At 73.9% G+C, this 57,671-nt stretch carries 35 protein-coding genes and 1 pseudogene; 13 read left to right on the forward strand and 23 right to left on the reverse strand.

What is annotated here, in order from left to right; translation table 11 throughout:
* Both ACGFNF_RS05145 and ACGFNF_RS05150 read left to right on the forward strand, forming a co-directional pair.
* A partial coding sequence (locus tag ACGFNF_RS05145) for a phosphopantetheine-binding protein (RefSeq protein ID WP_357579162.1) occupies positions 1–487 on the forward strand: 487 nt, incomplete at its 5' end.
* Entirely contained in the window at positions 484–2,760 is a 2,277-nt protein-coding gene (locus tag ACGFNF_RS05150) for a condensation domain-containing protein (protein WP_393165880.1), read from the forward strand. The genes ACGFNF_RS05145 and ACGFNF_RS05150, both read left to right, overlap by 4 nt.
* A 58-nt stretch (positions 2,761–2,818) precedes the next feature.
* On the opposite strand, the gene ACGFNF_RS05155 is transcribed toward ACGFNF_RS05150, so the two are convergent.
* The 9 genes from ACGFNF_RS05155 to ACGFNF_RS05195 form a co-directional block, all read right to left on the reverse strand.
* Positions 2,819–4,129: a condensation domain-containing protein gene (locus ACGFNF_RS05155; protein ID WP_357579160.1), complete on the reverse strand. Its 1,311-nt coding sequence runs from the start codon at positions 4,127–4,129 to the stop codon at positions 2,819–2,821.
* Positions 4,130–4,572: 443 nt separating this feature from the next.
* Positions 4,573–4,785, reverse strand: coding sequence for an MbtH family protein (locus ACGFNF_RS05160; RefSeq protein ID WP_393145799.1), 213 nt, complete (start codon positions 4,783–4,785; stop codon positions 4,573–4,575).
* A 16-nt stretch (positions 4,786–4,801) separates the two neighbouring features.
* Positions 4,802–6,103 carry an aspartate aminotransferase family protein gene (locus ACGFNF_RS05165; protein WP_357579159.1) on the reverse strand — a complete coding sequence of 434 codons (1,302 nt, stop codon included), beginning with the start codon at positions 6,101–6,103 and terminating at the stop codon, positions 4,802–4,804.
* Positions 6,100–9,690 (reverse strand): CocE/NonD family hydrolase, encoded by a 3,591-nt coding sequence (locus ACGFNF_RS05170; RefSeq protein ID WP_393165883.1) that lies wholly within the window; start codon positions 9,688–9,690, stop codon positions 6,100–6,102. Before ACGFNF_RS05170 ends, ACGFNF_RS05165 begins: the two co-directional genes overlap by 4 nt.
* On the reverse strand, positions 9,687–11,282 hold the full coding sequence (locus ACGFNF_RS05175; RefSeq protein ID WP_311414506.1) for an MBL fold metallo-hydrolase: 1,596 nt from the start codon (positions 11,280–11,282) through the stop codon (positions 9,687–9,689). The genes ACGFNF_RS05170 and ACGFNF_RS05175 overlap by 4 nt, the downstream gene beginning before the upstream one ends.
* Positions 11,279–12,298 carry an LLM class flavin-dependent oxidoreductase gene (locus ACGFNF_RS05180; RefSeq protein ID WP_357579157.1) on the reverse strand — a complete coding sequence of 340 codons (1,020 nt, stop codon included), beginning with the start codon at positions 12,296–12,298 and terminating at the stop codon, positions 11,279–11,281. Before ACGFNF_RS05180 ends, ACGFNF_RS05175 begins: the two co-directional genes overlap by 4 nt.
* Before the next feature lie 4 nt (positions 12,299–12,302).
* Positions 12,303–14,768 (reverse strand): beta-ketoacyl synthase N-terminal-like domain-containing protein, encoded by a 2,466-nt coding sequence (locus ACGFNF_RS05185; protein WP_357579156.1) that lies wholly within the window; start codon positions 14,766–14,768, stop codon positions 12,303–12,305.
* Positions 14,765–21,310: an amino acid adenylation domain-containing protein gene (locus ACGFNF_RS05190; protein WP_357579155.1), complete on the reverse strand. Its 6,546-nt coding sequence runs from the start codon at positions 21,308–21,310 to the stop codon at positions 14,765–14,767. Before ACGFNF_RS05190 ends, ACGFNF_RS05185 begins: the two co-directional genes overlap by 4 nt.
* Positions 21,311–21,348: 38 nt before the next feature.
* Entirely contained in the window at positions 21,349–24,636 is a 3,288-nt protein-coding gene (locus tag ACGFNF_RS05195; RefSeq protein WP_393165886.1) for an amino acid adenylation domain-containing protein, read from the reverse strand.
* A 283-nt stretch (positions 24,637–24,919) separates the two neighbouring features.
* Between ACGFNF_RS05195 and ACGFNF_RS05200 the strand changes: the two genes are divergently transcribed.
* From ACGFNF_RS05200 to ACGFNF_RS05220, 5 genes are all read left to right on the forward strand, one after another.
* The gene (locus ACGFNF_RS05200; RefSeq protein ID WP_393165887.1) at positions 24,920–26,152 is read left to right on the forward strand and encodes an MFS transporter; all 1,233 of its coding nucleotides are present in this window, start codon (positions 24,920–24,922) and stop codon (positions 26,150–26,152) included.
* A 71-nt stretch (positions 26,153–26,223) separates the two neighbouring features.
* Positions 26,224–27,405 (forward strand): aminotransferase class I/II-fold pyridoxal phosphate-dependent enzyme, encoded by a 1,182-nt coding sequence (locus ACGFNF_RS05205; RefSeq protein WP_357579152.1) that lies wholly within the window; start codon positions 26,224–26,226, stop codon positions 27,403–27,405.
* Positions 27,392–28,903 (forward strand): aldehyde dehydrogenase family protein, encoded by a 1,512-nt coding sequence (locus ACGFNF_RS05210; RefSeq protein ID WP_357579151.1) that lies wholly within the window; start codon positions 27,392–27,394, stop codon positions 28,901–28,903. Before ACGFNF_RS05205 ends, ACGFNF_RS05210 begins: the two co-directional genes overlap by 14 nt.
* 14 nt (positions 28,904–28,917) lie before the next feature.
* Positions 28,918–29,820 (forward strand): phytanoyl-CoA dioxygenase family protein, encoded by a 903-nt coding sequence (locus ACGFNF_RS05215; protein WP_151454066.1) that lies wholly within the window; start codon positions 28,918–28,920, stop codon positions 29,818–29,820.
* A complete protein-coding gene (locus tag ACGFNF_RS05220; RefSeq protein ID WP_393165890.1) occupies positions 29,821–31,065 on the forward strand; it encodes an acyl-CoA dehydrogenase family protein in 1,245 nt (414 codons plus the stop codon). It begins immediately after the preceding gene.
* A gap of 71 nt (positions 31,066–31,136) precedes the next feature.
* Here the strand turns inward: ACGFNF_RS05220 and ACGFNF_RS05225 are convergent, their stop codons facing one another.
* Together ACGFNF_RS05225 and ACGFNF_RS05230 are read right to left on the reverse strand one after the other, a co-directional pair.
* Positions 31,137–32,717: an amino acid adenylation domain-containing protein gene (locus ACGFNF_RS05225; protein WP_393165892.1), complete on the reverse strand. Its 1,581-nt coding sequence runs from the start codon at positions 32,715–32,717 to the stop codon at positions 31,137–31,139.
* Positions 32,718–32,900: 183 nt separating this feature from the next.
* On the reverse strand, positions 32,901–34,265 hold the full coding sequence (locus tag ACGFNF_RS05230) for a hypothetical protein (protein ID WP_357579148.1): 1,365 nt from the start codon (positions 34,263–34,265) through the stop codon (positions 32,901–32,903).
* Positions 34,266–34,415: 150 nt separating this feature from the next.
* On the opposite strand from ACGFNF_RS05230, the gene ACGFNF_RS05235 reads away from it, so the two are divergent.
* Complete coding sequence (locus ACGFNF_RS05235; protein WP_393165894.1) at positions 34,416–34,910, forward strand: MaoC family dehydratase; 495 nt, start codon at positions 34,416–34,418, stop codon at positions 34,908–34,910.
* Position 34,911: 1 nt separating this feature from the next.
* Here ACGFNF_RS05235 and ACGFNF_RS05240 read toward each other — a convergent pair whose 3' ends face one another.
* The 6 genes from ACGFNF_RS05240 to ACGFNF_RS05265 all read right to left on the reverse strand — a co-directional run bounded on the left by ACGFNF_RS05240 (position 34,912) and on the right by ACGFNF_RS05265 (position 40,834).
* On the reverse strand, positions 34,912–35,874 hold the full coding sequence (locus ACGFNF_RS05240) for an ornithine cyclodeaminase family protein (RefSeq protein ID WP_393165896.1): 963 nt from the start codon (positions 35,872–35,874) through the stop codon (positions 34,912–34,914).
* Positions 35,871–36,740, reverse strand: a complete 870-nt coding sequence (locus tag ACGFNF_RS05245; RefSeq protein WP_393165898.1) for an HpcH/HpaI aldolase/citrate lyase family protein — start codon at positions 36,738–36,740, stop codon at positions 35,871–35,873. Before ACGFNF_RS05245 ends, ACGFNF_RS05240 begins: the two co-directional genes overlap by 4 nt.
* On the reverse strand, positions 36,737–37,990 hold the full coding sequence (locus ACGFNF_RS05250; protein ID WP_393165900.1) for an aminotransferase class I/II-fold pyridoxal phosphate-dependent enzyme: 1,254 nt from the start codon (positions 37,988–37,990) through the stop codon (positions 36,737–36,739). The genes ACGFNF_RS05245 and ACGFNF_RS05250 overlap by 4 nt, the downstream gene beginning before the upstream one ends.
* A complete protein-coding gene (locus ACGFNF_RS05255; RefSeq protein ID WP_357579163.1) occupies positions 37,990–38,796 on the reverse strand; it encodes a cupin-like domain-containing protein in 807 nt (268 codons plus the stop codon). The genes ACGFNF_RS05250 and ACGFNF_RS05255 overlap by 1 nt, the downstream gene beginning before the upstream one ends.
* 101 nt (positions 38,797–38,897) lie before the next feature.
* Entirely contained in the window at positions 38,898–39,908 is a 1,011-nt protein-coding gene (gene dmpG, locus ACGFNF_RS05260; protein ID WP_393165902.1) for a 4-hydroxy-2-oxovalerate aldolase, read from the reverse strand.
* The gene (locus ACGFNF_RS05265) at positions 39,905–40,834 is read right to left on the reverse strand and encodes an acetaldehyde dehydrogenase (acetylating) (protein ID WP_357579143.1); all 930 of its coding nucleotides are present in this window, start codon (positions 40,832–40,834) and stop codon (positions 39,905–39,907) included. Before ACGFNF_RS05265 ends, dmpG begins: the two co-directional genes overlap by 4 nt.
* Before the next feature lie 816 nt (positions 40,835–41,650).
* On the opposite strand from ACGFNF_RS05265, the gene ACGFNF_RS05270 reads away from it, so the two are divergent.
* Positions 41,651–43,033 (forward strand): hypothetical protein, encoded by a 1,383-nt coding sequence (locus ACGFNF_RS05270; RefSeq protein ID WP_393165904.1) that lies wholly within the window; start codon positions 41,651–41,653, stop codon positions 43,031–43,033.
* Between the two features lie 159 nt (positions 43,034–43,192).
* On the opposite strand, the gene ACGFNF_RS05275 is transcribed toward ACGFNF_RS05270, so the two are convergent.
* A complete protein-coding gene (locus ACGFNF_RS05275; protein WP_311414521.1) occupies positions 43,193–44,698 on the reverse strand; it encodes an aminopeptidase P family protein in 1,506 nt (501 codons plus the stop codon).
* Positions 44,699–45,049: 351 nt separating this feature from the next.
* On the opposite strand from ACGFNF_RS05275, the gene ACGFNF_RS05280 reads away from it, so the two are divergent.
* Complete coding sequence (locus ACGFNF_RS05280; RefSeq protein WP_393165906.1) at positions 45,050–46,075, forward strand: alpha/beta fold hydrolase; 1,026 nt, start codon at positions 45,050–45,052, stop codon at positions 46,073–46,075.
* Positions 46,076–46,284: 209 nt separating this feature from the next.
* Here ACGFNF_RS05280 and ACGFNF_RS05285 read toward each other — a convergent pair whose 3' ends face one another.
* The 4 genes and pseudogenes from ACGFNF_RS05285 to ACGFNF_RS05300 form a co-directional block, all read right to left on the reverse strand.
* A complete protein-coding gene (locus tag ACGFNF_RS05285) occupies positions 46,285–46,716 on the reverse strand; it encodes a hypothetical protein (protein WP_393165908.1) in 432 nt (143 codons plus the stop codon).
* Between the two features lie 223 nt (positions 46,717–46,939).
* Complete coding sequence (locus ACGFNF_RS05290; RefSeq protein WP_393165910.1) at positions 46,940–47,659, reverse strand: hypothetical protein; 720 nt, start codon at positions 47,657–47,659, stop codon at positions 46,940–46,942.
* Positions 47,652–47,987 (reverse strand): RNA polymerase sigma factor, encoded by a 336-nt coding sequence (locus ACGFNF_RS05295; RefSeq protein ID WP_393165912.1) that lies wholly within the window; start codon positions 47,985–47,987, stop codon positions 47,652–47,654. Before ACGFNF_RS05295 ends, ACGFNF_RS05290 begins: the two co-directional genes overlap by 8 nt.
* 86 nt (positions 47,988–48,073) lie before the next feature.
* A pseudogene (locus ACGFNF_RS05300) lies at positions 48,074–48,232 on the reverse strand (RNA polymerase sigma factor); the annotation flags it as partial.
* A gap of 171 nt (positions 48,233–48,403) precedes the next feature.
* On the opposite strand from ACGFNF_RS05300, the gene ACGFNF_RS05305 reads away from it, so the two are divergent.
* From ACGFNF_RS05305 to ACGFNF_RS05315, 3 genes are all read left to right on the forward strand, one after another.
* The gene (locus tag ACGFNF_RS05305) at positions 48,404–50,224 is read left to right on the forward strand and encodes a glycoside hydrolase family 3 protein (RefSeq protein ID WP_393165914.1); all 1,821 of its coding nucleotides are present in this window, start codon (positions 48,404–48,406) and stop codon (positions 50,222–50,224) included.
* Between the two features lie 14 nt (positions 50,225–50,238).
* Positions 50,239–52,044, forward strand: a complete 1,806-nt coding sequence (locus tag ACGFNF_RS05310; protein ID WP_393165916.1) for a serine hydrolase — start codon at positions 50,239–50,241, stop codon at positions 52,042–52,044.
* A gap of 707 nt (positions 52,045–52,751) precedes the next feature.
* Positions 52,752–53,108 carry a winged helix-turn-helix domain-containing protein gene (locus ACGFNF_RS05315; protein WP_393165918.1) on the forward strand — a complete coding sequence of 119 codons (357 nt, stop codon included), beginning with the start codon at positions 52,752–52,754 and terminating at the stop codon, positions 53,106–53,108.
* A 90-nt stretch (positions 53,109–53,198) separates the two neighbouring features.
* Here ACGFNF_RS05315 and ACGFNF_RS05320 read toward each other — a convergent pair whose 3' ends face one another.
* Complete coding sequence (locus ACGFNF_RS05320; protein WP_393165920.1) at positions 53,199–57,581, reverse strand: S8 family serine peptidase; 4,383 nt, start codon at positions 57,579–57,581, stop codon at positions 53,199–53,201.
* Between the last annotated feature and the right edge of the window lie 90 nt (positions 57,582–57,671).

Consider the following 57,671-nt stretch of genomic DNA (forward strand, 5'->3'; position numbering starts at 1 on the left):
CCGCCACCTCGTACCCCACGCCATCATCGCCCTGCCCCACTTCCCCCTCACCCGCAACGGCAAGATCGACCGCAACGCACTCCCCGCACCGGACCCCACGACCGTCCGCTCCGCGCCGCCCGGCGACGCCGTGCAGCGGCAGCTCGCCGGGATCTGGGCGACGGTGCTGGGCACCCCCGTCGCGGGCATCGGAGTCCGCGACGACTTCTTCGCCGTCGGCGGGCACTCCCTGCTGGCCACCCAGGTCACCGCGCAGGCCGGTGCCGCGTTCGAGGTCGACCTGCCGGTCGCGGCACTGTTCCGAGACCCGACGATCGCGGGGCTGGCCGGCGAACTGCGCCGCGTCGAGCGCCGGCCCGGCTGGGTGGACACCGTGGCCGGCCTGCGCGAGGCCGTCGCCGCGCTCACCGAGGACCAGGCCCGACGAGCGCTGGCCGCCGCCACCCGGCCCGGCCCGCCGTACGACGAGACAGGAGCACCCCGATGAGCGGCCCGTCGCCCGACCCGGTCGCCGCGCTGCTGCGACCGCCGCCCGGCTGGCCGGCGGAGGAGCACCGGCACCTGTTGGTACGGCTGCTGCGCGAGCGGCTGGGCACCACGCCGACCGGTCCCGCCACCGTGGCCCAGCGGCAGCTCTGGTTCCTGCAACAGCTGGAGCCGACCAGCACCGCGTACCACATCCTGACCGTGGTGCGGATGACCGGCGAGCTGGACCTGCCGGCCCTGCGCGGCGCGCTCGCCGCCGTCACGGACCGGCACGACCTGCTCCGGGCCACCTTCGCGATGGTCGACGACGAGGTGCTCGTGCGGATCGGTCCCTGCGCGCCGGTCCCGGTGCCGGTCGTCGACCTCGGCGCGACGGACCCCGCGACCCGCGAGCAGCGGGTCCGGCAGGAGCTGGAGAGGGCCCACGACGAGCTGTTCGACCTGGCCGACGGCCCGCTGCTGCGGGCGGTGCTGATCCGCTGCGGGGCCGACGAGCACCTGCTCGCGGTCACCGTGCACCACATCGTCTTCGACGGCGGGTCCCGCCCGGTCTTCTGGAACCACCTCGCCACGGCGTACGACGCGCTGCGGGCGGGGAGGACGCCGGACCTCGATCCGCCGGTGCCCGACGACGAGGACGACGACTTCGTCGACGACCCGGAGGACCCGGACGCGGCACTGGCCTACTGGCGCGAGCGGCTGGCCGGCCTGCCCGACCTGGACCTGCCCGGCGTCCGCGACCGGGTGCCCGGGGCGTTGGCCGCCGGGCGGCGGCTGGACGTGCCGCTGGACCGCGGCGTGACGACCACCCTCACCCGGCTGGGCCGGTCCCGGCGGGCCACCTCGTTCATGACGCTGCTGGCGGCGTACCTGGTGCTGCTGTCCGTGCGCACCGGCAGCAGCGACGTCGCCGTGCTGTCGCCGACGACGGGCAGGACGAGCGAGGCGGACGAGAGCCGGATCGGGTACTTCGTCAACACCGTGGTGCTGCGCGGCGACCTGGCGGGGAACCCGACCTTCGCCGAGGTGGTCGACCGGGTCCGGGAGCTGACCCTCGGGGCGTACGCCCACATGGCGGTGCCGTTCGAACGGATCGTGGACGAGGTGCGCCCGGCGCGGGTGCCGGGCCGGATGCCGTTCTCGCAGTTCGCGTTCAGCGTGGAGGGCCGGCCCGCGCCCCCGCCCCGACTCGCCGGCCTGAGCACCGCCTGGGTCGACGTCGACACCGGCACGGCGAAGTTCGACGTGCAGTTGGACGTCCTGACCGACGCCTCGGGCGGGCTCGTCGCGGCCTGGACCTGGCGCGACGGGCTGTTCGACCCGGCGGACATGGCCGCCGTCGCCGACGACTTCGTGGCGCTGCTGGACGCGGTCGTCGCCGACCCGCACGCCACCGTCGACGCGCTGCCGGTGCGCCGGCCCGCCCCGGGCGTCCGGGCGGCGACCCCGCCGCCCGCGGTGCGTGCCCGGCCGGGCGGGACGGGGTCCGGCACGCTGGTGCACCTCGGCGGGCCGACCGACCGCCCGCCGCTGATCCTGCCGCACCCCGTCAGCGGCACGGTCGGCGCGTACGCCGAACTCGCCCGGCTGCTGCCCGCGTACCACCTGGTCGGCATCGAGTCGGCCGCCGACGCCACCGGCGACTCCATCGACGCGCTCGCCGAGGCGTACCTGGACGAGGTCGTCGCCCGCTGGCCGGCCGGCCCGTACCGGCTGTGCGGCTGGTCGATGGGCGGCCTGCTCGCGTACGAGATGGCCCGCCGGCTGGTGCGGGCCGGACGCTCCGTCGACCTGCTGGTGGTGCTGGACACCGCGCCCGGGCAGGCGCGCCCGGCCGGCGAGGGGACCGACGACGCCGCGACGGCGGCCCGGTTCGCCGCGGACCTCGCCGCGTCCCTCGGCCGGGACCACCCGGCGCCGGCGGCGGCGACGCTCGCCGCGCTGCCGGTCGAGGAACAGACGATGCTGCTGCGCCGGTGGCTGGTGGACGCCGGCGTGACCCCGGTGGCGCTGCCGGTGCGCGAGGTGCGCCGCCGGGTGGAGACCTTCGCCCGGCACGTCACCGCCGTGGCCGGGTACCGGCCGGAGGGCGCGGAGCTGCCGCTGACCGTCGTGCAGGCCTCCGCGTCGCCGCGCTGGCAGCCGCGCTGGGAGCGCTACGTCGGCGCCCGGACCACCGTCCACGAGTACGAGGGCGACCACTACTCGCTGCTGCGCCGGCCCACGGTGCAACGGATCGCCGGTTGGCTGGCCCGGGCGCTGGAGGACCGGTGAGCGGTGGCGCCCGGCCCCCGGCGGCAGTTCCGGGCGGCTCTGCGGAGGGCGGGTGCCGTCAGGCGGTGGGGGCGCCGGCCGCGAGGGGCTGATCCGGCGACGCCAGCCCGACCTCCAGGCACCGCCGGGTCTCCGCCAGCAGTTCGTCGGTGCGTCCGGCGCTGTAGGAGGAGGCAGCGGCGTACAGCTTGATCCGTAGCTGCTCTTGGCCGTCGAGCTGGTCGAAGTAGCCGCCCAGACCGGCGGTGTCGTCAAGCGCCGAGGTGCTGTCCAGCTCGATCGCCTCGGCGGTGGCGCCGGGCCAGTCGATCGCCCGCAGCAGGGCGTAGTTGACCGAGACCGGGGCCAGCAGGTGCACAGGCACCCCGCGCCGCTTCAGCTCCACGACGACCCGCTCGAAGGGGACGGCCTGGTGGCCGAGCGACTCGGCGGCCTGGTGGGCGACCCGGCGGCTGAGGTCGGCGAAGCCGATCCCCGGCGGCACGTCCACCCGCAGGACCGCGGCCTGGCTCAGCTGGCCGACGACGCGTTCGCAGTCGAGGAACGACCGCATGTCCACGACGAACGCCACCCGGAACGACCGGGTGGCGGCGGGCCCGCCCAGCGCGCCCAGCAGGGCCGCGGTGTACGCGGCGAACGGGGAGACCCGCAGGCGGCGCACGGCAGGCACGATCCCGCCGGAGGGGACGTGCGCCTGCGCGAGGTGACCACCGGGGGCCGGGGGCGGCCCGTCGGGTGCCGCGTCGAACGGATCGGTCAGGTCGGCTCCGGTCTCCACCGGGCCGAGCCGGCCGAACGTGTCGAGCCACCAGTCGAGGTCCTCCTCCGCCTGTTCCTCGCCCAGCTCGAAGAGCCGGTCGAGGACGTCGTCGATCGGCTCGGCGGCGGGTGGCTGGCCCGTGCTGGCGCCCAGCTCCGCCCCGTAGAGGACGGCCAGGTCGTCGACCAGCAGGTCGAGGGAGTGGTGGTCGAGAAGCGCCATGTGCGCGCGCAGCAGCAGGTAGGAGCTCCCCGTGCCGGTCCGGGCCAGCGAGACCGTCCAGCACGGCCCGGCCCACAGGTCCACCGGCCGCCGCAGGGCGGCCTGGCACCAGTCGACGGCGGCCCGGTCGCCGGGCACCTCGACGACCTCCAGGTCGGCCCGGTCGCGGCCGTCGCGCAGTACCACGTACCCGTCGTGCTCGGCGAACGCCCGGCGCAGCAACGGATGCGCCTCGGCCAGCCGCCCGACGGCGCGACGCAACGCCTCGACGTCGACGTCACCGTCCAGCCGGTGACACACCTGGGTCATCAGGGTCGCGGGACCGACCCGGCCGTCGAGACGGCACAGGTATTCCTGGTGTTCGCTCGTCTCGAAATGGTCCCGCACCCGAATCCCCCGAAAGGACAGATGGCCCCGGCGGACCAAATATAAACTGATCTGCGAATTGACGAGATCGCCTACCGACGTTCCGGAAGACGCATTTCAGAGGGTCGTACCAGAATTGCCTCGGAGACCGTGGTCCCCTGTTTTCCAGCTGTCAGGCGAGCCGGCTCCTGCGGGGCCGAACCACGAGGTCGATGTCCACCAGAGTCGTTGCCGTGTAGCAGTGAGCACGCATCTTGACTCCCATCCGGAACCGCCGGGGTCCACTGTGGATAAACGTTAATATCTCGGTCCCGACTCCGCAACCCGAAGTTTTTCCTGCGATAGGCAGGACCCGCGCACACAATTACCGCCCGCCGCTCTCCGCTCGCGGGAAGTAATCGTGGTACGGGCGGGAGGCGGCCCGACCGGGCGACGCGCGCCGCGCGGCCGGACCCTGACGTCTCCTACCGTGCCTCGCCCGCCATCGCCCGGCGCAGGCTCAGCGGGCGCATGTCCGTCCACACCGAGTCGATGTGCTCCAGGCACCGGGCGCGCGGCCCGACGAAGCCCTCCTCCCGCCAGCCCGCCGGGATCTCCCGCCCGTCCGGCCAGATCGAGTACTGCTCCTCGTCGTTGACCACGACCCGGCAGATGTCGGCCGTCTCCGTCTGCTCCACCGTCATCTTCTTCTCCTCACAGCTCGGACACCTCGGTCAGGGCCCGGTCGATCCCGGCGATCCCGGCGGTCAGCTCCTCCTCCGTGATGGTCAACGGAGGGAACAGGTGCAGCCGGTTGCCCGCCGCCAGCGGCCAGACGCCCTGCCGCTTGCACGCCGCCAGGACGGCGGCCATCTCGGGCGCCAGCGTCCCCGGGGCCGCGTACGGCGCCAGCGGCTCGCGGGTCGCGCGGTCCCGGACCAGCTCGACGGCCCAGGCCAGGCCGACGCCGCGGACGTCGCCGACGATCGGGTGGCGCTCGGCCAGCTCGGCCAGCGCCGGGCCCACCACGTCGCGGCCGAGTGCGGCCGCCCGGTCGACCAGCTTCTCCTCCCGCAGCACCCGCAGCGCCGCCACGATGGAGGCGCAGGCCAGCGGGTGCCCGGAGTAGGTGAGCCCGCCGGGGTAGCGGCGGTGCGCGAAGTGGGCCGCCACCGCGCGGGACAGCAGCACCCCGCCCACCGGCACGTAGCCGGAGTTGACCCCCTTGGCGAAGGTCATCAGGTCGGGCACCACGCCCCAGAGGTCGCCGGCGAACCACCGGCCGCACCGGCCGAAGCCGGTCATCACCTCGTCGGCGATCAGCAGGATGCCGTGCTCGTCGCAGAGCCGGCGGACGCCGGCCAGGTAGCCGTCCGGCGGCACCAGCACGCCGTTGCTGCCCACCACCGGCTCGACGAGGATCGCGGCGATCGTGTCCGGGCCCTCGTACCCGACGATCCGGCGCAGGTGCTCCAGCGCCCGTTCGCCCTCCTGCGCGGCGTTCTCGGCGTGGAACTCGCTGCGGTACGGGTACGGGCCCGTGAAGTGCACGGCGCCGCCGCTGGCCGTGTCCACCGGCCAGCGGCGTGGGTCACCGGTCAACGCCAGCGCCCCCGCCGTGGCCCCGTGGTAGGACCGGTAGGCGGCGAGCACCTTCGGCCGCCCCGTGACCACCCGCGCCATCCGCACCGCGTGCTCCACGGCCTCCGCGCCGCCGGTGGTGAACAGGACCGTCTCCAGGTCCCCCGGTGCCACCTCGACGATCGCCCGGGCCGCCTCGTCGCGGACGTCGACGGCGAACGACGGCGCGATCGTGCACATCCGTCCGGCCTGCTCGCGCAGCGCCGCCACCAGGGCCGGGTGCTGGTGGCCCAGGTGCAGGTTGCCCATCTGGGCGTGCAGGTCGAGCCACCGGTTGCCGTGCTCGTCCCAGAACCAGCTGCCCGCGCCGCCGGCCACGCGGACCGGATCGATCTCCTCCTGCGCGGACCAGGGGTAGAAGACCGGCCCGGTCACGACGCCTGCCGTTCGCGGACCAGGTCGACCTGCTCGGCAAGCGTCGGCGCCGCGAACACGTCCTGCAGGGAGAGCCGGACCTGGTACGCCTTGCGGATCCGGCTGATCAGGCGGATCGCGAAGAGCGAGTCGCCGCCCAGGTCGAAGAAGTCGTCCCCGGGCTCGACGCCGTCGACCTTGAGCAGGGCGGCCCAGATCTGCCCGAGCTGGTCCAGCACCTCGGAGCGGCCGTCGTCGGTCGCCGGGCCGGACGGCGCGTCGGTCGGCTGCGCCGCGTCCGGGGCGGCCTCCGGCGCGGCGGTCGGCCGCCCGGGGGCGGCGGGCACCAGTTCCAGCCGTCCCGCCGTGGTCCACCGCACGGTGGCCCCGGTGTCCCGCATCCGTGCCCCCGGCGTCCCGGCGTACGGGTCGTCGACCTCGCCGACGCCGCTGACCCACAGCCGCCCCGGGGTGTTCACCGGCACGGGCCGCGCGCGGTCGTCGAGGACGTAGCAGCGGGCCGCGGCCGGCAGGTCGTCCTGGCCGACCAGCGCGTCCGGCAGCCGCGCCGGGTTCCAGCCGTCGAGCACGGCCCGCAGCTCCCGGCGGGGCATGGCGGAGAGCTCCCCCACCGGCCGTTCCTGGTCGGCGACGAGCTGGTCGAGCACGGTCAGCATCGAGTCGAGGATCCGCTGGACGGTGGCCCGGTCGAACAGGGCGAGGCGGAAGTCGAGGCTGCCCACCATCCGGTCCTCGCCGACCTGGTTCACGGCCAGCGCCAGGTCGTACTTCGCCGAGGTCCACTCCGGCGGTTCCAGCCGCAGCGCCTCGACCGCGCCCAGCCGGAACCGGTCCGGCACCGCCCGGCCGTACCGGACGCAGACCTGCACCAGCGCGGAGACCGCCGGGTCCCGGCGCGGGCGCAGCTCGCCGACCAGCGTGTCGAAGGGCACCCGGCGCAGCTCCAGCGCGGTCAGCACGCTGCCGCGTACGTCGTGCAGGAACTGGGCCACGGTGGCGTCGGAGTCGACCCGGATCCGCAGCGGCAGCAGGTTGACCAGGCAGCCGATCAGGTCGCGGGTCGACTCGTCGTCGCGTTGCAGGCTCGGCGTGCCGATCAGCAGGTCGTCGCCCGCGCCGTACGCGTTCAGGGTGCGGGCGAACGCGGCGGTCAGCAGGGTGAACGGGCTGGTCCGCGCGGCGGCGGCCGCCGCCACCAGCCGGGCGGCGAGGTCGTCGGCGACGGTGAAGCGCACCGACCCGCCCCGGTGGTCCAGGACCGGCGGCCGGGGCCGGTCCGTCGGCAGGGTGATCACCTGCGGGGCGCCGTCCAGGTAGCGCCGCCACCGGGCGAGTTGGTCGGCCGCGCCGGGCCCGGCGAGTTCGGCCTGCTGGCGGCGGGCCACGTCCGCGTACCGGCACGGCACGTCCGGCAGCCGGAGCGGCTCCCCCCGCGCGTACGAGGGGTAGAGCCGGGCCAGCTCCGCGAAGAAGATCTCCGCCGCCGTCGGGTCGGCGGCGACGTGGTGCACCACCAGGAGCAACGCCGTCCGGCCGGCGGGCAGCAGCACGGTCGCGACCCGGATCGGCCACTCCCGGGCGAGGTCCCACCGGCGGTCGCGGAATCCGGTCACCCGCTCGTCGCCCGCCCAGCCGTCGGCGGGCGCGTCGGTGAGGTCGAACCGCGCGATGGTGAGCGGCGCCGCCGGGTGGATGCGCTGGACCGGTTCCTCGTCGACCTCGACAATGGTGGTCCGCAGCGCCTCGTGCCGGCGGACGATCTCGTCGACCGCCGCGTGCAGCGCGCCGGCGTCCACCGGCCCGGTCAGCTCGACCGCCGCGTCGAGGTGGTACGCCGCTCCGCTCGTGCCGGCCTGCTCGGCCAGCCAGATCGCCCGCTGCGCCACGGAGAGCGGGGCCGTCTCGTCGTCGGCGTCGCGCCGTTCGAGGGTTGCCGCGCGGGGCAGCTCGAGCGTCGGGGCGGCGTCGGCGTCGTGGCGCACCGTCAGCACCGGCGCGACGTCCCGGGGCACGGTCAGCGCGTTGTCCGCGTCCGCCCCGGTGACCGCCAGCCGGATCCGGTCGCCCGCCGCGAACCGGTACGCGATCGGGTGCAGCTCGATCTCCAGGCGGGAGTCGCCGGGAGCGCCGTCGACCTGGCCGCAGCCCTCGGTGACGTACAGCGAGGTGCCGTCGGGGGCGACCGACTCCAGGTAGGCGAAGACGTCCGCCGGGCCGTCGGTGACCCGGGCCGCCAGGCGCAGCACCGGGGCGCCGACCAGCTCGACCGCCTCGGTCAGCGGCTCGGAGGTCCAGCACAGCGCCCGGGTGTCGTTGTCCGTGAGGTCCGGGCGCTGGAAGGGCGAGCCGTAGCCGCTGGCCCACCGGCTGGTCTTGCCGGACGTGGTGGCGTAGTCGACCTCGTACCGCCGGGCCTCGCCGGCCCGGGGTTCCGGTCCCAGCTCGCCGGCCGGGCCGAGGTGCCACGTGCCGGTCGTCGCCGGCTCCGGCGGCCAGGACCGGGCGGTACGCCACGCGTCGGCGCCCAGCACGTGGTACCGGACGGCCGGGCCGTCCATGATCCCGGTGTCGCGGCCCCGCAGCCAGTGGTCGAACCAGCGCACGTGCTCGTCGGCCAGGTTGTAGCCGGCGCCGCCCAGCACCCCGCCGGTGTGCGGCCAGGGGCCGATGACCACCCGGTGCGGCACGGTCAGCCGGCGGGCCCACTCGGTCGCGTCGCGCGCCCAGACGTCGTGCCAGCCGCCCAGGTGGTAGACGGCGACCCCGGAGGCGTTGATCGCCTCCAGCAGCGCCGACGGGCTGCGGGTCAGGTACGCCGCCTCGCCGGTGTCGGCCAGCCGCGACTCGCGCCCGGGCAGGCCGGCGAACATCGTCCGGACGTCCCGGTTCGCCACGTGCTGCTCGCGGGCGGCGGCCAGCAGGAGGCCGTCGGGGTCGTCGTCGAGGGGCGCGACGGGGCCACGCATGTCGAGTTCGCGCACGTCCTCGCCCCAGGCGCGGGCGAAGTCGTCCCGGAACACCCCGCCGTCCCAGGCGAAGCGGTGCAGGTCGAACAGCGCCATCTGCGGGAAGATCGCCGCCAGGTGCGGCGGGGCGGTGCTCGCCGCCAGGTACTGCGAGACGCCGAGGTAGGAGCGGCCGAACATGCCGACCCGGCCGTCGCACCAGGGCTGCGCGGCGATCCACTCGGTGACGTCGTACGTGTCGGTCGCCTCGACCGTCGAGAAGGGGCCGTCGCTGGTGCCGAACGACGCGCCGCTGCCCCGGCTGTCCACCACCACCACGACGTAGCCGCGGGCCAGCAGGCGCTGCGCGACCGGGAAGGCCCGCAGCGTCACCTCCCCGGGGGCCACCTCGGCCACGCCGAGGTCGTCGATGTCGGTGAGGTCGACGTCCGCCAGTTCGGCGCGTACCACCGCCAGGAAGTCGTCGCGCCCGGGGCGCGGCGACACCTGGTGGTAGCGGTCGTGGGCCCAGACGGCGGGCGCGGGGTCACGCTGGCCGACCGGCCGGAAGACGTACGCCGCCAGCCGGGTCCCGTCGCGGGTGGCCACGTACTGCGAACGGCAGGTCCAGGTGCGGCTCATGCCAGGTCGGCCCGTCCGTAGAGCTCCCGCGCCGGCACCCCGACGTCGGCGCAGCGCTGGAAGAACTCCGCCATCTGCTTGAGCTGGTACGACTCGTCGGTGTAGTTCGTCGCCATGACGAACACCAGCCACGGCTCGCGGCCCATCGCGTACACGTACGCCTGCCGGGCCCGCAGCCGCCGCACGATGCCCATCGCCTCGACGGCGTCGGAGCCGTTGAGCTTGCGGCTGCGGCTCATCTTCTGGTCGATGCGGCGGGAGAAGAGCGGACCGTACATCCAGGACAGCGGGGCGCCGTCGCACTCCATGCCGAGGAACGCCATGTCGACGTCGCCGATCATGTCGTGGATGTGGCCGAACAGGGCCGGGTCGACGCAGCGGTTGTCCGCGCCGAAGTAGAGGTTCTTCCCGCCGGTACGCACCGAGTAGGTGACCTTCGCGGCGATGTCCAGGTCGCAGTGCTCGCCGACGAACGGGCACACCACGATCTGCCCGTCGGGCAGCTCGATGGTCTCGCCCGGCTCCACGTCGACCACGTTGGGGAAGCCGAGCGCCTCCAGGCACAGCCGCAGCGACGGGTCCTGCAACGCCCCGGCGGCGGTCTTCGGCACCACCACCGTGCCGATGCGGTGCCGCAGCTTCAGCAGGCTGGCCAGTTCGAGGTGGTCCTGGTGCCCGTGCGTGATCAGCACGTAGTCGATGACGTCGGGCAGGTCGGCGTAGGCGTACCGGTCGCCGTCGCCGAGGGCGTCGGACAGGAACGGGTCGGTCATCACGGTGACCGGGCCGGACTGCACGACCACGCAGGCGTGCCCGAAGTAGCGCACCCGCAGCCCCGGGCCGTCCAGGTTGCGGTCCGGGCTCCCGCCCGGCTCGGCGGAGAACAACCCGCTGAAGGTCGCCAGGTCGGCGTCGGAGACGTCGAACGCCTCCCGCAGCTCGCCGAAGGGCCGCGCCGTGGTCATCGTGGAGAAGAGCAGGTCGATGCGGGGGTCCCGCAGCGGCATGGTGGCCTGCACGTGCCCGTTGCCGGGGAACCGCGGGGTGGTCATCGCGAAGGGCCGCTCGTCGCCGGTGGCCAGCGACAGGTCCACCGAGTGGGCGGTCTCGTCGAAGTGCCGCGACCGGTAGAGCATCCGCTCGGCGAGCCGGATCCGGGCGTGGTCGTTGAGGTCGTAGACCAGCTCGACGTAGCCGCGCAGGGCCGGCGGGATCTCGCCGTAGCGGGGTGTCAGGTCGAAGCCGTCGGCGAGCTTCTCCAGGTTGACCGTCAGCTCGTCCATCGCCGCCGACAGCTCCGGCATGGGTCCGTCGGCGAGCCGGGTCGCCAGGTCGGACACCCCGTCGAGCTGGTCGTCCTCGAGGTCCACGAACATGCCGCCGCGCAGCTTCGGGTCGCGCGCCGAGCGGCGGTGCAGCGCCGGCGCGTCGAGGAACGAGCGCAGCAGCGGCACGTGCAGCTTGGCGAAGTTCATCGCCGCCGGCACCGGCGACACCAGGTTCAGCCAGGCGTAGTACCGGTGGATGAGCGGCTCCAGCGCCAGGTTGGGGCGGGCGTGCACCAGGTCGTGGCTGGCGAAGGGCTGGTTCATCGCGCTCCCTCGGTGAAGTCCGTACGCAGTCGGTCCCGGACGGTCCGGACGACCTGTGCGAGGTGGTGGAAGTCTTCGTCGTCGGTGGGGGTGTCCAGCACGAAGGTGTGCACCCCGGCCCGGATCATGGCCAGCAGCCGCTCGACGGCCCCGGCGTGGTCGGCCACCAGGTACGGCCCGTCCGCCTGGCCGGAGCGGAACGGCGCGAGCCGGTACGCCGGGTCGACGGTGACGGCGCCGTGGCCGGCCTCCGCCTCGGCGAAGAGCCGCTGCTTCCAGACGGAGTCGGTGTTGGCCATGGTGACCGCGGTGATCTTCGCGCCGTCCGGGTCCTCCGGGAAACGGGCCTCGGCGACCCGCTCGGTCTCCTCCGCCGTCGCCCGGGTCAGCAGCCCGAAGTTCAGCGCGCCCGGTGCCCCGTCGGCGTCGGGCGGGGCCGCCGTGAGCATCTGGATGCTGGTGGCGCCCACCCGCTCGGCCACCTGCCGGGCGGCCGGGGACTGCCCGGCGACGAACAGCCGGGGCAACAGGTGCGCGGGAAGGCCGGGGGTGAGCTGCAACCGGGACACCTGGTAGAACCGCCCGTCGAAGCTGAACGGTCGGCGGCTGCCCAGCACCCCCATCATGATCTCGACGTACTCGGCGAGGCGCGCGTACCGGTCGTCGTGGTCCAGCCGGTCGCCGAGCGCGTCCAGGTCGCTCACGGCGGTGCCGGTGATCAGGTTGAGGTCGATCCGCCGCTGGTAGAGCAGGCCGAGCGAGGCGACCATCCGGGCCGCGGTGAACGGGTGCTGGTAGACGGGGTTCACGGCGACCAGCGGGCTGAGCCGGGTGGTGCCGGCCGCCGCGGCGGTCGCCAGGACCCAGGGGTCGAGCACCGCGCCGCTGCCGGTGAAGATGAGCACCCCGTCGAGGTCCGCCGCGTCGGTGCGGCGGATGACGGACATCGCCGTGTCCGCGTACGCGGTCAGGTCCCGGACCCGGGGCACCACGGTGATGAAGCTGACGTCGGGCACGGCCTCACGCTCCCTCTTCGGTGACCGCGGCGAGCGCGGCCCGGATCTCCTGCGCCTCGCGCAGCTTGCCGTCGATCACCTCGGCGAGCGCGGCGACGGTGGGGGTCTGCAGGAACACGCCGAGTTGCAGGTCGACGTGGAAGGCCTGGGCGAGGTCGCGCAGCGTCCGGGCGGCGCTGAGCGAGTCCGCGCCGAGCATGAGCAGCGAGTCGTGCAACCCGATCCGGTCCACTCCGAGCCGGCGGCGCCACACGGCGGCCACCGCCTCCTCCAGGACCGAGCCGGCGGCGGGCTGGGCGTCGGCGGCGGGCTGGGCGTCGGCGGCCGGTGCCGTCGGCGTCGGGCCGGTCACGGGCGCCACGGCCACCGGGTCGACCCAGTGCCGCGTCCGCTGGAACGGGTACGTCGGCAGGCCGACGCGACGCCGCGACGCGCCCTCGTGCAGGGCGGCCCAGTCCACGTCGACGCCCCGGCACCACAGCTCGCCGAGCGCGCCGAGCAGCCCACGGAGGCTCCCGGCGTCGTCGGTCAGGGCCAGCGTCGACGCCTCGGCCGGGCCGACGGCCAGCGTCAGGTCGGCCTCGGCCGGCGCCCCGGCCGGCGCGGGCGGGTGGCTGCCGGCGCGCAGGGCGCGCCCGGCCTCCGCCACCGTCCAGCGGCCGTCGACGACGGCGGCCGTCACGGCGCCCGGACCCTCGCCGTGGGCGGCGACCGGGGACACGCCGCAGGCGCCGAGCAGCCGGGCGAGCGCGAGCTGCCCGGTGACGGTGGCCGCGTCGGAGCCCGGCCCGCCGGCGGCCGGGTCGACGCCCAGCTCACCGGCCACCCGGTCGACCTCCGCGCGCAGCCGGGGCAGGGCGTCGCACAGCGCGGCCAGGTCGGGGCAGGTGGCGGGGAACGCGTACGCGACCGTGGCGGTCTCCGGCGACGCCTCGCCCGCGCCGACGGCGGACAGCGCGCGGGTCGCCTCCCCGGCGTCGGTCGCCACCACGAAGGCCCGGTGGCGCAACGCGCGACGGCCGACCTGGCTGGTGTAGGCGACGTCGGCGAGGGCCTGCTCCGGGTGACGCCTGAGGTGCTCGGCGAGCCGGTTGGCGGCGGCGGTCAGCGCCTCGCCGCCGGCCGCGGAGACGGCGAGCAGCACGGCCGGCGGGTTCGACCCCGGCGGCGCGGGCGGCGGCGCCTGTTCGAGGATGACGTGCGCGTTGGTGCCGCCGACGCCGAACGAGCTGACCGCCGCCCGGCGCGGCCCGGTGGCCTCGGGCCAGTCCCGCAGCATGTCGTTGACGCGGAACGGCCCCCGGTCGAGGGAGGTCTGCGGGTTGGGCTTGCGGAAGTGGATCGACGGCGGCAGCTCGCCGTGGTGGATGGCGAGGACCGCCTTGATCAGCGAGGTCACGCCGGAGGCGGTGTCGAGGTTGCCGACGTTCGGCTTGACCGAGCCGATCGCCCATCCGGCACCCGACGCGCCGGCCGCGCCGTACGCCTCCTCCAGGGCGGACACCTCGATCGAGTCGCCCATCAGGGTGCCGCTGCCGTTGGCCTCGACGTACTGGATGGAGCCCGCCTCGACGTCGGCGACCCGCAGCGCCCGGCGGATCACCCGCACCTGGCCCGACCGGCCGGGCGCCACGAAGCTGACCTTGCCGGCGCCGTCGTTGTTCACCGCGGAGCCCTTGACCACCGCGTAGATCCGGTCGCCGGCGGCCTCGGCGTCCTCCCGGCGGCGCAGCACCACCACGCCGGCGCCGTCGCCCAGGTGGTAGCCGGCGGCCTCGGCGTCGAAGGCCCGGCAGCGGCCGTCGGGCGAGTTGATGCCGTCGGCCTCGTGCCGGTAGCCGCGGGGCACCGGGTTCTTGACGCTGACCGCACCCACGATGGCCATGTCGCACTGGTAGTCGAGCAGGCTGCTGATGGCGTGGTGCAGCCCGACCAGGGCCGAGGAGCAGTTGGTCTGCACCGTCATGCTGGGCCCGGTCAGGTCGAGCTTGTACGAGATGCGGGTGGCCAGGTTGTCCTTGTCGCTGGCGACGGCCATGCCCAGCCGGCCGGCGGAGTCGACAAGCTCCTGCTGGGGCAGCAGGTGGTAGAGCAGGTACTGGTTCAGGCCGCACCCGGCGTACACGGCGATGTCGCCGGGGAAGCGGCGGCTGTCGTAGCCGGCGTCCTCCAGCGCCTCCCAGGCGCACTCCAGCAGGATCCGGTGCTGCGGGTCGATAAGCGTCGCGTCCGTCGGCGAGTAACCGAAGAACTGGGCGTCGAACCGGTCGGCGCCCTCGATGCCCGACCACACCGGCACGTACGCCGGGTCGGCGCGTTCCTCGGCCGGGACGGCGTCCAGCTCGGCGGCGGTCAGCTCGCGGCCGGCGTCGACGCCGTTGCGGAGCAGCTCCCAGAACTCGGCGACGTTCGCCGCACCCGGAAACCGTCCGCTCATCCCCACGACGGCGATGTCCATCTCGCTGCTCATCGACTTCCCACTTCCTGAATACGCTGGCGCATCAACCGGCGGCGGTTCGCCACCTGCTCGTTGCGGTCGGGCCCCGGGTCGACGGGCGGGTCCGTCGCCGGGCGCGCGGGCTCGCCGAGGTGCTCGGCGAGCTTGCGCACGGTGGTGTGCTCGTACAGGTCGACGAGCGGGAACTGCCGGCCGAGGAGTTCCTGCAGGCGGATGTGCACCTGGACCAGGCTCAGCGAGTTGCCGCCGACGTCGAAGAAGTTGTCGTCGAGTCCGACTGCGCCGACGCCGAGGACGTCCAGCCAGATCTCGGTGACCTGGGCCTGGAGCCCGCCGGCCGCCGGGGCGAGCGGCCGGGCCGTGGCGCCCGCGCCCAGCCGGGCCAGCGCCTCGGTGGCCTCGGCCGCGACGGCGCGCCGGCTCACCTTGCCGGTCGCCGTGGTCGGCAGCTCGTCGACCAGGTGCAGCAGCGGCACCATGAACTCCGGCAGCCGCTGCCGCAGGTGGGTGCGCAGGTCGTGCAGGAGGTCCCGCCGCGCGGTGGCGCCCAGCGGGTCGTTGGCCAGCTCCGGCCAGTCGGCGCGCCGGGCCCGCGGCGGGGTCCAGCCGACCGTGTCGTCCGGGCGGGACGCGGGCCAGAACCGCAGGTCCATCGTGTACGGCTCGCGCGCGGTCGACGGCACCACGGCGGTCCGTCGGCCCAGCGCCTCGCCGATGCTCCAGCAGTCCTCCGGGTCGACCCCGGGCGGCAGCTCGCCGGTCGGGCGGGTCACCGGGTCGGCGTCGGCGAGACCGGCCAGCCTGCGTACGGGGCCGGCGACCGTGACCAGCCGCGCGTTCGGCACGTCGCGTACCTCCACCGGGCGGTTGCGGTTGCCGCGCAGCAGGCTCCGCAGCCGGGCGACGTCCAGCCCGTCGCGCGTCCAGTCCAGCCGCAGCGGCTCGACCGTCCCGGCGGCGTCGCCGTCGGAGGCGGTGCCCACGTGCAGGACGACGTCGTAGCGGAACGCGCTCAGCTCGTTGGCCTGCCGGCCGCGCTTGAGGTGCAGCTCCACCCCGGTCACCCCGGGCAGCCAGTCCGGCGCGGTGAGGAACAGGTCGGGGGCCAGCACCAGCTCGTCGTCGGCGAGCACCCGGGCGGCGACGCGGCGGCGCAGCTCGGCGACGGTCAGCCCGGGCTCCGGCTCGGCGCCCAGCTCCACCGAGGCGTGGAACACCTCCAGCAGGTCGAGGTCGCGTACGTCGCCGAGGTAGATCCGCCCGCCGGGCGAGGCCGCGGTGACCGCCGCGCGCAGCACCCCGCGCAGGTAGTCGTGGTGCGGGAAGTACTGGGTCACCGAGTGCAGCACCACGGTGTCGAAGCTGCCGGCCTCGATGCCGGTGATGTCGTCGGCCTCCCGCAGCAGCAGCGTGACCGTGTCCCGGTCCACCCCCTCGGCGTCGAGCCGCTGTTCGAGCACCTTCAGGCCGGCGGCGGAGAAGTCGGTGCCGACGTACGCCTCGCAGTCCGGCGCCAGCGCCAGGGTCAGGTTGCCCGTGCCGCAGCCGAGTTCCAGCAGCCGGCGGGGGCGCAGCTCCCGGATCCGCCGGACCGCCTGGTCGATCCACTCGCCCATCTCGACGTCGGTGAACGGGGCGCCCGTGTAGCTGCTGGTCCAGATCGCCTGCTGGGCCTCCTCGGCGGGACCGGCCTCGGTGTACATCCGGTCGTAGAGCAGCCGCCAGTCCGACACCCGGGTGGTGGCCGGCGCCCCGCCCGGATCGGCTCCGGTCGGCGCCGACGACCCGCCGCGCTGCCGGGGCACGACCGCCGCGACGATCCGCTGCTCCCCGCCGCCCGGCGCCTCGGCGAGCGCGGCCACGGCGGCGGCCACCCCGGGGTGGGCCCGCAGCGTCGCCTCGATCTCGCCCAGCTCGATCCGGAAGCCGCGGACCTTCACCTGGTGGTCGGCCCGGCCCAGGAACTCCAGCCGGCCGTCGTGGCTGAACCGGCCCCGGTCACCGGTGCGGAACAGCCGCCCGCCGTCGCCGTACGGGTCGGGGACGAACCGCGTCGCGGTCAACGCCGGCTGGTCGAGGTAGCCACGGGCCAGGCCCGCCCCGCCGACGTACACCTCGCCGGCGAAGCGGGGCGGCACCGGCCGCATGGCCTCGTCCAGGACGTAGATCCGGGTGTTGCCGATGGGCCGCCCGACGCTGCCGACCCGCTCCGGTCCGGTGACCACGTCCAGGGTCACGTCGGCGGAGATCTCCGACGAGCCGTAGAGGTCGACCAGGACACAGCCGGGCAGGGCCGCCAGCCACCGCGCGGCCAGGTCGGCGGTGAGCGCCTCCCCGCTGGAGTGGCAGTAGCGCAGCGCCGACAGGCGTCCGCCGACGTCGGCGACGCCGTCGAGGATGGCCCGCAGCAACGACGGTACGGCCACCAGGCGGGTGACCCGGTGCCGGGCGAGCAGGTCGACCAGGCGTACCGGGTCGCGTCCGACGTCCTCGGGCACCACGACGACCGGGGCGCCGGCGAAGAGCGGCAGGAACATCTCGCCGCCGGAGTCGAAGAAACTCAGCGAGGTCTTGTGGCTGCCCACCTCGTCCGGCCCCACCGGGAAGCGGTCCATGATCCACCGTTGCCGGTTGACGATGCCCCGGTGCAGGCCGAGTACGCCCTGCGGGGTGCCGGTGGACCCGGAGGTGTAGACGACGTAGGCCACGTCGTCGGGGTGGGCCGTCGGCCGCGGATCGCTGTCGTCCTCGGTCGCGAGGGACTCCTCGGCCGGGTCCACGACCTCGACGTCCGGGAGGTCGACGGCCGCGCCGGGGGCGGCGACGAGCAGCCGGGCCCCGGAGTCGGCGAGCATGAACCGCAGCCGCTCCACCGGGTACGACGGGTCGAGCGGCACGTAGGCGGCGCCGGTCTTGAGGATCGCCAGCACGGCGGTGAGGCTGACCGTGGAGCGGGGCACCAGCAGGCCGACCCGGGTGCCCCGGCCGGCGCCCAGCCCGATCAGCCGGTGGGCCAGCCGGTTCGCCGCCGCGTTGAGCTCGGCGTAGGTGAGCCGGGTGGTGCCGTCGGTGGCGGCCGGCGCGTCCGGGGTCCGGCGGGCCTGCTCGGCCACGATCTCCGGCGCGCACCGGTCGGTGTCGTAGTCGGCCGCGGTGTCGTTCCACTCCACAAGCACCTGCCGGTGCCGTTCGGCGCCGAGCAGGGGCAGGGCGCCGACGGGGGTCGCCGGCGCCGCGACGGCCGCGGACAGCAGCGCGGTCAGCGCCTCGGCCAGCACGCCCATGGTGTCGGCGTCGAACAGGTCGGTGCTGTAGTCGAAGGTGCCCAGCAGTTCGCCGTCGTGCTCGCCCAGGTAGAGGGAGAGGTCGTAGTAGGTGGCCCGCTGCCGCACCGGCCGGCTGCGCACCCGCAGCCCGGCCCAGTCCCCCAGCGCCCCCTCGTGGTTGAGCACCATCGGCGTGAGGCCGAGCCGGTCGGTGCCGCGCCCGTGCTGGTAGGCGAAGGCCGCGCTGAGCAGCGCGCCGCGGCTGGCGTCGGCGGCCTGCCCGAGCCCCTCGACGATCCGCCCGAACGGCACCTCGGCGCGGTCGGAGGCGGCCAGCACCGCGTCGTGGGCCGCCCGGGCCAGGGCGCCGAACTCCGGGTCGGCGGACAGGTCCACCGGCACCGGCAGCGGGTTGACCAGGTAGGCGACCAGGTCGGCGAAGCGGCCGCGGACCCGGCCGGCGTGCACGAAGCCGAGCGGGAACGTCGCCTGACCGGCGTAGCGCGACAGCACCGCCGCGTAGCCGGCGAACAGCACGGCGGTGCGGCTGACCCCCTGCGCGGCGGCGAGCGCGTCGATCCCGGCGCACAGGTCGGCGTCGAGCCGGAACGCGTGGGCGGCGCCCCGGAAGGTGCGCACCGACGGGCGGGGCCGGTCGGTCGGCAGGTCCAACGGCACGAGGTCGGCGACCTGGGCCTGGCACGTCGCGGTCAGCTCCCGGCCGGCGGGGCCGTCCAGGAAGGACCGCTGCCAGGCCACGAACTCGGCCGGGTGGGCGGCGGGTGCGGGCGGCGCCGCGTCGTCCCCGGCGGCGTGCCGACCGTAGCCGGTCGCCAGGTCCTCGACCAGCACCGCCAGCGACCACACGTCCATGACGCTGTGGTGGGTGCAGAGCAGCAGCGTGTGGCGGTCCGCCGCGTGCCGGAACAGCACGGCGCGCAGCAGGGGCGGGCCGGCGAAGCCGACCCCGAGTTCCGCCTCGATCTCCTCGTCGAGCCGGCCCGCCGGCCAGCCCGCCGCGTCGCGCACCTCCAGCGTGACCTCGGCGTCGTCGGCCACCCGCTGGGTCACCTCGGCGCCGGCGTCGTCGTAGCGGGTGAGCAGGGCCGGGTGCCGCACGCCGAGGTCGCGCACGGCGCGGGCCAGCGCCGCGGCGTCCAGTTCGCCGTCGACGGTGACCGCGCGGCACAGGTTGAGGTTGGCCGGGTCCTCGGCGAGGGCGCCCTGGAACCAGATCGCCCGCTGGCCGTACGACAGCGGGTAGGGCCCGTCGGCGGCGGCCGGGGTGGCCGGCGGGTCGGCCGGCGCGGGCGCGGACGGCAGCGCGGCGGCCAGTTCGGCCACCGTGCTGTCGCCCAGCAGGTCGGTCAGGGCCGGGCGGACGCCCCACTCCCCCTCGATCAGGTGTTGCAGCTCCACGGCCCGCAGCGAGTCGAACCCGAGCTCCGGCAGGGATCGGTCCGGGTCGATCCGCTCCGGGTCGACGTCGAGCAGCCCGCCGGCCAGGGCGCGCAGTCGCTGCGCCTGCGCCGGCGCGGCGGCCAGGGCGGGGCGCGCCGCCGGGCGCAGGGGGTCGTCCGCGACGATCGTGGCGCTGCCCGCCGCGTACGCCCGCGCGCAGTCGCCGCGACGGGTCTTGCCGCTGGTGGTGACGGGGATGGTGCCGGGCGGTACGGCCAGCACCCGGTGCAGGTCGAGGCCGTGGACGGTCACCACGGCCCGGCGGGCCGCCTCGGCGATGGCCGGTGCCTCGTCCGACGCCCGGTCGGAGCGGGTCTCGTACCACAGGACCACGGCCTCGCCGACGCCGTGGCCGTCGTCGGCGACGTCCACGCCGAAGGCCGCGATCCGTCCGCCGAGGCGGGGGCAGGCGGCGCGGACGGTCTGCTCGATGTCGTCCGGGTAGTGGTTCTGGCCGCGGATGACCACCGTCTCCTTGATCCGGCCGCGGACGTACAGGTGGCCGTCCTGGCGGAAGCCGAGGTCGCCGGTGCGCAGGTAGGGGCCGTCGTCGGGGTCGCCGCCGAGGGTGGCGTGCAGGGTCCGCGCGGACTCCTCCGGCCGGTTCCAGTACCCGTCGACGACGCTGCCGCCCCGGACCCAGATCTCGCCGGCGGTGCCGTCGGGGACGGGGTGGCCGGTCGGGTCGACGATCCGGACCTCCGCCTCGGGCAGGATCTCGCAGCCGACCACCTCCGTGCCGGGGCGGTGGGCGGGTCCGGCGGGGTCCGGGTCGGCCACCGTGGTCACGACGGGCCGCTGCGCCCGCGCCCGCCCGGCGACCAGCAGCGTCGCCTCGGCCAGTCCGTAGCAGGGCAGGAAGGCCCGCTCGTCGAAACCGTGCGGGGCGAACGCCTCGGCGAAGGCGCGCAGGGTCGCCGCGCGTACGGGCTCGGCGCCGTTGAACGCCACCCGCCAGGAGCTGAGGTCCAGGGCGGCACGGTCGGCCTCGGCGACCTTGCGCACGCACAGGTCGTAGGCGAAGTTCGGCCCGCCGCTGATGGTGGCCCGGTACCGGCTGATCGCCTGGAGCCACCGCACCGGGGTGCGGATGAACGTCGCCGGGTCCATCAGCACCGTCGGCACGCCGAGGTAGACGGGGGTGAGCAGGGTGCCGATCAGCCCCATGTCGTGGTGCGGGGGCAGCCAGGAGGCCATCACCGTGGCGTCGTCGAAGGCGAAGGAGCGGCGGATGGCCCGCAGGTTCTCCAGCAGGTTCGCGTGGCTGACCATCACGCCCTTGGGGGTGCTGGTGGTGCCCGAGGTGTACTGGAGGAACGCCAGTCCGCCCTCGGCCACCGCCGGCTGCCAGCCGGCGGGCGCGGCGTCGAGGGACTCCAGCTCCAGGACCGGCAGCCGGCGACCGGGCATGAGCGTGGTCAGGTCCACGGCGCTCGTGACCGCGCGGGCGGCCAGCACAGCGGTGGCCTGCGCGTCGTCGAGGATCCGCCCGACGACCGGGGCGCTGGCCCGGTTGAGCCGGGCGGCCAGCGGCACCGGCACGGTGCCGGCGTAGAGGCAGCCGAAGAAGCCGGCGAGGAAGTCGACACCCGCCCCGACGAGCATCAGCACCCGGTCACCGGGACGGCAGTGCCCGGCCAGGGCCGCGCCGACCCGGCGGGCCCGGGCGTCGAGCGTCGCGTAGTCCACCGTGTCGGCGGAGCCGTCCTCGGCCACCAGGTGCAGGGCGGGGCCGTCGGGCTGGACCCGCGCCTGGTGCGACAGGGCGGCGCCCAGGTTGACGACGTCGGTCGCCTCGTGGATCAGGGCGCCGGGGTGCTCGGTCATCTGGCTCTCCACTCGCTGCGCAGGGGTCGGGCCGGGGGTCACGGCTGCCCGGGCGCGAGCCGGGCGGCCAGCTCCGCCACCGTCGGCGCGTCGAAGATGACCGCCACCTCGACGTCCGCCCCCAACTTCGCGCCGGCCAGGGCCACGATCCGGGTGGCCGTGAGGGAGTCGCCGCCGAGGTCGAAGAAGTCGTCGTGGATGCCGATGCCCTCGCGTCCCAGCACGTCGCACCAGATGTCCAGGAGCACCCGCTCGCGCTCGTCACGCGGCCCGTCGGCCCCGGCGGCGCCGGGCTCGTCCTGGCCGGGTGGTGGCAGCGCCGCGACGTCGAGCTTCCCGTGGTTGGTCAGCGGCAGCCGGGGCAGGCTGACGAAGGCGGCCGGCACCAGGTAGTCCGGCAGCCGCCGGCGCAGGTGGGCGCGCAGGTCCGCGGTGCCCGGCAGGTCGTCGCCGACGACGTAGCCGACCAGCCGGGCGTCCCTGGCGGGCGGGTCCCGGCGTACGACGACGGCGGCCTCGCGGACCGCCGGGTGGCGGCGCAGCGCGGACTCCACCTCGCCCGGCTCGATGCGGTAGCCGCGCAGGTTCAGCTGCCCGTCGCCCCGGCCGAGGAACTCCAGGACGCCGTCCGGCCCGAACCGGGCCAGGTCGCCGGTGCGGTAGACGCGGGCGCCGGGCGTGTCGGCGAACGGGTCGGGCAGGAACCGCTCCGCGGTCAGGGCCGGGTTGTCGAGGTAACCCCGGGCCAGCCCGGCGCCGCCGACGTACACCTCCCCGGCCACACCCGGCGGCACGGGCTGCATCGCCTCGTCCAGCACGTACACCCGGACGTTGGCCATCGGCCGGCCGATCGGGACGAAGGGCCGCTCGTCGTCGGGGTCGCACGGCCAGGCGGTGCAGGAGACCGACACCTCGGTCGGGCCGTACAGGTTGAACATGGTGACGTCGAGCCGGTCGAAGACCAGCCGCTGCGTCTCGGGGGTGAGTTCCTCCACGCCCGAGACGATCCGCCGCAGCGACTTCAGGTCCGCGGCGTCGGCGGTGAGCAGCACCTCGCGCAGGGCGGTCGGCGCGAAGTCGGCGTCGGTCACCCCGTGCTGGGCGATCACCGCCGCCAGCCGGCGCGGGTCGAAGGTCGCCGTCTCGGGCATCAGCACGCTGGCCGCGCCGTTGAACAGGGCCCGGAACAGCTCGTCCAGGGATACGTCGAAGGTGCAGGCCGCTTTGCGCAGCACCCGGTCGTGCGGGCCGAGCGGGAAGTTGCGCTGAGCCCACAGCATCCGGTTGGTGAACCCGCGGTGGGTGACCTGCACGCCCTTGGGCTGCCCGGTGGAGCCGGAGGTGAACAGGGTGTAGGCCAGGTTGTCCGGGTGCAGCGGCACGGCGGGGTCGGTGGCGGGACACGTGGCGGTCAGCGACGACTCGCCGTCCAGGTCGATGATCCGCCGGCCCGGGCTCCACACCTCGTCGCACAGGTCCCCGGCGGAGATCGCGACCGCCGGGCGGACCTGCCCGAGCAGCGCGTCCCGGCGGGCCTGCGGGTCGCGCGGGTTGACCGGCAGGTGGCAGCCGCCGGCCTTCAGCACCGCCAGGATCGCCACCACCTCGGCGGCGCAGCGGGGCAGGCACACCGCCACCGGGTCCTCCACGCCGACGCCGAGGTCGCGCAGGTGGTGCGCCAGGCGGTTGGCCCGTTCGTCGAGTTCGCGGTACGTCGTGCGGACGTTGCCCTCGACGACCGCCACCGCGTCCGGCGTACGCCGCGCCTGCGCCTCGACGAGGCGGTGGACGAGCGCCTCGGGGCCGAGGTCGGCGGCGGTGTCGTTCCACTCGTGCAGGATCCGGTGCCGCTGCGCGTCGTCGAGCATCGGCAGCCGCCACACGCTCGTGTCGGGCTCCCGCGCCGCCTCGACGAGCAGCAGCTCGAACTGCCGGGCCAGGTCGCGTACGGACTCGCCGGTGAAGAGGCTGGTGTCGTACTCGAACTCACCGATGAGCCCGTCGGTCGTCTCGGTGATCTTCACCGTCAGGTCCATCCGGGACCGGCCGGTCTCCATCTGGTGCACGTCGACCCGCAGCTCGGGCAGGTCCAGCCGGCTGGTGGGCACGTTCTGGAGCACGAAGGCGACCTGCGCGAGCGGCTGGTGGCTGCGGCTGCGCTCCGGCTGCAACGCGGCGACGAGCCGCTCGAACGGCACGTCGCGGTGCCGGAACGCGTCCAGCGAGGCCGCCTTGACCCGGCCCACCAGCTCGGCGAAGGTCGGTTCGCCGGACAGGTCGGCGCGTACCACGATCATGTTCAGGAAGCAGCCGATGAGGTGCTCCAGCTCGTGCTGTTCCCGCGTCGCGATGGGGCTGGCGACGACCATGTCCCGCTGCCCGCTGTGCCGGGCGAGCAGCACGATGAAGGCGGCGAGCAGGGTCATGTAGGTGGTGGCCCCCTGACGCTGTCCGAGGGCGCGGATCCGGTCCGCGTCGGCGGCGCCGAGCCGGAACCACTCGGAGGCGCCGACGAACTGCTGCACCGCCGGGCGTGGGCCCCGCGTGGGCAGGGCGAGCAGGGGCGGCACGCCGGCCAGCTCGTCGACGCGCTCGCGCAGGTGGGCCGCCATCCGCTCCTCGCCGACCGCGGTGCGCTGCCAGGCGGCGTAGTCGGCGTACTGGATCGGCAGCTCGGGCAGGTCCGGCGTCGCGCCGGCGGCGAACGCGGCGTACGTGGCGGCCAGCTCGCGGCAGAAGATGGTGAACGACCACAGGTCGCAGACGAGGTGGTGCACGGTGACCCCGAGCACGTGCACGTCCGGGGCGATCCGGTAGAGCACCGTCCGCATGCTCTGGCCGGCGGCCAGGTCGAGCGGGACCCGCATCTCCCGCTCGACGGCGGCCCGCAGCACGGCGTCGTCGGGGTGCGCGGTGGCGCCGGGCAGGTCGACCACGTCGATGCTCAGCGGGGCGGGCGGCGTGACGGCCTGCACGACCCGCTCGCCGAGCTGGCGGAAGGCCGTACGCAGGATCTCGTGCCGGCGGACGACCTCCTCGATGCTCCGGCGCAGCGCGACCTGGTCGAGCGAGCCGGTCAGGATCAGCAGCGTGGCGTCGTTGTGGTGGACGGCGTCGTCCTCCAGCCGTTCGATGAACCAGAGCCGCTCCTGCGCGAAGGACAGGGGGGCCTCGGCGGCGTCCAGGCGGGGGATGGCGGCGCTGGCGGGTGCCGGATCGGAGCGGCTGGCGCGCAGCCGCTCGTCGAGCAGCGCCCGCGCCGAACTGGACAGCCGCGCCACGCGTTGCGTGACGTCACTCGCGACCGGATGCTCCTGCCGTCCCACTGGTCCTCCGTTGTCCGTCGGTGATCCGGCCGCGGTCCGGGGCCTCCACCGGACGCGAGCGTCGCACCGATGCGGGTGCCGATCCTCGATCTCTACCAGGCCGGCTGAGCGCTTAGTCAGCATGATGAGCGGTAATAGGGGTTTGACCTCACAATTCACGACATCTGTTCCGAGTCCTAGGGGTTGGGCAACCCGTTTCCCTGCCACATGATGGGCACGCTTGTGACGCCGCCGGCGCGCCAGCACGCAGCCCGTCCGACCGGCCGACCGGAGGTGATGCCAGGTGCGCGACGACCTCCGGATCCTGGCCGACCGGTCGTACCGGATGCTGTTCCTGGCCCGCACGCTGTCGCTGCTGGGCAGCGCCGTGATCCCGGTGGCGCTCGCCTTCGCCGTCCTCGACGCGCCGGGCGGCTCCGCCACCGACCTCGGCCTCGTGCTCGCCGCCCGGTCGCTGGCGCAGGTCGCGTTGCTGCTGTTCGGCGGTGTCCTCGCCGACCGGATGAACCGCTTCCGCCTGATGGTGGGCTCCGACCTGCTGGCCTTCGCCGCGCAGGCGACCCTGACCGTGGTGTTCGTCAGCGGCCGGCCCTCGCTGCCGGTCGTTATCGCCCTGTCCGCCGTCAACGGCGCCGCCGCCGCGCTCTTCCTGCCGGCCTCCCGCGGCGTCGTGCCGCAGGTGGTGGCCCAGGAGCAGCTCCAGTCGGCCAACGCGCTGCTGCGGCTGTCGCGCAACAGCACCACCATCGGCGGCGCGGCCCTGGCCGGGGTGCTCGTGGCCGCCCTCGGCGCCGGCTGGGCGCTGGCGGTCCCCGCCGTCACCTTCCTCGGCTCCGCGCTGCTGCTGGCCGGTGTCCGGGTGTCGCACCCCGCCCGGGCCGCCGCCAGCACCATCCTCGCCGACCTGCGGGAGGGCTGGCGGGAGTTCAGCTCCCGGTCCTGGGTCTGGCTGGTGGTCGTGCAGTTCGCGTTCGTCAACGGCTGCTTCTCGGCGATCTACGTGCTCGGCCCGCTGACCGCGAAGGAGCAGCTGGGCGGCGTCACCGCCTGGTCGGTGATCGTCACCGCGCAGGCCGTGGGCCTGGTCGGCGGCAGCCTGGTGGCGATGCGGATCCGCCCCCGCCGGCCGATGCGGGTGGCGGTGCTGGCGACCTTCGGTTTCCTCCCGCCGTTCGCGCTGATCGCGGCCGGCGCGCCGGTCTGGCTGATCGCGGCCTCGATGCTCGTCAACGGCGTCTGCGTCGACATCTTCGAGGTCCTGTGGGACACCGCCCTGCAGAACCACGTGCCCAACGAGGCGCTGTCGCGGATCAGCTCGTACGACGCCATGGGCTCGTTCGTGCTCGGCCCGCTCTGCCTGGCCGTCGTCGGCCCGGTCGCCGAGCGGATCGGCGTCGCCCAGACGCTGCTCATCGCAGGCGGGGTGCTCGGTCTGGTGACCGTCGCGACCTTCTCCGCGCGGTCGGTGCGTCAGCTGCCCGCAAAAGTCCCCGCCGCACAACCCGCCACGGTGTGAATCCGGCGACCTCGCCGGCCACGGATCAGGGTGGAGATCGGAGCAGGATGGAGCACCGGATAAGTCGGCAGATGACCGACGCGACCGACGCGTACGGGCGGCGCTTGGGGGCCTACCTCGAGCAGTCCTCCTACTCGCGGCGGCGCGGCGGCCCGGGCGTGATCGACCTCGCCTTCGGCGATCCGCACGAGTTTCCCGCGCCGGCCCTGGTCGAGGTCCTGCAACGGCACCTGAGCCCGCAGCACACCGACTGGTTCGCCTACACCCGGGACCACCCGCCGGCCCAGGAGTCGGTGGCGGCCACCCTCAGCCGGGAACTCGCCCTGCCGTTCACCGCCGACGACGTCGCCCTGACCAACGGGGCGTTCGCGGGGCTGACCATCTGCCTGCGCAGCGTCTGCGACCCGGGCGACGAGGTGGTCTACCTCGACCCCGCCTGGTTCTACTACGAGCCGATCATCGCCTCGGTCGGCGCGGTCCCCCGGCCGGTGGCGTTGACCCCCGGTTCCTGGCGACTCGACGCGGAACTCGTCGCGGCGGCGATCACGCCCCGGACCAGCGCCGTCATCGTCAACAGCCCGAACAACCCGACCGGCGCGGTCTACACCGACGAGGAGTTCGCCGCGCTCGCCGAGGTGCTGCGGGAGGCGTCCGCCCGCAACGGCCGGCCGATCTACCTGCTGTCCGACGAGGCGTACCGGCGCATCGTGTTCGACGGCCGGTCGTGTCCCAGCCCGGCGACGCACTACCCGTTCACGTTCCTGGTGCACACGTACACCAAGACGCTCCTGCTGCCCGGCGAGCGCGTCGGCTACGTGGCGATCCCGCCGACCATGCCCGACCCGGCGGTGCTCCGCCGGGCCCTGACCGTGGCCCGCCTCACCACCGGCTGGGCGTTCCCCAACAACTCGCTGCTGTTCGCCCTGCCCGAGCTGGAACAGCACGCGCTACAGGTCAAGCCGATCGAGCAGCGCCGCGACCTGCTGGTCGACGCCCTGCGCGAGGCCGGGTACGAGGTCCAGCCGAGCGAGGGAACGTTCTACCTGCTGGCCCGGGTGCCGGACGCGGACGACTGGGCACACGCGGCCCTGCTCGAGGAGCGCGGCCTCCTGGTGCTGCCGGCCTCGGTGATGGGCGCGCCGGGCTACCTGCGGCTCTCCCTCACCGTCACCGACGACATGCTGGAGGAGACCATCGGCCGGCTGCGGTCGGCGCGGCCCTCGACCCGGGAGCACGCCAGTGTCCAGCGGTGACCTCCGCGAGGCCGACGCGGCCGTGACGCTCACCGCGGCGCCGGACGCGCCAGCCCCGGGCCGCCGGAACGCGACGGTGTCCACAGAGGAGGACCGGCCCGACGTCGAGGCCACCATGGCCCGCGCCCGCCGGGCCCAGGCGGAGGTCGAGTTCTGGCCGCAGGAGCGCGTCGACGACCTGGTCGCGGCCCTCGGCTGGGCGGCCTACCAGGAGGACACCGCCCGGTCGCTGGCCGACCTCGCCTACCGGGAGACCGGCCTCGGCGACCCGGAGCACCTGTTCACGCTCTACCAGCGCCGGGTCCTCGGCACGCTGCGTGACCTGCACGGCGTCGTCACCAGCGGGATCATCGAGGAGCTGCCGGAGCGTGGCCTGCGCAAGCTGGCCAAGCCCATCGGGGTCATCGCGGTGGCCAGCCCCGCCACCGCGCCCTGCTCCGGGGTGGTCGGCAACGCCCTGCCGATGCTGAAGACCCGCAACGCGGTGGTCATCACCCCCAACCCCCGGGCCCGGCACTCCGCGGCCCGCACCGTCGAGCTGCTGCGTCAGGCCCTGGAGACGGTCGGCGCCCCGCCGGACCTCGTCCAGTGCCTGCCGGTCACCGACCGGCAGACCACCGAGGCCCTGATGGCCGCCGCCGACCTGGTGATCGCCGCCGGCGGGCCCGGCACGGTACGCCGGGCGTACCGCAGCGGCACCCCGGCGATCAGCGCGGGCGTCGGCAACCCGGCGGTGATCGTGGACGACTCGGCCGACGTGGCCGCCGCGGCGGAGCTGATCGTGCTGGGCGGCAGCTTCAACAACGGCACCTCCTGCTCGTCGGAGAGCAACGTGCTGGTGGACGCCGGGATCGCGGCCGCCTTCCTCGACCAGTTGGCCCGGCAGGGCGCCCACCTGTGCGACGCGGCCGAGACGGCACGGCTGCGTACGCTGCTCTGGCCGGACGGGCGGGGGCTCAACCGCGACGCGGTCGGTCGACCCGCCGCGGCGCTCGCCGCCGCCGCCGGGATCGACCTGGCCGAGCCGACCAAGACCACCGCCCTGGTGGCCCAGCTGCCTCCCCTGGCGCCCGGCGGTGTCCCGGCGCTCGACGACCCGATGCTCGGCGAGAAGCTGGCGCCGGTCTTCACCGTGTCGACGTTCAGCGCCTTCGACGACGCGCTGGCCGCGGTGGAGACGCTGCTGGGCCGGATCGGGCAGGGCCACAGCTGCGGCATCCACACCGACCGGCCCGACCGGGTGGTCAGGCTGGCCGAGCGGGCCCGCGCCGGACGGGTGATGGTCAACCAGTCGACCGCCGTGGGCAACAGCGGCAGCTTCGACAACGGGATGCCGTTCACCCAGGTCATCGCCAGCGGCAGCTGGGGCGGTTGCTCCCGGTCGGAGAACGTGACCTGGCGCGACTTCCTCAACTACACCTACGTCTCACATCCCCTGCCGGTCAGCCTGCCGGACGAGGAGACCCTCTTCGGCGCCCACTGGCGACGCCTTCCCTGACGGAGACCCCGCACATGGACATCAGCCCTCCCGAGGCGCCACCGCGCGACCTGACCCAGGCCGAGATCGACGCGTTCCACACCGACGGCGTGGTCCGGCTCTCCGGCATGATCGACGACAAGTGGCTCGGCCGGATCGCCGAGGGCGTCGAGTACCTGCTCGCCAACCCGACAGTGCTGGCGCAGGCGACCGCGTTGCTGGGTGGCGGCGGGTTCGCCGGGGACGCCTTCATGTGGAAGACCCACGACGGCTTCCGCGACTTCATGTTCTTCTCCCCCGCGGCGCGCATCGCCCAGCAGCTGTTCGGCTCCACCGCGATCACCGCCTTCTACGACCAGATCTTCGCCAAGCCGGCCGGATCGGGTGCCCCGACGCCGTTCCACGAGGACGTCAGCTCCTGGCCGATCGCGGGCGAGCAGGTGTGCGCGATGTGGATCCCCCTCGACCCGTGCACCCCCGACACCGCCGCGCTGCAGGTGGTGCGTGGTTCGCACCGCTGGGGCCGGCGCTACGTGCCGATCACCCCGGGGGCCACCCACCTCGGCCGGCGCGAGGAACTCGAGGCGGTGCCGGACGTGTCCGACCACGAGATCCTGAGTTGGGACCTCACGCCCGGCGACATCGTGCTGTTCCACCCGGCCGCGTTGCACGGCGCCACCGGCACCGGCCCCGAGCGGCAGCGTCGGGCGTTCGTCTCCCGGTGGGTGGGCGACGGCGTCACCTTCCAGCCGCAGCACGCCGTCCTGCCGCTGCTGTGGGAACACGGCCTGCGGCCCGGTGACCCCATCGGGGGTCCGCTGTTCCCGAGGGTGCTGCCGACGCCGGTGCCGACGGAGACCGGCGCCCGCTTCGACGGCCCGCAGCAACCCCACGCCGAGCGGGCGGAGGAGTTCCTCACCATCCTGAGGATGCTGTAGGTGTTCGGAGAACTCACCGCCACGACCGCCGCCGGCCGGGAGCTGGTCTCCCTCGCCGAGGGCCACGTCGGCACCCTCGCCGAACGGGCCGGCCGGCACGACCGGGACAACACGTTCGTCGCCGACAACTTCGCCGACCTGCGCGACAGCGGGGTGCTCGCCGCGTGCGCCCCGACCCGGCACGGCGGGCTGGGGGTCCGCTCCCTGCACGACGTGCTGGTGGCCGTCTCCCGGCTGGCCCGGGGCTGCGGGTCGACGGCCATCTGCGCGAACATGCACATGGCCTCGGTGTGGGGGCAGGTCCGTCGATGGGAGCGGGCCGAGGCGGACGGCGACCGGGTCCGGGCGGCGCAGCTCGACGCGATCCTGGAGGCGTTGGGCGGCTCCGACCTGATCATGGCCGGGGCCTCCACCGAACCGGGCGCGACGTGGAACGGCGCGCTCACCGCGGCCGTCCGTAAGGGCGACGAGTACGTCGTCACCGGGCGCAAGACGTTCGTCACCAACTCGGCGGTCGCGGACTCGTTCAACGTCGCGGTCCGGGTCGCCGGTCCCGACGGCGGGTGGCGGCACGCCGAGGCCGTCGTCCTGGCCGGCACGCCCGGGCTGACCGTGCTCGGCGACTGGGACGCGCTGGGCATGCGGGGCTCCGGCAGCCACGGGCTCCTGCTGGAGGACTGCGTCGTGCCCGCCGACCGGGTCACCGTCGGGGAGCCGTTCGGCCCGCCGACGCCGGAGGACCTGGCGCGCTCCTGCACGATCAACTTCCCCCTGCTGGGCGCCTCACTGGGGATCGCCGAGGCGGCCTTCCAGATCGCCGTGGAACACGCCACCAGGGTGCCCCGGCAGCCCGGACGGGCGGCGCCGGCACACCACCCGTCCGTACAGCGGGAGATCGCCACCATGGAACTCGACCTGGCGGCCACCCGGGGGGTGCTGGAGCGCTCCGGACGCCTGGTGGACGCCCTGTTCGCCGCCGACGACCCGGCGCAGCGGTCCGAGGCCGCCGTCCGCGACGTCGTACGGGGGTGGCAGACCGCGAAGCTGCTGGCGAACCGTACGGCGGTGGGCACGGTCGACCGGGCCATGACGATCTGCGGCGGGGCGTCCTTCAGCAGCCGGCACCCCCTGTCCCGGCTGTACCGCGACGCCCGCGCGGGCGGCTTCATGCAGCCGTTCGGATCGCTGGACGCCTACCCGTACATCGGGCGGGTCGCGCTCGGACTCGACCCGCACGCCGACTGAGGCCGGCGGACGCCGGCCGCCGCCGCGCGCCACGGACCCGTCCTGCCGCCCCCGGGGGGCCGGGTCGGGAGCTACCGTCGCGCGGCGGGCCTGCCGGGTGCCGGCAACGCGCGCACGTCCAGCTTCCCGCTCGGCGTCCGGGGCAGCTCGTCGAGGCACACCACGGCGCCGGGCAGCAGGTAGTCGGGCAGCGTCTCGCGGAGCTGGTCGCGCAGCTCGCGGGCGGTCGGTCCGGGCGGCTCGCTCGGCACGACGTACGCGACGAGGCGCGGGACGGCCCCTGCCCCGGTGACCGGCACCACCGCCGCCCGGCGCACCCCGGCGCACCGGCGTACCGCCTGCTCCACCTCGCCCAGCTCGACGCGGTGGCCCCGGATCTTGACCTGGCCGTCGCGGCGGCCGTGGAACTCGACCAGCCCGTCGGGGTGGCGGGTCACCAGGTCGCCCGTGCGGTAGCACCGGCCCTCGGGATGGTCGGTCGGGAACATCTCGCCGGTCGTCGCGGGGTCGTCGCGGTAGCCGCGGGCGAGCCCCGCGCCGAAGATCAGCAGCTCCCCCTCGACGCCCGCCGCGACCGGACGCAGGTCGGCGTCGACGACGGCGACCCGCGCGTTGTCGATCGGGCGGCCGATCGGCACGGTGGCGGTGCCCGGGCGCGCCGCCGGGTCGGCCGGCACCTCGAAGGTGAGCGCGCCGACGGTGGTCTCGGTCGGGCCGTAGTGGTTGACCATCCGCACGCCCGACAGCTCGCGGACCTGGTCCACCAGCTCCCACCGGCACACCTCGCCACCGACGACGAGCAGGCGGCGGGGCAGGGCCCGCTCCGCCGCCTCGTCGAGCAGCGCCGCCAGGTGCGAGGGGGTGATCTTCAGGACGTCGACGCGGTGCTCGTCCTGGTAGTCGGCGAAGTCGTCCGGGTCCGTCGCGGTCTCGGTGGGCACCAGGTGCAGCGTGTCTCCCCCGGTGAGCGCCGGGAAGACCGCGGTGTGCCCGAGGTCCGTCGCGAGGCTGGTCACCGACGCGAAGCGCAGCCGCTCGCCGTCGGCCCGTTCCGGGTCGACCAGCCGGGCGACGAAGGCCGCGTAGTTGGCCAGGGCCGCGTGCGGGATCTCGACGACCTTGGGTACGCCGGTGGAGCCGGACGTGAACACGGTGTAGGCGAGCTGGTCCCCCGCGACCGGCGGCGGACCGCCCAGCGCCCCGGCGCGCTGCGCCGCCGCCCCCGCGCCGATCCAGCCGGCCAGGTCGACGGCGAGCACCACCTGCCCGGACACCGGCGGGTCGTCGCGATCCGTCACCACGACGGCGGCCCCGCAGCCGCGCAGCTGGCTCTCGACGCGGGCCCGGGGCTGGTTGACGTCCACACAGGCGTAGCCGGCCCCGGCGTGCAGCGCGGCCAGGCACGCCACCAGCTGGGCGGCGCCCCGGTCGGCCAGGACGGCCACCGGGACGGCTGGCGCATCGTGGCGCCGCAACACGTCGGCGAGACCCGCGACGGCGTGGCGCAGCTCGGCGTAGCTCAGTGTCGCGTCCGCGCCGACGACGGCCGTACGGTGGCCGTGCCGTTGCGCGGCCGCCCAGATCAGCGCGGGCACCGCCCGGTCGGGGTGCCATCCGGTCGGCGGTCCGGGCACCTCGGGATCGGCGGGCATGGCAGGTCCCTTCGGTTCGACGGCGGCGGGCCGACAGGTCGCCGGTCGACCGTGGGGTCGCGCGGCACGGGCTTGCGGTGGCAGCGATCGTGACACGGGGGCCGCACCGCGACAACACCTCATTCGTGCCGCGGACCCCCTATCGTCGGGGCCGCTCGGCGGACGACGACGGGTCCGGTGTGGTCAGACGGCCACCATGCAGTTGTCGGAGCCGCTGTCGCGCCCCCGGGCGCTGACGATCCCGGCGGAGCCGTCGCCGTAGTAGCGGCAGAACAGGCCCGCCGCGCGGCCGCCGAACAGCAGCGGCCCGATCACCGGGGCGACTTCGACGTCGTGGGGCTCGTCGGCGCCGTCGGCGAGGAGCGCGACCCGGCACGTGCGTGGCGCCACGAAGTCCTGCACCACGCTGGTGCCGTCGGCGGCGGCCTCGGCGACGGCGGACTCCCACGTCGCCTGGTCGACCTCGCCGCCGATGACCACCTGCTTGCCGCTCTCCCCCAGGCCCGCCTTGAGCACCAGCAGGTCCCGGTTCGCCACGACGAAGGGGAGCAGCTCGACCTCGCGACCCGCGCGGCTGGTGCGGCGGTCCGCGAGGATCCGCGTCCACGGCACGTACCTGTCGACGAGGCTCCGGTCGGCCGCGCTCATCCACGGCCGGCCCTCCGAGAGCAGGCCCATGGTCAGCTTGCTGTGCATGAAGGTCGACGTCTGGGTGCCCACGAGCAGGCAGCCGTTGTCGAGCGCGTCCTGCACGTAGCTGGTGTCGAGACCGGCGTCGAGCCAGTCCGGGATGGTGAAGTTGCGCAGCCCGATCGGGTAGCGCAGGTGGGGCGGGCAGTCCCACGCCTCCGGCAGCTCCTCGGGCTCGAAGAAGCGGGCGGTGAGGCCGTGGTTGTTGAGGTAGTCGGCCTCCAGCTGGAAGTAGCGGCTCTGCACGCCGTAGACCCGGGCGCTGCCGACGATGGCCACCCTGGGCGCCAGCCCCAGCTCGGCGCAGAGCGAGCGGTACATCTCGGCGCGCACGGCGAACGGGTCCGGGGAGCTGAACGGGGTCCTGCCCTCCGCGTCGCCGTGCAGCCTGCGCCACACCTCGAGGCGGCTGCGCGTCTCCACCACGCCGCCGAGCGCGCCGCTGACGTTGAACTCCAGGAACTGGGGCCCGTCCGGCCCGATGACGACGTCCGGCCGCACGACGCAGTCCGGGTAGCGCTCCTCGACGAACGGGTCCCGCACGAACAGCTGGTCCTCGCTCTGCGGCATGCGGTAGGCCGCCAGCCGGCCCTGCGTGGTGGGGGCCGTCTCGAGGGCGGTGCGGCGGAGCAGGTCGACCAGCGCGGCGGCCGCCCGGAAGATCTCGGCGTAGGACGCGCGCGGGATGGCGATCGGTGCCGCCGGCAGCAGCCGCTGGTAGGGCCAGCCCGTGTCCCGCAGCTCGTGGCGGAGCATCCCGCGGATCGTCTCCGCCGGCGCGGCCGGCGCCACGCGGTGGGTGCCGAACCACGGATGCCCGGCCGGCCCCGCACTGCCGACATGCTCGCGCACGGTCATCTGACGCTCCCCGGAATCGCACGTCGGGCCGGCGCCGGTGCGTGCTCGCCGCGGGGCCGGTGTCTCCGAAACGATGATCGACATAGACTAACATTCACGTCCGACGGGGACCGCGTCGGTTCGTCCACCTCCGACACGGGAGAACCGCCGATGACCTTGCGTCATGTCCAGGGCAACGAGTACCGCGAAGAGCACGGCGGGGACTACGAGGACTTCGAGCCCGGCATGGTGATCCGGCACTGGCCGGGCCGCACCATCTCCGAGACCGACAACACCTGGCTGACCCTGCTCACCATGAACCAGCACCCGCTGCACTTCGACGAGCACTACGGCGCGGGCAGCGAGTACGGGCGGGTGCTCGTCAACAGCGGGATCACCCTGTGCCTGATCGGCGGCATGACCGTGCAGGCCCTGTCGGCGCGGGCGGTGGCGAACCTCGGCTGGGACAAGGTCCGCCTGCGCGAGCCGGTGTTCGTCGGCGACACGTTGTACGCCACCAGCCGCATCCTCGACAAGCGCCTGAGCCGGTCCCGGCCCGGCCAGGGCATCGTCACGGTGGAGACGACGGGCACGAAGTCCACCGGCGAGACGGTCATCGTCTTCGAGCGTTCCTTCATGGTCCGCTGCCGGGAGAGCGCCTCCTGACCTACGCCACGGACGCCGCCCCCTCGTGCAGCGCCACGGCGGCGGCGGTGTCCTCGATGGCCATCCCGACCGTACGCAGGACGGACGTCCGCCCGCCGACGCGCACCCCGCCGGTGACCAGCGTGCCCAGCTCGTGCAGGTCGTCCACGCCGATCAGGCCGGCGGCCAGGGCGGCGCGCACCTCACCGGCGCCGTCCAGCGCGGCGGTGCGGTCCTCGACGACCGCCACGGCGTCGGCCAGCAGGGCGGGGTCGAGTTCGATCGCGTCCGGGTGGGTGCCGCCGATGACGTTGACGTGCGCCCCGGGCGCCACCCAGTCCGCCTCCACCAGCGGCGTGTTGTCGCTGGTGGAGGTCGCCGTGCAGATGATCGCCGCGTCCGCGACGGCGGCCTTGGCGCTGTCGCAGACGCTCGCGTGCACCGGGTGGGGCACGGCGTCGCGCACCCAGTCGGCGAACTGCTCCGCGCGGTCCCGGGTCCGCGAGAACACCCGTACGCTGCGGATCCGGCGCACCGCCGCCATCGCGCGCACCAGCGACCGCGCCTGCACCCCCGCCCCGATGACCGCGAGGTCCTCGGCGTCCTCGGCGGCGCACCAGCGGGTCGCCAGGGCGGCGACCGCACCGGTGCGCACGGCGGTCAGCTCCGCGCCGTCGAGCAGGGCCGTGATCTGCCCGGTGGTCAGGTCCGTCAGCGCGACGACCCCGTGGATCAGCGGCAGGCCGCGCCCGGGGTTGTCGGGGGTGAGCGTGGTGATCTTGACGCTGCCCACCCCGCGCCGCTCCCAGACCGCGGGGCTGACCAGCAGGACCCGCTGGGGGCCGTGCTCGATGACGGTGCGCGCCGGGGAGTCGGTCCGGCCGGCGGCCAGGTCCGCGAACATCTCGCCCAGCGCGTCGATCACCCGCACGAGCTGGGTCGTGCCCGCCATCTGTGCGGCGCCGACCGTCACCGGCCCGGTCATCCGGCAGCTCCGTCGGTGCCGAACCGGGCGGCCCAGGCGTCCTCGCGCGACACGGTGGCGCGGGCCATCCGGGCGAACGGCGGGCCGACCATGTTCCCGTCCAGCACGGCGATCCCGCCGTTGGCCGCCCGTACGGCGTCGGCCACCCTGCGCGCCAGGCGCAGGTCGTCGGCCTGGGGGCGCAGCACCCGGTTGATCTCGTCGAGCTCACCCGGGTGCACCGTCGCCTTGCCGTGGAAGCCGAGCGCCCGCACCCGGGCGGTCTCCTGCGCCAGCACGGCCGGCTCGGCGAGCCGGAAGTTGGCGGTGTCGATGCAGGCGGTGCCGTGCCGGGCGCAGGCCAGCGCCATCGCCTGCCGGGCGGCGAGCATGGCCTCCCAGGTGATCTCGACCCCGAGCGTGGCGGCCAGATCGGCCGAGCCGAGGACCAGCCCGTCACTCGCCCCGGCGATCGCGTCGATCTCCGTGACCGCCTCCACGGTCTCCACCGTCACGTAGATCTCCGGGTGCGCGTCCGCGCTGGCCAGGATCTGCCGCAGCAGGGCCACCTCGGCCGCCGACGTCACCATCGTCATCATGACGATGCCGGGCCGCACCGAAGAATCCGTGAGGGCCACCAGGTCCTGCACCGCCGCGACGCTGCCCAGCTGGTTGATGCGCACCGCGACGTTCTCCGGCCGGGGCGCCTTCTCCAGGGCGGCCCGGCACACGGTGCGCGCGGCCGGCTTCTCGGCCGCCGGTACGGAGTCCTCCAGGTCGATCAGGTGCACGTCCGCGTCGTAGGACCAGGCCTTCACGACCCGGTCCAGCGACAGCGCCGGGGTGTAGAGGATGCTGCGCGGGATCGCCCGCGCGGCGCCGGTCATCGGGTCACCGGCTCGGGTCGTTCGGCTGCCGGGCGGGCGCCCGCCTCGACGAGCACGGAGCACAGCCTGGTGATCTGCTCCTCGGTCTGGCCCGCGCGCAGCATGACCCGCAGGCCGGCGGTGCCGCGGGCGACGATCGGGAAGAACACCGGCGAGGTGTAGAACCCGGCCGCGAAGACCCGCTGGGCCGCCTCGACGACGGTCTCGTCGCTCATCGGCACCACCCGGATCGGGTACGTGCTGCCCGACTGCTCGGTCGCCAGCAGCGAGTCGAACAGCGCGATGTTGGCCCGCAGCCGCCCCTGCAGCCGGGTGAGCTCCTCGGTGCGGTGGATCTCCGCCGAGGCGAGCGCGGCGCCCACGGCGGCCGCGTTCATCTTCTGCGAGTAGCCCAGGGGCCCCGCGAAGCGTTCGACGATCCGCCGCGTCTCCTTGGGGAAGCCGTCGAGCAGGATCGCCGTGCCGCCCGCCCCGAAGCCCTTGCTCAGGGTCGCGACGGTGATGGTGCGGTCGTCGCGCACCGGGCAGTGCGAGCGGACGTAGCCGATGCCGCGCTCGCCGTACGCCGACAGCGAGTGCGAGTCGTCGTAGAAGACCATCATGTTGTACTTGTCCTGCAGCACGGCCAGTTCCTCGACCGGCGCGTAGCCGCCGAGGCTGTCCGAGCCGTCCACGACGTAGCAGACGCGTTCGTAGGTGCGGCACATGTCCTCGAGGTAGTCGAGGTCGTGGTGGCGGCAGGTGACGACCTCGGTCTCGTCGGCGCAGTTCGGCTTGGCGTTGGCCATCGAGACGTGCGCGTTCTTGTCGAAGACCATCAGCGGCCGGGTGCCGTTGCCGAGGTGCCCCGACGCGATCAGCGGCAGCAGGCCGGTGCTGGCCGCCGCCGTGGAGATCGCGCTGATCACCATGGCGTCGAACAGCTCGCCCAGCGACTCCTCCAGCTCCAGCAGCACCGACGTCTGGACGCGGGTGCGCGGGATGCAGTGGTCCAGCACGCCGAAGCGGCGCAGCGCGGCGACGGCCCCGTCGATCACCTTGGGGTGGGTGTCGAGGTCCAGGTAGGAGCAGACGGTGAAGTTGACGAACTCGTGGCCGTCGGCCATCCGGAACACGCCGTCGGAGAGGTCACCGACGATGCCGGCGACGCCGTGCTCCTCGGACATGTTCCAGAAGGTGTTCCCCACACCGATGAGCTTGTCGTTGTTGCGGTAGCGGTGGGTGGGAGTGATGGACTTGCGCTCGCTCATCAGGAGTTCACCTCGGTGGGCTTGTAGCTGTAGACACCCTTGACCCTCCGGTAGGCGTACGTGTACAGCGCGACGCCGAGCGCGTGCGGCCTGCGGAGGATCTTCTTCGACTTCAGCCAGAAATTGACGTTGATGTTCATCTCGTCCAGCGACTCGGCCTGGTGCCACCAGCCGAGCGGCAGGTAGAGCATGTGGCCCGGTTCGAGGACGAAGTCACGGCGCTGGGCCAGCTTGGGCGCCACCCTCGGGAAGCGCGCCAGGTCGACGTTGTCCAGGTCGAAGACCTGGGACTTGTCCCCGAAGCCGCGCAGCACCGAACGCGGATAGTACTCGCGGGAACCGGGCGGGGCGATGATGAACCGCTTGCGGCCCTCCAGCGCGATGTTGAAGTTCTCGAACTCGTCGAAGTGGTTCTTGGTGAACACGCCGCGGTGGCTGATCCACAGGTTCGCCGCGTAGAGCGTGTCGCCGTAGCCGAAGAACTTGTCCGCGTCGAAGCCGATGACGGCGTTGACGTCGGCCGGGCTGTTGCGGATGTTCGACACCACCCGGTGCCACGTGCCCGGGGTCGTCAGGTGCCGCTCGTCGGCGAAGAAGTCGCGCAGCTTGATGTCGCGGGTCTCCCAGCGCCCCGGGTGGTTCTTGTCGCCCGGCTCGGTGAACAGGGTGACGGTCATCTCGGCCAGCCGGCTCGCCACGCCGTCGCGGCCGAGCCCCTGCACGTCGGGCGGCAGCGCGATCACCACGGGCACGTCGGCCTTGAACAGGCCGCCGGGGCCGACGGCCATGAACTCGTCGAAGGTCATGCGGGCCACGGGGACACCCGCCGACCCGTTCGCGTTGGACACTGCGTCCGGAACTCCCATGTCGCCTTTCCTCACTGCTGAGGGCCGCGGTGCGCGGCCGGTCACGCGTTGGCCCTGCGGGCGCTCAACTCCGCCACCACGTCCACGATCAGGTCCTCCTGGCCGGCGATGGCCTGTCGCCTGCCGAGCTCGAAGAACACGTCGCGCGCGTCGACGCCGGCGCGGCCGGACAGCTCGACCACCCGGTGCTTGAACCCGGAGAACACCCCGGCCAGGCCGCTCACGATGGACATCGAGGCGGTGACCGGAGGTGCGGGCATGAGCTCGCGTTCCGCGAGGTCGGCGGCGTCGAGGAGCGCGTACAGGTCGATGCCGGTCGCGAAGCCGCTGCGCTCCAGCACGGGGACGAGCACCTCGAGCTGCGTGTTGCCCGCCCCGGCGCCGAAGCCCCGCGCGCAACCGTCGATGATCAGGGCGCCGGCCTGCGCCGCGGCCACCGAGTTGGCGACGGCCATGCCGAGGTTGTCGTGGCCGTGGAAGATCACCGGCGTGTCGACCGCCGCGACGATCGCACCGATCCGCGCGGTGACGTCGGCGGGCAGGAAGTGACCCGCCGAGTCCATGATCCCGACCGCCTGCGCGCCGTACGCGACGGCCTGCGCGGCGTGCTCGGCCAGCTCGGCGGGGGACGCCATGTGGCTCATCATCAGCACGCAGTGCGCCTCGGCGCCGGCCTCGCGAAGGACGTCGAGGTGGCGCTCGGCCAGCGACGTCTCGGTGGCGTGCACGCCGATGCGGACGACGTCGGCGCCGTGGCCGATCGCGCGCCGCAGGTCGTCGGAGGTGCCCCAGCCCGGCAGCATGAACACGCCCATCCGGCTGTGCCGCAGCGCCTCCCGGACCGTCGACAGCATCTCGTCGTCGCTGACCGCGGCCTGACCGACCTGCAGTGACGACGCGCCGAGGCCGTTGCCGTGGCCGACCTCGACCACCGGGATCCGCGCCGCGTCCGCCGCTTCCGCGTACCGGCGCAGGGCGACGGCCCCGAGCTGGTGGCGGACCGCGTGCTGGCCGTCGCGCAGCGTCGGGTCGTGGATCACGACGTTCCTCATCGGGCCGCCTCCGTCCGGGCGCTCCGGCCCAGCCGGGCCGCGTGCTGCTCGGCGACCAGGATGGCGGCCGAGTTGATGATGTCGAGGTTGCCCGCGTACCGGGGCAGCACGTCGCTGTGGGCGGTGACCTGGAGGGCGACCGTCACCCGGTCGTCGACCACGGTGCAGGCGGTCACCGCGTAGCCTGGGGCGAACGAGCGCACCTGCTCGGCCACCGGGTCGACCGCCGCGCGCACCGCGGCGACGTCGGCGCCGGGGATCCGCGCGTGCACGGCCGTCCGGAACGTCGCCGGCGGCACCGCCGGGCTGATGTTGAGGATGGCCTTGACGTCGCGTACGCCGGAGAACGTCGTGACGGCGTGCCGGGTCGTCGCCACGTACTCGTCGAGGTTCAGCCGGGTGCCGCGGCCCGCGACGTCGCTGGCTACCGTCGAGACGACCTCGAGGTAGCTCACCGGGAAGCGGGCGGCGAGCGCGTGCGCGACCGGGATGGACGCCTGACCGCCGCAGCTGATCAGGTTGATGTTGCGCCCGGTCGTCGCCTCCACCCCGGTCACGGTCGGCACCACCATCCGGCCCACCCGGCTGGGCGTCATGTCGACCACCAGCGGGCCGAGCGGCTCCAGCAGCGACCAGTGGCGCAGGTGCGACGCCGCGTTGGTGGCGTCGAACACGACGTCGAACGCGTCCCCCGCCGCCAGCACGGCGTCGATCCCGGCGGCGCTGACGGGGTAGCCGAACCGCTCGGCGTGCCGCAGGCCCGCCGAGTCCGGATTGCGCCCGGCCACCAGGCGGCAGTCAAGCAGGGCGGATCGGTGGATCTTGCTGATCAGGTCCTGGCCGATCGCCCCGGTGCCGATGACGGCGACGGTGGCCGGTTCGACGACGCGGACCTCGGCGTCGGTCACGTCCGCGGTGAGACTCAAGGCGTGCCTCCAGGGCGCCGGAGCCGGCCGGTCCACGACCGCCGGGCGAGGGATGGGATGCGGGTGCCCGGACGGCCCGCGCGACGCCCACGGCGGCGCGGCCGCCCTCGGGGCGTCGCGGTCGGTGGACAGTCGGGATACGGGTGCGCCGGGCGGATGTCGGAACACGTCGTGACCGGGAGTCGTTCGGCGGAATCCGTTCGGCCGGAATTGCCGAGTCGAACAACAATCGGACATATACCTTGATCTCAGAAGTCTCGACGTATTAACCGAAGAAGCCCCCGTTTACCTGCACGACAACCAATGCGGCCGTTGCGCTCAGTCAGCCGCAGCGTTCCGTCGGCATCGAAGCTATCAGATGGCCACGCCGAGTGGACCCGGCTGTTACGTCACTCTCGCGACAGTCCAGGCTGGAGTGTGAACCGTCACAGAGCCCGCGAACGGGCGACGTGCGGTGGCAGCCACCCGACCGCTCGCGGCGCTGCGGAGGGCCTCCGGGCAGGTCGTACGCCCGAGCTGCCCGCGCGGTCGCCCGGCGGGTCACCGAACCGTCGCGCGGTGCCGACGGCACTTCGCCCTCGACGCCGCCACGACCATTTGCGACTATCCTCGTCAGCTCCACCGTGCCGGCATTTTCGGACGGTCCGGCCGAATTGTCGACGGTGGTGTATCGGCAGATCGAAAAGGGGGAGGGAATGGCACGTCCGCCCACCCGCCGGCGAAGCTCGACCGGCGCCGGATGACGACCGCCGCCGCACCCCCTGCCGGCCCCGCCCGCCCCGAACCGGACGCGCCCCCGCCCCGAGAGGACACACCATGACGACCACCCGGCCGCCCGCAGTGAGCAGGTCGCCACTGGGCCGCGCGTACGCCGAGCACGTCGCGCGGAGCGCGTCGACGGACGACCCGACGGCCGCCGCCCTGGACTCGGTCATCCTCGAGCCGTACCGGGACCGGTTCATGAGCGCCCCCGCCTTCCTGGCGGAGAGCGAGTGCCGGGCCGTCGCCCGGGACCTGCGCACGGTCTACGACCTGCTGCGCGCCCTGCCGGAGCGGGTGTTCGACGGGGACCTCACCGCACTGGCCGAGGCCGTCGGCATGGATCCCCGGCAGACGGCGCTGATCACGCGCGGCGCCCGCGTCGGGTCGCTCGTCCCGCTGGGCCGCGCCGACCTCTACCACGACGGCGCGGGGTTCCGGCTGCTCGAGTTCAACCTCACCAGCGCCCTCGGCGGCTTCGAGTCCGCCGACATCAACCGGGCGATGCTGGCGTACCCGCCGCTGCGGGAGTTCGTGGACCGGCACGGGCTCCGGTACCCGGACACGCTGGGCTGCATCGTGCGGATGATGTACGCCGAGTGCGCCGCGATGATCCCCACGGACCGGCCGCCCGTCGTCGCCGTGGTGGACACGACGGAGAACTACTCCATCGTGGGCGGCCGGCTCGAGGTGTTCGCCGAGCTGCTCGCCGGGTACGGGATCGAGGGGATCGGCTGCCACCTCGGCCAGTTCACGTACCCGCAGGGCCGGCCGACCGTGGCGGGCCGCGCCGTCGACGTCGTCGTGCGCTACTTCCTGCCCGAGGACCTGGCCGACCCGACGGCGGCGGCCCAGGTGGAGCCGCTGCTCGTCGCCGCGGAGCAGGAGAAGGTCGGCCTGTTCAGCCGCCTGGACGCCGAGCTCTACGGCAACAAGGGCACCCTGGCCATGCTCTCCGACGACCGGCACCGGCACCTGTTCGACGCCGACGAGCTGGCCTGCATCGACCGGCTCCTGCCGTGGACCCGGCACGTCCGCCCGCGCGGCACCGATCCCGAGGGGGCCGAGGTCGACCTGCTCGCCTACGCCCGGGCCCGGCAGGACGAGCTGATCCTGAAGCCGACGCTGCTGCACGGGGGCAACGGCGTACTGGCCGGGTGGACGGTGGGCGGCGACGAGTGGCAGGCCCGGCTCGACGCCGCGCTGGACGGCCCGTACGTGCTGCAACGCCGGGTCCGGCCCGCCGCCGAGCCGTTCGCCGACGGCGCGGGCGGCGTGCGGGACCTCTACCTCAACTGGGGGGTCTACCTGGCCGACCGCGACGTCGTCGGCGAGGACGGCTACGCCGGCTGCCTCGTCCGTGGCAGCACCGACCCGGGGGTCGGGGTGGTCAGCATGGCCGGCGGCGCGAAGATCGGCTGCACCTTCCACGGCGGCTGAGCGCCGTCGCCGGCCGGGTGGGGCCGTCGCGCGCGTACCGCCGCCCGCCGGGCACCGGATCGCGGTGCCCGGCGGGCTCAGCGGTGCGCGACGGCCGGTGCGGCCGGCACGAGCGGGCGCTGAGCGCCCGCACGTGCCGGCCGGTCGGTCGCGGGGTGCTCAGGCACCCGCGCCGGAGCGCACCCGGTCGATCCAGGCCTCGACGTCGTCGGCGGTACGCGGCATGGCCGACGACAGGTTCTCGTGACCGTCCTCGGTGACCAGCACGTTGTCCTCGATCCGGACGCCGATGCCGCGGAACTCCGCCGGCGCCAGCAGGTCGTCGGCCTTGAAGTACAGGCCGGGCTCGACGGTCAGGATCATCCCGGGCTTCAGCTCGCCGTCCATGTACTCCTGACGCAGCAGCATCTGGCAGTCGTGCACGTCCATGCCCAGGTGGTGGGACGTGCCGTGGACCATCCACCGCCGGTGCCAGCCGCCGCTCTCCCGGTCCAGCGTCTGCTCGAGGGTCACCCCCTCCGGCAGCAGCCCCCACTCGTGCAGCCGTCGGGCGATGACCACGTTCGCGGCGGCGTGGATGTCGCTGAACTTGTTGCCCGGCTTCACCGCCGCCAGGCCGGCCTCCTGCGCCTCCAGGACCGCCTCGTAGATCTTGCGCTGCACGTCGGTGAAGCGGCCGGTCACCGGGAGGGTGCGCGTGATGTCGGCGGTGTAGAGGGAGTCGACCTCGACACCGGCGTCCACCAGGATGAGGTCGCCCTCGCGGACCGGACCGGTGTTCTTCGTCCAGTGGATGGTGTTGGCGTGGTCGCCGGACGCGCAGATCGTCTCGTAGCCGATGCCGTTGCCGTCGTGGCGGGCGTACAGGCCGAAGAGACCCTCGACCCACCGCTCGCCGCGCTCCTTGCCGACGGCCTCGGGCAGCCCGGCGATGATGGCATCGAAGCCCCGGTGGGTGGCGGCGATCGCCTTGCGCATCTCGCCCACCTCCCACTCGTCCTTGCACAGTCGCATCCCCGACAGGTGGCGGGCCAGCTCCTCGTCCGCCTCGTGCTGCTGCGTGACCGACGCGGGCGTCTCCGCCTGGGCCCGGGTCTCGTCGACGAGCCGGGCGAGCTCGCCGTCGGCCCCCCGCACCACGCGCACCACGGTCGCGCCGGCGTCCTTGGCCAGGACGTCCGGGAGCGAGTCGATGTGCCGGGTGCCGATGCCCAGCCGCTGCTCGATCTCGCGCATCGTCGGGCGGGGTCCGACCCAGAACTCGCCGAACCGGGAGTCCGCGAAGAACTCCTCGCTGTCGCGCGGCGCGAGCGGCCGGAAGAACAGGATCGCCTCGTGGCCGTCGGGCCTGGGGTCCAGCACCAGGACGCTGTCGGGCTCGGTGTCGAACCCGAGACCGGTCAGCCAGGCGAAGGCCGTGTGCGGGCGGAAGGTGTAGTCGGTGTCGTTGCTGCGCACCTTGAGGCCGCCGGCGGGGATGATGAGGCGCTCGCCCGGGAACCGGCGTGACAAGGCCGCCCGGCGGCGGGCCGCGTGCTCGGCGACCTCCGCGCGCGGGACAGGTGCCGCATCCGTAGTGGCCCAGCCGGAGGCGATGAAAGCGCGGAATGCGTCGCTCGTCGGGGTGTTACGGTGGCTGGCTTTCACCTGCTCGTCGCTTGTCATGGCCGATATCCTGCCACGCGCTACGGAGCCACGGCAAAGCTGCCGCGACCCTCGACTGTGGCCCTGGAGCGCCGCGACGGCAGGCGTGGTCGCGGTCGTCACCGCCGGGCGTCCGGCGCGGAAGCGGGTATCGACGTTTGTGTCCACGGCACGGGCCGGAGAGTTTTGCCGAAACGCCACAATCGATCGACGCCTTGACATCCGTTGTAACATTTCCGGAGCCGCTCGATCGGCATCCGTGGCGCGCTTGTGAACGCCGCCGTTTCCGCTTTGTTTGATCCGACCGTCCGATGCGGTCGCCAACTCACGGAAAGCGAAGTGTCCATGCAATTGTCTGCGTTGAGTTCTGCGGTGAAGACAGCTTTCGGCAGTGATTCGCGTCGTCGGGGCAGGCGGATCGCCGTCGCGGCCGCGCTCGGGGTGGCGCTCGTGGGCGGGGCGGGCGCGGGTGCCGCGGCCGTGGCCCCCGCGCCGCTGCCGGAGCCGGCCGCGGCGCCCGTCGGCGGCCACGCCGTACGCCAGGGCAACGTCACGGTCGACGGCGCGAGCCTGCGTTACACCACCAGCGGGAGCGGCTCGCCGCTGGTGCTGCTGCACGGCTGGCCGCAGACGTCGTGGGTGTGGCACAAGGTGCTGCCCAGCCTCGCCCAGCAGCACACCGTGATCACGTTCGACCTGCCCGGCCTGGGCGCCTCCACGGCCCCGGCCGGCGGCTACGACAAGGCCACCACGGCGCGCCGGATCCGGCAGGCGGTCAACCAGCTCGGCTTCACCCAGGTGGCCCTGATCGGTCACGACCTCGGTGCCATGGTCGCCTACAACTACGCCCGCGACTTCCCCACCGAGGTCACCCGGATCGGCGTCGTCGAGAGCCCGCTGTCGGGATTCGGACTGGAGAACTTCTACGGGATCAGCTGGCACTTCCTCTTCAACGCCTCACCCGCGCCCATCCCGGAACGCATCATGGACAACGAGGACGTCCCCACCTATCTGGGAATGCTCTTCGACCGCGCGCAGCATCCGGAGGCGATCGACCGCAACGTCTACTACCGCGCGTATTCCGATCCGGCGAAGCGGACGGCGGGATACGAGTACTACCGGGCGTTCAAGGCCGACGCCGCCGACAACCAGGCCCACGCCCAGTCGAAGCGCCTGACCATTCCCGTGATGGCCATGGGCGCCCAGTCCGTGTTCGGACCCGCCGTCGCCGCCTCCTACCAGCAGGTGGCCGACGACGTCCGCACCGTCGTGGCCCCCGACACCGGCCACTGGATCGCCGAGGAGAACCCGACCTTCTTCAGCGCCTGCGCGTTGCTCTTCTTCGGACCCTCCACCGGCACCCCGTCCAGCCCTGAACTCACCAACTGCGCCCCCTGACCGAGCCCCTCCCGCACGTACCGCGCCACGGCGGGGGCGACCTGCGTCGACCGGGCCGGCGGTGGCGACGCCGCTGTCCCCTCCGGTCGACCCGGCTGCCCCCGCCGTGGCGTCGGCGCACCTCGCCGGCCCGGCCCGTGGAGATGTGATCGCGGACGAGTGGGAGCGGCGGCGTCCGACGCCCCCGGCACAGTCGGGGGCCCGTGGGCCTAGCTGTCCGCGTAGACGAGGTCCAGCACGTCGGTGCGCCCGGACCAGCGCAGTTCGAGGTGCCAGCAGCCGGCCCGCGGCAGGTCGACGATCGACGGCCCCGGACCGCCGGCGACCTCCCGGGTCACCCGGGTTCCGGCGCCGTCCAGGGTCGCGGTGATCCGCAGGGCGTCCGGGGTGGTCGCGGCGGGGGGCGTCGCGGCGGGACGGGCGACCCAGAGGATCTTGTTGTTCGTCCCGTGCTTCCTGGACCGGCTCAGCGGGTGTCCGAACAGCACCGCGACGATCTCGCCGCGCGCGCCGAGGACGTGCGGCATCCGGGTGCTCCCGCTGAACCCGGCGTCCGCCCAGTCGGGCAGCGGCCCCGTCTCGACCCGGGAACCGCAGCCGTCGGTGACTGCCCTCCCGGCCGCGCCGGCCGACGCCGTCACGGCCGGAGAGACGGTCTGCGGGGCGGGCGGAGAGGCGGCCGGCGGGGCGGGCCGTCCCGCTGTCGTACACCCCGCCACCAGGACCACTGCCCCCAGCAACACCCTGCGCGCTGAACCCATCTCACGCCTCCCGACGACCTGCTCGTGCTTTCTCACTGTCGGGACACCGGCCGGCTCCCCCGGGTTCCCGACCCGGGCCTGCGGGGTGGCCAGCACGACCTCCCTACCCCAGCGACCTGGCGATCTCGATCGCCTCGGGCCTGGTGAGGTCGCCCTCGATGCGGTAGCTGACGTCGCGCCCCTGCCAGATCAGGGTGGCGGCGGCGAGCCGCGCGGTCTCCACCCGGACGGTGCCGGCGCGATCCACGTAGGAGACCGGGTGCGGGGCGCCGATCCAGACGGCGAAACCGCCGTCGACCTGGACCCAGCTGGCACCCGCCGCGCTGCTCTCCTTGTGGAAGGCCAGGTCGAGGCGGCCGTCGAAGGCGTCGATGCGCAGCGCTCCCCCGCGGTAGAGCAGCGTCGCCACCCGGCAGAAGCCCGCACCGTCCGGGTCGGCGACCAGCACCTGCTCGGGCGGGCCCAGCTTCGTCGGGGTGCGGACGGGGAAGCGCACCTTCCGCTGCGCCTCGGCCACGGTGGCGGGCCGCTGCGTCGGCAGTGGGGAGGCCGCGCCGGTGGGGCGCGCCGGGTCGGGCGTCGTGGCGATCGTGATCCCGGCGAAGCGCAGCAACCCGGCGGCGGCGTCGGCGAGGGCGGCGCGCCCCGGCGGCAGCGCCGCCACGACCAGGGCGGCGAGGGCCGCGGCGACGAGGTGGCGCCACCGGCGTCGTTTCGGCGGGGGCGCGGCGAGGCGTGCGCGTACCCGGGCGGTCACGTCGGGCGGGTCGGGCGTCTCCAGCCAGGTGTCGAGGTCGCGCAGTTCGCGTTCGAGGTCATCCACGGCGCACCTCCGCGACGTCGAGCAGGCCGCGGAGCTTCGCCAGTGCCCGGGAGGTCCGCGACTTCACCGTGCCGCGCGGCCAGCCCAGCATGGTCACGGTCTCGTCCTCGCTGAGGTCGAGGAAGAACCGGCACACGATCACCTCACGGTCCTTCACCGGCAGCGAGCGCAGGGCCCGCACCAGGGTGGCCCGGCGCTCCCCGGCGAGGACGGCCTCGACGGCGGCGTCCTCGCCGATCTCCGCGGGCGGGTTCGCGACGGCCGCACGCAGGGCGAGCCCGTCGCGCCGGCCGCGCGACCGGTGCAGGTTGCGGGTCTCGTTGGCCACGATCGCCAGCAGCCACGACCGGAACGACGCCTCTCCCGGTAGCGGGAGATCTTGCGATGACCCTTCACGAACGCCTCCTGGATGACGTCCTCCGCGTCCGGACCCGCGCCGAGCAGCACCGCCGTCCGATACGCGGACGTGGTGTGCCGGGCGACCAGGAGTTCGTACGCCTCCAGGTCGCCCGCCCGGGCGCGGGTGACCAGGTCGTCGTCGTTCAGGGGTACCTCCGATGGGGACACGTTCATGACACCACCGGCGCCCTGCGGGTTCCGTCGCGTCGCGAAAGACGTGTCCGGCCGCGTCCGTCGCCGTCCCGCCGTCCGCGCCGGAGTTCGGCCCGGCCTGTAGCAATCCTTCTTGACGATTCATCGATGCGTAGCTAAGTTTCAGCCACCCGGACTGAGAGGTCGTCGTCGATGAAGGCCCGACTCGTTACCGCGACCGTCCTGGTGGTCACCCTGTCGACCACCCTCGCACCGCTGCCCGTCCAGGCCTCCGCCGCGCCCGCGCGCTCACCGGGCGACGAGCACGGCTGGGTCACCTCGACACTGCGGCACATGAGCCTGGCGCAGAAGGTCGGCCAGCTCTTCGCCACCTACGTCTACGGCGCCGACGCCACCGAACCCTCGGCCGCCGACCGCGCCGCCAACCGCGCGGCGTTCGGCGTCGAGACGCCCGCCGAGGTCGTCGACGAGTTCCACCTCGGCGGCGTCTGCTACTTCTCGTGGTCGCACAACCTGGACAGCCCGCGCCAGATCGCCACCCTCTCCAACGGGTTGCAGCGGGCCGCCGTCGGCGACGGCACGAAGGGGCGGGTGCCCCTGCTCGTCTCCACCGACCAGGAGCAGGGCGTGGTGCTGCGCATGCCCGCCCCCGCCGCGCAGTTCCCCGGGTCGATGGCCCTGGGCGCCGGGCGGTCCCCCGCCGCCGCGCGCGAGGCCGCGAAGGTCACCGGACGCGAGCTGCGCGCGGTCGGCATCCACCAGCCGTACGCGCCGATCGCCGACGTCAACGTCGACCCCGGCAACCCGGTGATCGGCGTACGGTCCTTCGGCGCCGACCCCCACCTGGTGTCCGAGCTGACCGCCGCCCAGGTCGCCGGGTTCCAGGACGGCGCCGGCGTGACCGCGGTGGCGAAGCACTTCCCCGGCCACGGCGACACGGCCACGGACAGCCACACCGACCTGCCGGTCATCGACCACACCCGACAGGAGTGGGACCGGATCGACGCGCCGCCGTTCCGGCGGGCGATCAGCGCCGGCGTCGAATCGATCATGACGGCGCACATCGTGGTACCCGCGCTCGACCCCTCCGGCGACCCGGCCACGCTGTCGCCGACGATCCTCACCGGCGTGCTGCGCGGCGAGCTCGGTTTCCGGGGGGTCATCGTCACCGACGCGCTGAACATGGCCGGCGTGCGGCGCAAGTACGGCGACGACCGGGTGCCCGTGCTGGCGCTCAAGGCCGGCGCCGACCAGCTCCTGATGCCGCCGGACCTGCGGCTGGCCCGGGACGCGGTGCTGCGGGCCGTCGCCACCGGCGAGCTGACCGAGCGGCGGGTCGACGAGTCGGTCCGGCGCATCCTCGCCATGAAGTACCGGCAGGGCCTCGCCCGGTCGCCGCTGGTCGACGTCGAGCAGGCCGTACGGACGGTCGGGGCGCCCGAGCACCTCGCCGCCGTCGCGCGGGTCACCGACCCGACCCTCACCGCCGTCCGCAACGACGCGGGGCTGCTGCCGCTGGACCCCGCACAGCGCTCGGTGCTGGTCACCGGCTGGAACAGCGCCGCCTTCGCGCCGGTCGAGACCGTCGCCGACGGGTTCACCGCCCGCGGCGCCCGGGCCACCGCCCGGCCCGCGACCCTGCCCTCGGATCAGACGATCGCCGCGACGGCCGCGCTGGCGGCCGGGCACGACCTCACCGTCGTGCTGACCAACAAGGCGTGGGACACGACCGTCACCGATCCGCGCGGCACCCAGCGGCGTCTCGTCGCCGCGTTGCTCGGCACGGGCAAGCCCGTGGTGGTGGTCGCGGTGCGGGACCCCTACGACGTCGCGTACCTGCCGGGCGTGACCACCTACCTGGCGACCTACTCGTACACGCGGGCGGCGATGGACGCCCTCGTCCGCGCGCTGCACGGCGAGTTGTCCCCCCGTGGGCGGCTTCCCGTCACGATCCCCACGGCCGAGGGCGCGGGCACCGTGCTCTATCCCTACGGCCACGGCATGAGCTGGTAGGGAGGCAACCCACCATGTCGTCGCTCCGCCCACCCGCGCTCCGACCACTCGCGATCGGCCTGACCGTGGCCGTCCTGGGCGCGGCGCTGCCGGCCACGGCGGCCTCGGCCACGCCGCCGCCGGCCGGCTCGGCGCCGCCGGTCGTCACGCCCGCCGACATCCACTTCCGGCACGACACGCTGCGGCCCGGCCACGCCCGCCAGGTCGGTCTGCTCCCCGAGCACGTGGACCGCATGCCCGCCGACCTGGCGGCGTACCTCGAGCCGACGCCGGACCACCCCAACCATCCCGCGTACGCGGGCGCCGTGGTCCTGGCGGCCAAGGACGGCGTGGTCGTGCAGCACGCCGCGGTGGGTGCCGCAGCCAAGTACGCCGCCGTCGGCCCGCCGCCCGGGCTGGCAGGGGTGGAACTCCCCGCCGACGAGCAGATCCCGATGCGGCCCGACACCATCTTCGACCTGGCGTCGGTGTCGAAGCTGTTCACGACCATCGTGGCCATGCAGCAGGTCGAGCGGGGACGGGTGGACCTCGACGCGCCGGTCGCCCGGTACGTCCCGGAGTTCGCCGCCGGCGGCAAGGCGGCGGTCACCGTACGGATGCTGCTCACCCACACCTCGGGTCTGCCCGCCTTCGTCCCCCTGTGGAGCAGGTACCCGACGCCGGCGGAGCGGTTCGCCGCCGCGCTCGCCACGCCGCTCGCGCCCGGTGCGGAGCCCGGTACCCGGTACGTGTACTCCGACCTCGGGCTGATCGCGCTGGGTGTGCTTGTGGAACGGGTGACCGGCCGCCCGCTGGACGCGCTCGTCGCCGACGGCGTCACCGCCCCGCTGGGCATGACCGACACCGGCTACAACCCGGGGCCGCAGCGGCGGTCGCGGATCGCCGCCACCGAGTACCAGCCGTACGCCGGACGGGGCATGGTCTGGGGTGAGGTGCACGACGAGAACGCGTGGTCGCTCGGCGGCGTCGCCGGGCACGCGGGGGTGTTCTCCACCGCGGCGGACCTGGCCGTGCTCTGCCAGTCCCTGCTCAACGGCGGCGAGTACCGGGGGCGGCGCATCCTGCGGGCGGACACGGTGCGCGCGATGCTGGTCAACTACAACGCCCCGCTGGAGCAGGCCTACCCCGAGAGCGATCGCGGGCTGGGCTTCGAGCTCGACAAGCACTGGTACATGATGGGGCTCTCCTCCCCGGTGGCGTTCGGGCACACCGGTTTCACCGGGACGTCGATCGTCGTCGACCCGCTCTCCCACTCGTTCGTCATCCTGCTCAGCAACCGGGTGCACCCTGACCGCGGCTGGGGCAGCAACAACGTCGCCCGGCGCGCCGTCGCGCGCGATCTCGCCGAGGCGATGCCGGTGCGACCCCGGTCCCGCGAGGCGTGGCGGGCCGACCCGCGCGACCTCGCGACCGTCACCCTCACGGCCCCGCTGCGCCGGGCGGCGCGGGGCGGCACGGCGAGCTTCCTGTTCTGGTACGACACCGAGCCCCGCTTCGACAGCGCCCGCTTCGAGGTCTCCACCGACGGCGGAGCGACGTGGGCTCCGGGACGCCTGCTGCTGCGCCACGCCGACCGGCGGTGGAGCAGCGACGGCACGGTCACCGGCCACGGCGGCCGGGTCTGGTGGCAGGTCTCGGTCGAGTTGCCCGACCGGGCGACCCACCTGCGCTTCAGCAGCACCACCGACGCCTCCAGCCAGGGTCGGGGCGTCTACGTCGACCGGATCGTGGCGGCGGACCGGGACGGGTTGCTCTTCCAGGGCGAGGGCGCCGACGCAGCCCGGCTCGTTCCCGTCGGCTGGTCGCCTGCCCGCGCCTGACCGGGCCCGGCCGGCGTCGCCCGTGCCACCAGCGCCGGCACCAGAAGCTCACCGCCCGGCCGGCGCCGCGGCGTCGGCCGGAGTCTCGAAATCGCCGGCGGCGCCGGCCGAGGCGTGACGATTCGCCGGACCGACGCGGGGTTTCCGAGCGCACCTGCCGGGCCATTGTCGGTCGTCGAAACCGCGCGTCCGAAGAGCACATCGCGCCGAACAGGGTCAAGCCACCATGAAGGGCCACGACCCGACTCGGCCCGCCGAATGCAGTCAATTTATCGACGCCTACGCGTCACCGTTTTTAACCGAAGCGAGACGAGCCACCACTAGGGTCAGTGGACCTATTGATCGGCGTCGTGGCTGAATCTGTCCCCGGGTTGGGTGGGGAACCGGAAGGGGTGGGAATGAGGGGGGTGGCTCCGCTGGTCATCGGCATCGCCTCTTCGCCGGCCGAACGCAGGCAGCTCGCGCGTCTGCTCGGTGGGACCGAGGCGTTCCTGATCGTCTCGAGCGTCGACCAGGCGCGCACGTTCCTCGGCGTGCCCGGCACACCTGTGCTTCCGCCCGCGCCCGTCGTGACGGCCCCACGCGTCGTGACGGCCGAACCGGTCGTGACGGCTGGACCAGTGGCAGTGGGCCCTGTCGTGACGGCCGAACCGGTCGTGACGGCCGGACCAGTGGCAGTGGGCCCTGTCGTGGCAGCCGAACCGGTCGTGACGGCCGGACCAGTGGCGGTCGGCCCTGTCGTGACGGCCGGGGCCGGGCATGGCATCGGGGCGCCGCCGACCGACCTGAGCGTCGACTCCGACCGCCGGGTGCTGCGCTGGCTGGACCGCGAGGTCGAGTTGACCCGCCTGGAGCACGACTTCCTGCGGTGCCTGGTCGGCGCGCCCGGGCAGGTCTGGACCTACGAGCGGCTGCACCTCGAGGTCTGGGGCAACGTGCACCTCGGGCGGGGCTCCGACATGCACTCGGTGGTGCGCAGGGTGCGGCGCAAGCTCGCCCGGCTGGGTGCCTCGGCGTCGATCCACGCGGTCCGGGGGGTCGGCTTCCGTCTCGCGTCGATCTGACCCGTCCCGCCTCTTCGAGGCCCCCTCCGACGCGGTCCGGCCCGCCTGGTCGCAACCCGGCGGGCCGGATCTGTCAGCTGACGGTCGGCGTCAGCAGCGCACGGGAGACAACGCGAAGTCCTCCACCGTGGGGGTGGTGGTGTTGATCCTCGTCTGCCGGGTCTGGGGCTTCCAGCCGTCCTTGGCGACGATCATCGTCAACGGGTTGTTCCGACGGTCCATCCAGTAGGCGTACTTGCCCTCGGCGTCCGTGGAGAACGTCCAGGACATCGCCCACGAGTCGACCTGCACGGTGGCCCCGGGGAGCGGCGAGCTGGCACCCTGGCAGCTCGTCCCGGTGACCGTGCCCATCAGCTTGCCCCAGGTGGTCGGCTGCAGCACGTTCATCGTGACCGCGACCGGCTCCACCGTGTACGGGGTGTTCTCCTTGATGGCAACCGAGGCGGTGTAGGTGCCGGGCTGGTCCACGTTCGCCGTCATGCCGACGTTGACCGTGACGGCCTCGCCCGGCGCCAGGGTGGCCGCCGTCTTGTCGATCGTCATCCAGCTGACGTCGGCGGTGCTGACGGCGCACTCCTCGAACCCGGGCAGCGCCTCGCTGTCCCGCGTCGCGGTGAAGCCGCCGGAGGAGCCGCCGACCTTGTAGAAGCCGCACGCCGCGCCGCCGCGGTAGCGCGCCGTGTTGGCGTTCGGCAGGCTCGACCACGAGGAGGTGGCCGGGTCGTAGGCGAAGCCCACGTTGGTGATGGCGCCACCCTGCGAGCCGCCGACGACCAGGAACTTCCCGTTGGCCACGGCGAACGAGCTGGCCCAGTTGTCGGCCGGCGCGTCGGCGATGGCCGTCCAGGTGTTGGCGCCCGGGTCGAAGGCGTAGCTCGCCTTCTGCGCCGCGGAGCCGTCGTTGCCCCCGGTGCAGTAGACGATGCCGTCGATCCCGCCGCAGGAGAGGAAGGCCACCGACTTCGGGTAGTCCGCCAGGGTCTCCCAGCTGTCGCTGGCCGGGTCGTACCGCACGACGTCGTTCGACATCGGCGTGCAGGACGCCGTGGTGCAGCCACCGACGGCGTACAGCTTGCCGCCCGCGACCGCCTGACCGGCGGCGGAGCGCGGCGCCGGGTTGTCGGCCTTCTCCGTCCAGGTGTTGGCCGCCGGGTCGTACGACCAGGTGGTGCCGTCCGGGCCGGCCGCCGCCCAGCCGCCGGTCGCGATGATCTTGCCGTCCAGGACGCCCACCGTCATGGCGGTACGCGCGCCGGGCAGATCGGCGATCGCGGTCCAGGTCTGCGCGACCGGGTCGTAGGCGTAGTTCTTCGCCGAGGACGCCGAGCCGGTGCCGCCAGCGATGGAGTACACCTTGCCGCCCAGGTTGACCACCCGGTTGTCCATCACCACGGCCGGGTAGTTGGCGATGTCGGTCCAGGGCGCGGCCTGCGGGCCGGCCTCGGGCGACGCCGCCGCCGTCGACTTGCCGGACGTCTTCGCCGCGAACGAGGTCGGGACCTCGAGCCGCTGCACCGGCGCGCCCTGGGAGCCGAGCACCTCCTGCTTGCTCATCCGGGACCCGTCGGCCCGCAGCAGCTCGAACCCGCCGGGACGCTCACTGAACTCGACGGAGACCGGGGCCCCGCCGGTGTTCGTCACCGTGAACGCCTTGGTGACCTTGCCGCTGGGCATCCGGGCCGTGCCGGTGACCTGGGCCGGCTTGACCGACAGGCGGCCGGCCGCGAGCTGGAAGTTCGCCGCCGTGGCCCAGTCGGCCTGGACGTCGACCTGCTTGCTCTGGCTGACGTAGTTGCCGGCCCGGGCGGTGAACTTGTGGGTGTCCGTCAGCGTCGAGAACAGCCAGTAGAAGCCGTCCCCCAGCCCGGTGTCGTCCGGGGTCGCCACGGTGGTGGCCTTCTCCGCCGGCCGGTCGTCGCTGGTGACGGTGGCGCCGTTGACGTAGCCGTTGTCGTTCTTGTCGCGGACGTGGCCGAGCACCAGACCGCCGTCGATCGGCGTGCAGGTGAGCTGGCTGCCGATCAGGACGTTGTCGATCGACCACCACCACTCGTACGAGGCGTCGTAGTAGCGGAACCGGACCCGCGCCTGGGCCTGGCCGGCCGCCTGCGGGATGGCGACCTCGGTCACCTTCGGGCCGCGGACGTCGGCCGCCTGCCGGAGCACGTTGGTCCACGTGGTCCCGCCGTCGAGGCTGAGGTCGACGTCGGCGCGGTCGCTGCCCAGCCAGTTGTAGTCCTGGTTGAACCGGATGACCGGTGCGGTGACACCGGTCAGGTCGACGACCGGGCTGACGAGCGAGGTGTCCTGCTTGCCGCCGGAGCCGTACTCGTCGCTGTCGACGATCGCGAAGTTGCCGGTGCCGCCGGTCAGGTTGCCCCGGGCGCCGTCGTCCGTGAACTTCCAGACCTGGCCACTGGCGGCGTGGTCCATCACGGACCAGCCGGCCGGCACGGTGCTGCCGTCGAAGGTCTCGTACTCGCCGTCGGAGCCGAAGCGGTAGCCGGGTGCGGTCGTGCAGGCGTTGGTCTGCACCGGCACCGCCACGTTGGCCGTGGCGTTACCCGTGCCGACCACGACCTGCTTGGTCACCGTCTGGTAGCCCGGGTACTGCGACTCGACCTTCAGGTCGTAGGTGGCGCCGGCCGGCAGCTTGAGGCTGTAGCGGCCGTTGACGGGGGTGGTGTAGTCGGACACGCCCGACTGGCCCTGCACGGTCACCTTGGCGTAGAGCGGCCAGCCGTGCCCGGAGCCGTCGGTGACGGTGCCGCTGACGGTGACGCTCGGCACCGCCGTCAGCGCCACGTCGACGGTCGTGGTCGCGTTGCGGGCGACCGTGGCCGGCGTGGTCTTCGCCTGGTAGCCGAACGCCGCCACGGCGACCTGGTAGTCGCCGGCCGGGAGCAGGGACGAGTACGTCCCGTCGGCCCCGGTGGTCAGCTCGCGGTCCGCCGCGCCGGTCAGGGTGACCGTCGCGCCGGCGATCGGGGCGCCGGTGGTCGCGTCCGTGACCTTGCCGGCCAGGGTGCCGGTGTCGCCGATCGGGGCGGCGCTGAGCAGCGCGAGCGCGTCCAGGCGGCCCTCGCCGAACACGTTGTTGTCGTCGGTGGTGCCGCCGCACTGGGTGTCGGCCTTGTCGGTCGCCGAGTTGTCCAGCAGCGCGCGGGTGGCGTTGACGTCGCCGACGAGCGCCGGTGCGGCGGACCACAGCAGCGCGATCGCGCCCGCGAGGTGCGGGGCGGCCATCGAGGTGCCGTTGTAGCTGGCGTAGCCGCCACCCGGAATGCTCGACCGGACGTTCACGCCGGGCGCCGCGATGTTGGGCTTGATCTCGCCGTTCTGGCCGGCGCCGCGGGAGGAGAAGCTGGCGATGTTGTTGTTGACGTCGTAGGCGCCGGCGGAGTAGTTGCTGACCAGGCTGCCCGGTGAGCCGCTGGTCTGGCAGGCCGATCCGCTGTTGCCGTTGGACCAGACGCCGAAGATGCCCGACGCGGTCCAGGCCAGCGTCACGTCCTCCATGAACGGGTCGTTGGAGGGCAGCGTGGTTCCCCACGAGTTGTTGATGATGTTCGGGCGCTTGCTCGCGTCAGGGTTCTGGCCGTTGAGGTCCGTCGGCTCGAGCATCCACTGGCCGGAGGTGACAAGCGCCGCGTCGCTCGGGCAGCAGCCGTTGGCCGCGATCCACTTCACGTCGGGTGCGACGCCGATCTGGTTCGCACCGGCGGAGCCGGCCATCGTGCCCATCGTGTGCGTGCCGTGGCCGTTGGTGTCACAGGGCGCGGCGCAGGAGCCGGTGGCGCGGTACCAGTTGTAGTTGTGGTCGAACGTGCCGTCGCCGTTGTTGCCCCGGTAGGAGTTCACCAGCGCGGGGTGGTCGAACTGGACCCCGGTGTCGATGTTCGCCACCGTGATGCCGGCGCCCTTGGCACCGTACTGGGACCAGACGTCGTCGGCGTTGATGTTCGCGATGCCCCACTCGAGGGCGTTCACCGTCTTCTCGTCGGTGCCCTCGGAGACCTCGGGCACCTTGTAGGCGACCGGGGCGTACAGGCCCTCGACCTCGGCGTGCGCGGCGAAGCTCTGCGCCATCGTCAGGGAGCCGCCGCTGACCTTGATCGCGTTGGTCGCCCAGAAGGTCTCGTACTTCGTGCCCGTTCCGTCGAGCTCGGCCCGGATCTTGGACTGGCTGCCGGCGGCGGTCTTCTTCAGGGCGTCGGCGACGGCGGTGCCGCGCTTGGCCCAGTCCTTGATGGCGGCGGCCTGGCTGAGGTCCGCCTTGTCCTTGAAGCGGATCCAGAAGTCGCCCTCCGTCTTGCCCTGGAGTGCCTTCGTGAGCTCCGGCCGGATCTTGTCGGACGGGGAGGCCTGTGCGCCTGACCCTGTCGCGGCCAGGCCTGTCGCGGCGAGGATCATCGCCGCACCGGCGCTGACCAGGGATCTGGCCCAGCGCCTGGTGGGTGGACGTGTGAACATTCGGTGGTGCCTCCTCCAGAACGACCCAGAGTGGAACGAGCCATGGTGGAGGGTGCAGGGGCTCGTCTCCGTTCGGATGAGCGGGATCCG

The sequence above is a fragment of the Micromonospora sp. NPDC048868 genome (assembly GCF_043198195.1).
GTDB lineage: Bacteria > Actinomycetota > Actinomycetes > Mycobacteriales > Micromonosporaceae > Micromonospora > Micromonospora reichwaldensis.

Coding starts and splice junctions, on each gene's coding strand:
- ACGFNF_RS05150 (WP_393165880.1), top strand. CDS start 484: ATGAGCGGCCCGTCGCCCGACCCGGTCGCCGCGCTGCTGCGACCGCCG.
- ACGFNF_RS05170 (WP_393165883.1), bottom strand. CDS start 9,690: ATGAGCCGCACCTGGACCTGCCGTTCGCAGTACGTGGCCACCCGCGAC.
- ACGFNF_RS05175 (WP_311414506.1), bottom strand. CDS start 11,282: ATGAACCAGCCCTTCGCCAGCCACGACCTGGTGCACGCCCGCCCCAAC.
- ACGFNF_RS05185 (WP_357579156.1), bottom strand. CDS start 14,768: ATGAGCAGCGAGATGGACATCGCCGTCGTGGGGATGAGCGGACGGTTT.
- ACGFNF_RS05190 (WP_357579155.1), bottom strand. CDS start 21,310: ATGACCGAGCACCCCGGCGCCCTGATCCACGAGGCGACCGACGTCGTC.
- ACGFNF_RS05205 (WP_357579152.1), top strand. CDS start 26,224: ATGACCGACGCGACCGACGCGTACGGGCGGCGCTTGGGGGCCTACCTC.
- ACGFNF_RS05215 (WP_151454066.1), top strand. CDS start 28,918: ATGGACATCAGCCCTCCCGAGGCGCCACCGCGCGACCTGACCCAGGCC.
- ACGFNF_RS05225 (WP_393165892.1), bottom strand. CDS start 32,717: ATGCCCGCCGATCCCGAGGTGCCCGGACCGCCGACCGGATGGCACCCC.
- ACGFNF_RS05230 (WP_357579148.1), bottom strand. CDS start 34,265: ATGACCGTGCGCGAGCATGTCGGCAGTGCGGGGCCGGCCGGGCATCCG.
- ACGFNF_RS05235 (WP_393165894.1), top strand. CDS start 34,416: ATGACCTTGCGTCATGTCCAGGGCAACGAGTACCGCGAAGAGCACGGC.
- ACGFNF_RS05240 (WP_393165896.1), bottom strand. CDS start 35,874: ATGACCGGGCCGGTGACGGTCGGCGCCGCACAGATGGCGGGCACGACC.
- ACGFNF_RS05245 (WP_393165898.1), bottom strand. CDS start 36,740: ATGACCGGCGCCGCGCGGGCGATCCCGCGCAGCATCCTCTACACCCCG.
- ACGFNF_RS05250 (WP_393165900.1), bottom strand. CDS start 37,990: ATGAGCGAGCGCAAGTCCATCACTCCCACCCACCGCTACCGCAACAAC.
- ACGFNF_RS05255 (WP_357579163.1), bottom strand. CDS start 38,796: ATGACCTTCGACGAGTTCATGGCCGTCGGCCCCGGCGGCCTGTTCAAG.
- dmpG (WP_393165902.1), bottom strand. CDS start 39,908: ATGAGGAACGTCGTGATCCACGACCCGACGCTGCGCGACGGCCAGCAC.
- ACGFNF_RS05270 (WP_393165904.1), top strand. CDS start 41,651: ATGACGACCACCCGGCCGCCCGCAGTGAGCAGGTCGCCACTGGGCCGC.
- ACGFNF_RS05275 (WP_311414521.1), bottom strand. CDS start 44,698: ATGACAAGCGACGAGCAGGTGAAAGCCAGCCACCGTAACACCCCGACG.
- ACGFNF_RS05305 (WP_393165914.1), top strand. CDS start 48,404: ATGAAGGCCCGACTCGTTACCGCGACCGTCCTGGTGGTCACCCTGTCG.
- ACGFNF_RS05310 (WP_393165916.1), top strand. CDS start 50,239: ATGTCGTCGCTCCGCCCACCCGCGCTCCGACCACTCGCGATCGGCCTG.
- ACGFNF_RS05320 (WP_393165920.1), bottom strand. CDS start 57,581: ATGTTCACACGTCCACCCACCAGGCGCTGGGCCAGATCCCTGGTCAGC.